We start from the raw sequence: 57,671 nt of genomic DNA, 5'->3' as shown, positions 1-57,671 counted from the left end.
AAAGAAGAAGATTCCGTCCAACCTTGGGTGGTTATCATTCGATGGTTGCAATCTGCTCCCAAAATAATTTTATCGCTGCCAAAAGTTGAAAGCCAGGAAAGAAATAATTCCGGATTTTTTACGGCAATACTTCCTCCGGTAATCTGTGAAGCTCCATTTTCAAAAGCAATTTTCAAGTCTTCATCTCTTTTTAAGCCACCTCCGAAATCAATCTTTAAAGAAGTTTGGGAAGCTATTTTATATAGTGTATTATAATTAATGATTCGGTTTGATTTTGCACCGTCTAAATCTACCACATGCAAATATTGGACTCCGATGTCCTCGTATTCTTTTGCGGCATCTAAAGGATCTTCCCTATATATTTTTTCAGTAGAATAATCTCCTTTTGTCAGTCGCACACATTTTCCATTAATAATATCTATGGCGGGTATAATTCTCATTTTTTATTTCAGATTATATTAATTTATCCGTATTATAAAGTATAGATCAGTAAATATAATTCTTAAATCCATATATTTTATCTGAAAAGTAAATTACAGCTCAATAAAACTTTTCAATATTTGATCTCCAATATCTGCCGATTTTTCAGGATGAAACTGAGTAGCAAAGAAATTATCTTTCTGTAAAGCTGCGCTAAAAGGCAAAATATAGGTACAGGTAGCGGAAGTATTCATACATAAATCAGCATAATAGCTATGTAAAAAGTACACATCTTCATGGTCAACACAGTTTTTAAAAATTTCTCCCTTCAAGTCATAGATTGTGTTCCAACCCATGTGCGGTACTATATCAGTAGGAGGAAATTTTCGAACTTTAACATCGAAAATATTCAAACAATTCGTGTTTCCTTCTTCCGAATGAGAACACATTAATTGCTGTCCTAAGCAAATACCGAGAAATGGACGTGTAATAGATTTTATTAGTATATCCATACCTCTTTCCTGTAAGTATACCATAGCGCTTCCGGCTTCACCTACTCCCGGAAAGATTACTTTATCGGCATTCAATATCGTGTTGTGATCATCCGTAACTACAGATTCTGCTCCTAAACGTGAAAGTGCGTTCTGTACCGATTTTATATTACCTGCGTTGTATTTTATAATTGCTATCATTTTTCACTAGCCTTTTTATAATTTTTTGAAAGAAGGGATTTACATAAAAGTTTACATCATTTTATTTATTAAAATCTTATTGTTGAGCAGTAAGATTTCAATGTATCCAATTAATTATTTTGTTATAAGCTGCCTTTTGTGCTTGGAATTGCAAAATTACTATCTGTTTGCTTTACAGCCATTTTTATGGCTTTAGCAAAAGCTTTAAAAATAGCTTCTATTTTATGATGTTCATTATATCCTTTTGCTTTTATATTGATATTGGATTGGGAATGATCGCTAAAAGATTTAAAAAAATGATAAAACATTTCGGTAGGCATTTCTCCGATCTTTTCTCTTTTAAATTCAGCATTCCAAACTATCCACGGACGCCCCCCGAAATCAATTCCCACTTGTGCCAGGCAATCATCCATAGGTAATAGAAACCCGTATCTTTCAATTCCTTTTTTACTTCCTAAGGCTTTTAAAATTGCTTCTCCTAAAACAATACCTGTATCTTCTATCGTGTGATGTTCGTCTACATTCAAATCCCCTTCCACTTTAATATATAAATCCATATTTCCATGTTTGGCTATCTGCTCCAACATATGATCAAAAAAACCTAATCCTGTGGAAATTAAATTTTTACCCGATCCGTCCAAATTTATTTCAACGGAAATCCGGGTTTCTTTAGTATTACGAACTACCTTAGCTTTTCGAGGTTGTTTTTTTAAATAGTGATAAATTTCGTCCCAGCTTTGCGTTTGTAAATCAGCGTTAGAGTGTTCTTCGGTACCCATATATATAGAACAACAACCTAAATTTTTAGCTAATTGTACATCAGTTAATCGATCTCCTATTACATAAGAATGAGAAAGGTCATATTGGCCTTTTAAATAATGAGTTAACATTCCCGTTCCGGGTTTTCGGGTAGGTAGATTTTCATGTTCAAAACTCCTATCTATAAGAATTTCTGAAAATTTTACACCTTCATTTTCAAAAGCTTTGATAATTTTATTTTGCGAAGGCCAGAAAGTTTCTTCCGGGAAGGAATCCGTTCCTAATCCATCTTGATTAGTTACCATAACCAATTCATAATCCATTTCGCGGTATATTTTAGAAAGATTTTGGAAAACCAGAGGATAAAATTCAAGCTTTTCCAAACTGTCCAATTGATAATCCAACGGAGGCTCAATAACTAAAGTACCGTCACGATCTATAAATAATACCTTTTTCATAGAGTAACGTTCAGCTTATGTAATGAATTGATTAATTTTAAATTTTCTTCAGGAGAACCGACCGTAATACGAAGGCTGTTCTTAATTTTGGATGATTGATCTCGTACAATTATACCTTCTTGAATTAATTTTTTAAAAACCTGATTGGAATGAGAAAATTTAACAAGAAGGAAATTGGTATCTGAAGGATATATTTTAACCACTAAAGATAGCTTTTCTAAGGCTAAATGCAATTTTTCTTTTTCCTCAAGAATTATTTTTTTTCTTTTTTCAAATTCACTGCTTTGATTCAGCGTTTCTATAGCTGCTTTTTGATTCAAGGTACTAATGTTATACGGATGCTTTACTTTATTGAGTAAATGGATAATTTCCGGATTAGCATAAGCCATACCTATACGAACACCGGCAATTCCCCACGCCTTACTGAGAGTTTGTAATAGTACAAGATGAGGAAATTGATCTATTTTATCAAGGTATGAAAGTTGGTCCGTAAACTCTATATAGGCTTCATCAATAGCAACAATTCCATTAAAATTTTCTAATATAAAATCTATATCTTTCGGATTGATCGCATTACCGGTCGGATTGTTTGGAGTACAGATGACAAGTACCTTTAAATTTTCATCCTTAAAATATTTTTGAGCTTCTTCTATATTAATCTGAAAATCGGAAGTTAAAGGAATATCAATAACCTTAACATCATTCAGATCTGCCGCCACCTGATACATTCCGAAAGTGGGACTGAAAAACATGACTTTATCTTTACCGGGATTGCAAAATACCCGATAAATATGATCAATAATTTCGTCGCTTCCATTACCTATAAAAATTTTTTCTGTTGCAATATTTTTAATTTCGCTCAATCTTTGTTTTAAATCCTTTTGATAGGGGTCTGGATATCGATTATTTTTTCCAAAAGGGTTTTCATTGGCATCTAAATAAATTCCCTCTATTTCTCCTGATTCATCTCTTGCCGAAGAATAAGGACACATGGTAAGTACATTAGGACGGGCCAGTTGATTTATATTTTTCATGGTTATCATTTTATTGACTTAAAATCGTGATTTTTACCCTATATATTTTTTATAAGTTTGGTGAATTAGCTTAATTTGATCTTAAACGTATGCTTACGGCATTTTTATGAGCTTGAAGCTCTTCTCCTTCAGCCATTAACTCTATTGTATTTCCGATCCTATGTAAGCCTTCCTTAGTTAATTCTTGAAAAGTAATTTTTTTGAAAAAACTATCCAAGGATACGCCACTGTAATTCCTTGCATATCCATGGGTTGGCAAGGTATGATTTGTTCCACTGGCATAATCTCCGGCACTTTCGCAGCTGTAATTCCCTAAAAATACAGATCCCGCATTTTCAATATTTTGTATATATTTTTTTGCTTGATCAATAGCTAAGATCAAATGTTCAGGGGCATAAATATTACTCCAATGGAAGCATTCTTCTAAAGAATACAATAATACTCCTAAACTATTATTCAAAGCTTTTTTAGCAATTTCTTTTCGTGGAAGATTTTCGAGTTGAGTATGGATTTCATCTAAAGTTTGATTTAAAATTTCTTCATCTGTAGTGAGGAATATAACCTGACTATCAGGACCATGTTCTGCCTGTGAGAGTAAATCGGAAGCAACGTAGGCAGGATGAGCAGACGAATCGGCCATTACCAATACCTCACTGGGTCCTGCCGGTAAATCTATGCTTACTTTAAATTCCTGGGCATATTGTTTAGCTGCAGTTACATATTGATTTCCCGGACCAAAAATTTTGTATACTGAAGTGATCGTTTCTGTTCCTAAAGCCATTGCAGCGATGGCCTGTACACCACCTACCTTATAAATATCTGTTATACCTACTGTTTTTGCAGCAAATAGAATAGCAGGATGTATTTTACCTTCATTATTAGGAGGAGTACATAATACAATATTTTTACATCCGGCTATTTTAGCGGGAACTCCCAACATTAGTACGGTAGAAAAAAGCGGAGCAGATCCTCCCGGAATATATAAGCCTACTTTTTCGATAGCTCGAGATTCTCGCCAACATTGGATACCGGGTTGAATTTCTATTATTTTTTTATTTTCTATTTGTGAAAGATGAAATTTTTCAATGTTAGATTTAGCCTGTAGGATTGCTTGTTTTAATTCAGTAGAAACCAGTGCTTCTGCTTCGGTAAGTTCTTGTTCGGAAACATGAAGGTTAGTAAGTGCCACTTTATCAAATTCAAGTGTATATTTTTTCAAAGCTGTATCACCTTCATTTTTCACACCTAAAAATACATCTTTAATGGTTTCATGTAAAGAAACTTTTTCATTTTCCGGTCTTTTAATTAAATGTTGCCAATCATTTATATGAGGATATTTTATAATTTTCATTTTTGAGCTTTATTATTAACGTATAAAATGGGTGAATATTCAATAAGCTGAATAGGAGATTCTTTTGTTTTTAAATAATTATAAAATTTACAAGATCATTTTTTCAATAGGAATAACTAAAATTCCCTGAGCTCCAAATTCCTTCAACTGTTCTATAATATCCCAAAACTTATCTTCTTTAATTACAGAATGTACACTGCTCCATCCTTCTTTAGCCAAAGGTAATAGGGTAGGACTTTTTATTCCGGGCAATAAGGAAATAATATCTTTCAAGTTTTCATTAGGAGCATTCAACAAGATATATTTGTTTTCTTTTGAATATATCACTGATTGAATTCTGAATAATAATTTATTGAGAATTAGTTGTTTGTCTTGAGAAAGATTTTTTGATTTTATAAGGGCTGCCTCACTTTTGGTAACAGTTTCTACTTCTTTTAGCCCATTCATGAAAAGTGTACTTCCTGTACTAACAATATCGAAAATGCAATTAGCCAAACCTATTCCCGGAGCAATTTCTACGCTTCCGCCAATTTCTTCAATTTCAACCTTTATATTGTTTTTTTTACAAAATTTATTTAATATTCTAGGATAGCTGGTGGCTATTTTTTTATTGTTAAAATAGGAAATTCCCGTATATATTTCTTCTTTTGGTATTGCTAAGCACATACGACAATTACCAAAACCTAGTTTTTTTATGATCTCAACATTCCGGTCTTTTTCCCATACTTCGTTTTCGCCTAAAATTCCAATATCGGCAACATTTTGTTCCACATATTGCGGTATATCATCATCCCTAAGAAATAAAATTTCAATTGGAAAATTGGAAGAAGAAGTTTTTAATTTTTGAGTTCCGTTAGGAATTTTTATTCCGCATTCACTCAATAGTTCCAACGACTTTTCACTTAACCGTCCGTTTTTTTGTATAGCAATTTTAAGTTTATTCATTAATCATAGTTTTTTTATTTTTTATTTTGAAGCGATCCTAAAAAAAAACCGCCCGATTAATCAGGCGGCTATTATTTACTTTGACATTTTGCATAACAAAAATTACTTACCTTACCTGAATATAGGTGTGTAAACAATGATAATGCAAATGTAATTGAATCATTTTTGTTCATATTTGGTACAAAGTTATAAAAAATATAGTAAGGCGCTAACAATAAATCGTAATTATATTATTTATATAAATGAATTGGTTATAGGATGTATTTATCACGTATTTTTTTACATCTAGTAAATTTTTTTGACAACATCAATTTCTAAGTGGTCATATTTACCTTCTAAAAATTTCATAAAATTTTTAAAATGTAGGCTATTATTATGAGCGAAGATGTCTTCTTGGGATTTCCATACTTCAATAAAGGTATATTTTAAAGATTCTTTGGAATTCTGGTATAGATCGTAAGAAATATTTCCCTCTTCTTTTCTCGTTTCTTCAACTACGATATACATAGCCTTTTTTATTTCTTCTTCATATTCAGGTTTTACCAAAATAGTTGCTATTATTTTTAATTCTGACATAGGTTATAGTTTTTGATAATTACTTACTTTTTCAGGAAATCAAATATATATTAAATTCTTAATATATTTAAATTAGATAGGTTGAGTTGAAATAATTTTATTAAAAAAATTTGGTATTAAATACACTGAAATTTGAAGAAAAATTTTTGAAATAGAAAAAAAATGTACCTTTGCAATAAGATTTTGTGCCGGTTATCTACCATACGATAATCCCGCACGCTAAAAAAATAACGTAACCCGAATTTACTTCGGGTTTTTTAATATCTAATGTAATATTTTATATAGCATTTCCATTAAAATGTCTTTGGAGGTTGCATAAGAAGAAACATTTACTCCTTTTGACTTCATATCGGCATCTCGTAAATAGGCAATACAAGCAGTAGTCTTCTTTAAAGAGTAATTTTTGACAGCAGTTAGATATTCATTAGCAAAAAAGGGATTGATTCGAAGTTCTTTTGCTATATTTGGCGCGGTTTTAATGGGAAGTGTGTGAACAATCAGTATATTGGTAAACAGGTTTATTAAAGTGCTAAAGGTAAGTACAATTGGATTAGCCTTCGGATTTTTTTCAAAATAGTCTATTATTTTATAAGCCTGTTTAATATTTTTCTCAATAATGGCTTTTCTTAATTCGAAATTATTATATTCTTTGCTAATTCCAATATTACGTTCGATAACTTCAGGAGTAATTTTTTTAGAATCTCCAACAACTAATTTAAGTTTTTGAACTTCGCTATTAATACGGGAAAGTTCAGTACCTAAAAATTCAGCCAATAAAATTCGGGATTTTTCATCAATTTCCAGTCCGGATGCATGGCATAAGGAACCAATCCAAGCCGGTATTTGGTTGTCATAGAGCTTTTCACTCGTAAAAATATATCCTTGTTTGGTAAGTAATTTGGTCAAAGACTTTCTTTTATCTAATGATTTATATTTAAAGTTAATGACCAATACCGTAGATGGTTGAGGATTTTTTATATAATTTTCAAAAGCTTCGGATTTATCCAATGGTAATCCCATTGCTTCTTTAATTATTATAAGTTGTTTATCAGCTCCCATGGGAAATTGCTTCGCCAATGAAATAATTTGATCTAAATCTGATTCCGTACCGTAAATAATATTTTGATTAAATGCCTTCTCCTCATCCTTTAAGACATTTTCTTCCAGTAAGTTGGTTAGTGTATCTATATAAAAGGGTTCATCACCTTGTAAAAAATATACAGGTAAAAATTTTTTATTTTTAATATCTTTGACTAAATTATTATATTCTTTCATAATTAGAATAATGGAGCTTCCGGTTTTAAATTTTCCAGAAAAATATAATTTTCAAATAAAGGAGGATAAATCTCTCTTGCATATTTTTGACGAAGTTAGAAAAAAATGGTTAATTCTAACTCCTGAAGAATGGGTAAGGCAACATATTATTTTTTATTTACAATCATCAAAAAAAATTTCTCATTCTGCTTTTATTATTGAAAAAAAAATAATCCTCAATCATCAAACCAAACGATTAGATATTTTACTATATAAAAGATCAGAACCCAGGTTGTTGGTGGAATGCAAAGCGCCCGGAATACCCCTTACTCAAAATACTTTTGAACAAGCGGCCCGTTACAATACACAAATAAAATCCAAATATATTTTATTATCCAATGGATTAAAACATATATATTTCAAATACGATTTTTTTATTAATCAATATATGGTTGTTAATGATTTTGACTGGGTATAATTCCACTAATTGGATCAACTAACAGGAATTGAATATTAAATAATTCTATTTAAAATTAAATAGGAATGTAAGGAAATTTAAAAGATATGAAATTACTGATTCCTTTTTTTTGTTTCAGGTAAAAAACTTGCCACCAAACCTAATAAAGGAAGGAAAGAACAAAGATAATACACATATTGAATACCTGTTTTATCAGCAATTTTACCTAAAATAGCAGACGCAATTCCAGCAATTCCAAAAGCTAAACCAAAAAAGAGTCCTCCTATAAGCCCTACCTTTCCGGGTACTAATTCTTGAGCATAAATAAGTATAGCAGAAAAAGCGGACGATAATATTAATCCTATGATAATACTTAAAATACAGGTCCAGGTAAGGTTCGCGTAAGGCATCAATAGTGCAAAAGGAGCAGTTCCGAGAATGGAAAACCAAATCACATATTTTCTTCCTATTCGATCGCCTACAGGTCCTCCAATAATCGTCCCCGCTGCAATAGCAAATAAAAAAACAAAAAGATAAAGTTGGGCGTCATCAATGCTAACTCCAAATTTATTAATAAGATAAAAAGTATAATAGCTGGTAAGACTTGCCATATAAACATATTTTGAAAAAACCAGTATTAATAATATTCCTATAGCTGAAACTACCTTGGATTTAGGTAAAGAAGTATATTTTATTTGATTGCCATCGACACTATTTTTTACGGTTTTACTTTTAGACTTGAAAAGAATTAAATTTTCTTTATACCATTTGCTGATGAAAAGCATAATTCCAATTCCCAATAAGGCTATGATAGCCAGCCATCCTACATTTTTTTGACCATAAGGAGTAATAATCCATAAGGCAATTAACGGGCCTATGGAGCTTCCAAAATTTCCTCCTACTTGAAAGATTGATTGAGCCAAACCGTGCTTACCTCCTGAAGCCAGGTATGCAAGACGAGAGGCCTCCGGATGAAATATGGACGATCCCAATCCGGTAAAAAAAACGGCTAGTAATACATGAGTGAAATGGGTAGCAAGAGCAAGAGATATAATGCCTATCATGCTTAAAGTCATACCTATAGGTAAAGAATAGGGCTGAGGGTGCTTGTCGGTAAAAATTCCAATTACCGGTTGAAATAGGGATGAAGACAGTTGATAAACAAGGGTTATCAATCCTATTTGGGTAAACGTTAAGGTCAATGAATTTTTTAAAAGCGGATATATTGCTGGGATAACCGATTGCAGGGTGTCATTAAACATATGAGATAAGGCCAACAATGACAATAAGGTAAATGTAGTACCTGTTTGTTGAGATGATTTTTCCATGTTAAATTTATGGTGAAAAAAATAACTGCAAATATATTACTAATTGAACTAATTGGAACAAATTTGGATTGTAAAAAGTTGATAAACTAACTTTTAAAAAGATAAAGATTATCGAAATATGCTAATTCATTCTTTGAATCAAAAAAAAGAAAATTGATACTGTTAAATCAAATAAATAAATTTGTTGAATATGGAAAATAAATCAGGTTCATGGAAAAAAACATTTATAATCCTATTGCTGATAATTAGTATTTTAGGGGGAGGGATATTTTATATATATTATTATATACCTTATGGTGACAGCAGTGTAAAATCCGGACAATTAAATTATATCATGCATAAAGGATTAATTTTTAAGACCTATGAAGGGAAATTAATTCAAACCGGATTCAAATCACGAGCTACGGGAGGTATGCAATCAAATGAATTTGAATTTTCTGTGGACAATGAAGAATTAGCACATAAATTAATGAAGCTTACCGGAAAAGATGTAATTCTTCATTATAAAGAATATTTTGGTGCTTTACCCTGGAGAGGATTTACCAACTATATTGTCGATAGTATAATTTCCGTACAAGAGGATTCTGAATCAATCCATTAAGAGTTATGTTGTAAGTTTATAGTTTTTAATAAGTTGAACTCAATTTCTGTAAGCTGCAAATGGGTAAAAATATTTTTTAATTTAAATCCGGTATTTTTGCAGATTTAAAATAAAGAAACATGATGCGCTTTTACTCTTTATATGTACAAAAAGTGATCCGGCTTACTTCGGGAAGCGTTCGATTTGATTTGTTGATTCCCGAACATTTAAAGTCTATATTCCATTGGAAGCCGGGGCAATTTATTCGTTTTCAATTTGAGATTAATGGAGAAATCGTTGAAAGAGATTATTCAATATGCACTGCACCTTATGAAGGATATCTTTCTTTTGTAATAAAAAGGACCAAAAATGCAAGGGTATCAAAATTTGTGCAAGAACATATAAAAGAAGGATTCTATGTGTTGGTTTCAGCTCCTATAGGAACTTTTGGAATTCCTTCGCGACCAGACGAAAAAAGAACTTTGGCGGCATTTGCCTCCGGTAGTGGTATTTCTCCGATTTTAAGCATTATTAAGGATACTTTGTATCATGAATCCGGAGTTCGATTCTATCTTTTTTATGGCAATACTAATGAAAAAGAGGTCATTTTTAAAAATGAACTTACTAAGTTACGTGAAAAAAATCCTAATAATTTTTTCCCTTATTTTTTATATTCTCAACAAAAAATGCAAGATAAGCTATTTGAGGGTAAATTGGATGCACATAAAATTAAGTTAATCATCAATCAAATTATGAACTGGGATGAGTTGGATGAAGCTCTTATTTGCGGTCCTAAAGAAATGATTGTTACTCTAGCTAATGCTATTTATGAGCATGGAATACCGAAAAAAAATATACATTATGAATTATATGAGCCGGTAGAAAAAGTTTTTCATGATGATAAGATAAAACGATCTACAGTTAAAGAAGTAAAAGTTACTTTTACTTTTCAACAAAGTACAAAAACCATGAATTGGATAAATAATGGTTCTTCCTTACTTACTGCTTTATTAGACAGTGGTGTAGATGCCCCCTATTCTTGTAAAGGAGGAGTTTGTGGGGCATGTATTTGTAGTAAGAAAGAAGGAGAAGTATATGTAGATGAAAATTTAATTCTAACCGAAAATGATCTCAAAAATGGGAAAATATTAACCTGTATGTCACACCCTAAAACTGAAACATTGATCATTAATTTGGATGATGTCTAGATGTCTAAAGATTTTTAAAGTATTATTTTATTTTTAATAAATGCTTTAATTGTAAACCTAACCTTATAATAGTAATCATTCAATTTTTCTTTCGAACTTATGGTAACTAAAACTGGTCTGGATATTAATTACTTTTTAAAAAATTAAATTATAGCACTTATAGTATTATTTATAATTTCTTATTTAATGATAGGAATGACGTCAAAATTCACCATTTTAAAGTAAAAAGAAGTATATTTACCAAAAGTCAACAGAAAAAATTTAAGATTAAAAATATTCTACCTTTAAAAAATGAAAGAACTAGTTATTGTTTCTGCTGCAAGAACACCTATAGGAAGTTTTTTAGGCAGTTTATCAAGCCTTTCAGCGGTGCAATTAGGGGCAGCAGCTATAGAAGGAGCATTAAATAAAATTAAATTGGAAAAAACTTTAATAGATGAGGTTTTTATCGGCAATGTTTTACAAGCAAATGTTGGTCAGGCACCTGCAAAACAAGCTTCATTAAGAGCCGGAATACCGAATATAGTCCCGTGCACAACCATAAACAAAGTCTGTGCATCTGGAATGAAAGCGGTGATTATAGGAGCACAATCTATTCTGGCAGGAGGTAATGAAATAGTAGTAGCAGGAGGAATGGAATCTATGTCTCAAGTACCCTATTATCTAACGAAAGGGAGGATTGGAAACAAGCTGGGAGATCAAAAGTTAGTTGATGGATTAATCAAGGATGGGCTGACTAATGTTTATGATCGCAATCATATGGGAATATGTGCAGACGCCTGTGCAAAGGAATACAACATTTCCAGGGAAGAGCAAGATGCTTTTGCCATACAATCGTATATACGTTCAGAATTAGCGTGGAAATCCGGTAAATTTCAAGAAGAAGTAGTGCCTGTAACTGTACATCAAAAAATAAAAGGTCCCATAATTATTTCGGAAGATGAAGAATTTAAAAATGTAAATTTTGACAAATTAAAAAAATTATCCCCGGTATTTCAAAATGAAGGTACCGTAACAGCAGCTAATGCGTCAACTTTAAATGACGGAGCTTCTGCTTTAATACTAATGACAGCTGAAAAAGCCAAAGAATTAGGATTAAAACCATTAGTTAAAATTATTTCGTATGCAGATGCTGCCTGTGAACCTGAAAAATTTACCGTGGCACCTTCTTTAGCTCTTCCGAAAGCCCTAAAAAAAGCAAATTTATCTTTAGATGATATTGATTTTTTTGAGTTTAATGAAGCATTTTCCGTAGTTGGATTAGCCAATGCGAAAATATTAAACATAGATACATCAAAAGTAAATGTAAATGGAGGAGCAGTTTCTTTAGGTCATCCTTTAGGAAATAGCGGTTCGCGAATATTAGTTACCCTAATTAATGTATTAAAACAAAATAATGCCAGGTATGGAGCTGCTGCAATTTGTAATGGAGGAGGAGGAGCGAGTGCTGTAGTTATCGAAAAGATATAATTTTTAATAAAACGTTATAAAAAAGCAGATTAAAAAAAATCTGCTTTTTTATTATAAAATTATAATAGAGTATAAAAATAAATTATATTTTAATATAATCTAATATATTATTTATTTTCATATTATAATTATAGTTATTTAATTTATATATATTTGTTAATTAGTTAAAATGTTTATTTTGAAATAACTAAAGTTAGAAAATATGAAAAAATCATTAAATATTATCTTACTTTCTTCTGCATTTAATGGCCTGACTCAAAGAGTTTGGCTTTCATTAAAAGAAGCGGGATATTCTGTTAGTTTTTTACTTTTTACCACAGAAGAAGAAGTTGTAGACTCGATTGAGACTGCCGATCCGGATATAGTTATATGTCCCTTTTTGAAAGATAGAGTACCTAAAATACTTTGGAAAAACGAGAGAAGACCAATCATAATTATCCATCCCGGTATAATAGGGGATAGAGGAGCATCCTCTTTAGATTGGGCAATCTTGAAGAATTTTGATACATGGGGGGTAACCGCATTGCAAGCTGTTTAAGAAATGGATGCCGGGCCCATTTGGTCAAGTCATGAATTTGATAAACCTACTCTAATCAGAAAGTCAGAGCTTTATAACAATTTTGTAAGTGATGCTGCTATAGAATGTATTTTTGAGGTAATTGATAAATTTATAAAAAAAGTAAAGCCCATTCCTTTAGATTATAATAATGAAAATATAAAGGGAAAACTTGAGCCCAATATGAGACAATCGGATCGTCATTTTGAATGGACTATACCGGCAAGAGATATTTTAAATATAGTAAATTCAGCAGAAGGAATTCCGGGGGTATTAACAGAAATAGAAGGTGAAAAATTTTACATATATGATGCTTATTTAGATCATAGAGAAGGTAAATCAGGGAAATTGTTAGCGCGACGGGAAGAGGCGGTTTTAATTGGAGCAGGAGAAAAAAGCTTATGGATTGGCTCTTTAAAGAGAGCTTCAAAAGATCAGTTCACTTTTAAATTACCCGCTGTACAAGTACTAAAAGAGAAAGCAAATAATTTGGAAGATCTAACTTGTTCGTTACAGGAGTCTGTTTTTTCTAAAGATGAATATAGTACTATACATTATTCACAAAAAGGAAAAATAGGGGAGCTTACTTTTAATTTTTATAACGGGGCTATGAGTACAGTTCAATGTAAAAGAATGATAGAAGCCATACAATTTGCTAAAGAACAAGATACGAATATATTGCTTATTAAAGGAGGATACAACGCTTTTTCCAACGGGATACATTTAAATACGATTGAAGCTGCAGAAGATCCGGCAAAAGAAGCATGGAATAATATACATGCGATCGACGATGTGTGTTTAGAACTTTTAGATACCAAACAATGGATAATTGCAGGAATCACCGGAAATGCAGGAGCGGGTGGAGTCATGCTGGCTTTAACTGCAGATTATGTATGTGCAAGAGATGGAATAATACTCAATCCTCATTATGCTACTATGGGGTTATATGGATCAGAATATTGGACGTATACATTACCTAAACGGGTAGGAGACCTTCAGGCTAGAAAGTTAACTGAAGATTGTTTACCTGTAAGTGTGACTAAGGCTTTAGAAATTGGATTGATTGATTCTGTTGGTCCCAGGGAAATAAATTTTTTTTCTGATTGGTTGTGGGGACAAGCCATGCAAGCAGAGCAATTAAATAAAAAAGAAATGAAAAAACCTTTTGATTCAGAAAAAGCGGCCGAATGTAGAATGAAGGAATTAAAAGAGATGAAAGAAGATATATTGCACGATAGAAATTCTTTTTCAACAAAAAGAAATTGTTTTGTACTTAAAAAGAAAGCTTGTAAAACACCTGATAGGTTGATTGAAAATTGGGCGCGAGTTAAGTAAAATAAGTAATACTAAAAAAACCATCTCTAAAGAGATGGTTTTTTTGAGGCTTCGAGCGGATTCGAACCGCTGTACAAGGTTTTGCAGACCTCTGCCTAGCCGCTCGGCCACGAAGCCGTTTCTTGGATTGCAAATCTACAATTTTTTTTGAATTAAATGTAAAATCTAATAAAATTTCTTTTTAAAAGTTACTTTTACCTGATCTATATTTACATTTACAGGAGGGGTGACCTTCGCAACTGAGACTTTTATGGCTTTTACTTTTTTACATTGGGCTTTTATTTCTCGTATAATTCGATACGTTACATGTTCCAATAGATTGGATCGAATGGCCATTTGATCTTTAACTATTTGTGCTACATTTCCGTAATTAACAGTATCAGTAAGTAAATCCGATTTACCGGATCTTTCCAAATTTAGCCATATCGTTACATTCACTATATAGAAGGAACCAATTTTAGCCTCTTCTTCTAAACATCCGTGATAAGCATAAATTTTAATGTTCTTTAATTTTATCTTTTGCATTTAAAAAAGTTTTTTTGCTATTTTTGTTATGTTTTCTGATCTCCCCATTGAATAAAAATGAAGTACGGGAACTCCATGCTTCATTAATTCCTTACATTGATTAACCGTCCATTCTATACCAACTTCGTAGACTGATTTGTTATCCTTACACTTTTCCACAGCCATAACCAATTCTTGAGGCATATCAATGTGAAAAATATTAGGGAGTGCAGTGAGGTGCTTTTTTATAGATACAGGCTTTATACCGGGAATTATCGGTACATTAATTCCAATACTCCTGCATTTACTTACAAAATCAAAATATTTATTGTTATCAAAGAACAGCTGGGTAACAATATAATCTGCTCCGGCATTAATTTTTTGTTTCAAATAATTTAAATCCGTATCTAAATTCGGGCTTTCAAAATGTTTTTCAGGATAACCGGCAATGCCAATACAAAAGTCTGTAGCTCCATTAGCATATTCTTCATGGAGATATTTTCCTGAATTCATGTTCTCTACTTGGCTAACTAGTTCATTAGCATAAGAATGTCCTTGTGAATGAGGCTTAAAAATACCCTCGCTTTTTATAGGATCTCCTCGTAATACTAGAATATTATCAATTCCCAAAAAATTAAAATCAATAAGAATATTTTCTGTCTCTTCCTTATTAAAACCGCCACATATTAGATGAGGTACTGCATCAACTTTATATTTTTGTTGTATAGCAGCGCATATCCCCACAGTACCGGGACGTTTTCTTGTAACTATTTTTTGAATCAATCCATTGGGAAGCTCTCTGTATTCATATTCTTCTCTATGATAGGTTACATCGATAAAAGGGGGATTGAATTCCATTAAGGGATCAATATTGGAAAATATATTTTGTAAGTCTTCTCCTTTTTTAGGCGGTAATATTTCAAAGGAAAATAAAGTTTTTCCATTTGCATTAGAAATATGTTCTGTAACTTTCATGTTAATTATTTAGGTTCAAAACAGGTTATTTTATCTGGAGAAGAAAAAAATTTCTATTTTTTTTAATAAACATTTATTTTTTTAATTAATTAGTATAATTACAATGTGCTTTCATAAAAAGAAAAGGGTAGAAAATTTGCACATTGGCTAAATTTAATTACTTTTCCTTTTATACCGGTAAAAAGAAATTCAATGGGCATTTTTAATCTGCATTTGTATTTTATAAGTATTTGTCTACGGGCTTTGCAGGTAGAGAGAGGAATGGAAATGGGATTGTGTTTTCCAGCTACTACAACCATTTTTATTATTTTAGCACAGAGATAATTAGTTACAGTATAAAAAATAATTGTCCTTTCTGCACATATGCTGCTACTGGGATAAGCGCCAATCTCTTGATTATTTTCCGTTAAAATTTTATTATTATCCAACAATAGAGCAGCTACCACTTTAAATTTAGAATGATTTGCATAAGCAAAATTACGTGTTTCTTTAGCCTTGTTAATTATTAATAAGTCTTGATTGGAAAGCTCTTTCCAATGAGAATACTCTTTATATTTTACATCTAAGACGTTAATCATTTCGATACTTCTTGTGTGCACCTAAGTTACTAATAAATTATAAAAAAGAATAAATAATTACACAATATGATATAATTATAAAAATAAGAATTAGATGACACTGAATTTTTATAGACAAAAAAAGATTTCCCTATCTGCAAAATGAAAATGGGCTTCAATAGTTGCATTTTCATCACTATCTGACCCATGAACGGCATTCCGCTGTGTACTTTCAGCATATTTTTTTCTAAGAGTCCCTTCTTCAGCCTGATCGGGATTGGTTGATCCAATTAACTTTCTAAAACTTTCCACTGCATTTTCCTTTTTTAAAACGGCAGCTACTATAGGCCCAGAAGTCATGAATTGTATTAAGTCCTCATAAAAGGGTTTACCTTGATGTATAGAATAGAATCTTTGGGCATCTGTTAAAGTAAGAGAGGTTAGTTTAAGTGCAATTATACTAAAACCGGCATCAGTAATATCTTTTAAAATTGAACCCGTTAACCCTTTCGAAACGGCATCGGGTTTTATCATAGTAAGTGTAAAATTAGATATGGACATATAGTATTTGTAAATTAGTTATATATTGATGAAATAAAGTTAAAAAAAAAACACTCAATTCTTAATAGAATTGAATGTTTTTTAAATAAATATTTTAGTTTCTTAAGCCAATAATGATACTGGATTTTCAAGATACATTTTAAGAGTTTGTAAAAATTGAGCTCCTGTAGCGCCATCCACTACGCGGTGATCACAGGCTAAAGATATTTGCATTACATTACCAACCACAATTTGACCGTTTTTTACTACTGGTTTTTGTATTATAGCCCCAACGGATAATATACATGAATTCGGTTGATTAATAATAGAATTGAAAGATTCTACTCCAAACATTCCTAAGTTAGAAATTGTAAAAGTAGATCCGTCCATTTCATTAGCTTTTAATTTTTTATCTCTTGCTCGTCCGGCTAAATCTTTTACTGCTGATGAGATTTGTGTTAAAGATAAGTAATCGGTATTTTTGATTACCGGAACTACTAACCCATCTTCAACTGCTACAGCTACACCGATGTTTATATTTCCACGATGAATAATTTTAGTATCAGACCAAGTGCTATTAATTTGAGGATGTTTTCTTAAAGAAATTGCTACCGCTTTAATTACAATATCGTTAAACGAAATTTTAGTATCTGGAAGACTATTGATTGCTTTTCTTGCTTCCATAGCATTATCCATATTGATCTCAAATACTAGATTATAATGCGGAGCTGTAAATAAGCTATGACTAAGACTTTTAGCAATGGCATTTCTCATGGAAGAATTTGGAGTTTCAGTGTCTACGCCCGGATTTATTTGTGGAGCTACCGGTGCAGATTTTACTGAAGCAGCAACTGTGGTATTAGAAGCTGCTGGAACAAAATTTTCAACATCTTTTCTGATAATCCTTCCATTGTCTCCACTTCCTTTAATTTGATCTAGACTTATTCCTTTCTCTTTTGCAATTTTCTTTGCTAAAGGAGAAGCGAATATTTTACCGTTGCCGGATGAAACTGTATTATTTTCAGTTGAAGTTTTTAAATCGTTAGATGTAACAGATACCGGTTCAGAGGTTACTGGTTTAACAGCTGTAACAGTAGAAGCACTTCCTCCGGAAACAATTCCACTAATATCTGTACCTGCAGGTCCTACAATTGCTAATAAAGATTCAATAAGTGCAGAATCTCCTTCTTTAACTCCTTGGTATAATAAAACACCGCCATTACCGTCGTATTCAAAATCTTGGACAGCTTTATCCGTTTCTATTTCAGCAATAATATCCCCTTCTTTTATGGTATCTCCTACCTTAACGTTCCATTTAGAAACTTTACCTTCTGTCATGGTGTCACTAAGTCTGGGAACTTTGATAATTTCCACGTCTTTAGGAATTTCCACAGGAGCAGAAGGGGAAGAAGTTGTTTTAGTATCGCTATTGCCAGTGTAGTTATTATTAGAAGGTTCAGAAGATGAAGAATTACTGTTTACTCCACCAATTAATGCGCTGATGTCTTCTCCTGCTGTTCCGATAATTGCTAATAGAGAATCCACCGGCGCTGCATCACCTTCTTTTACTCCTTGGTATAAAAGGATACCGTCATTTCCGTCATAATCAAAATCCTGAACAGCTTTATCTGTTTCTATTTCAGCAATAATATCGCCTTCTTTAACAGGATCTCCTACCTTTAAATTCCATTTAGATACTTTTCCCTCAGTCATGGTATCACTCAGACGAGGCATTTTTATAACTTCAGCCATAATTTGGTTTTGATTCGTGTTTTATTGGTTTTCTAATTTATCTAAAAAAGGATAATTCGGCTCTGAGTAAATATATTTGTATAGTACATCATCATCAGCGTAAGGAGCTTCTTCTGCAAACTTACCAACCTCGTTCATTTCATCCTTTATTCTTTTGTCTATTTTATCTAGTTCTTCAACGCTTGCCCAGTTATTAGACAAAATTTTATGTTTAACACAAAGAATTGGGTCTTCTTTTTTATGTTCTTCAACTTCCTCTTTAGTTCTGTATGGCTCGGCATCAGACATGGAGTGTCCTCTGAAACGATAAGTTCTTGCTTCAAGGAAAGTAGGACCGTCACCTCTTCTTGCTCTTTCTATAGCTTCGTATGCTGCTTCAGCAACGGTTTCCGGATTCATTGCATCTACCGGAGCACATGGCATTTCATAACCTAGGCCTAATTGGTAAATGTCCAAATTATTGGTAGTTCTTTCAACGGATGTTCCCATAGCATATTGATTGTTTTCACAAACAAATACTACCGGTAATTTCCAGTTCATAGCCATATTAAAAGTTTCGTGTAGAGTACCTTGTCTTACTGCACCGTCTCCCATGTAGCAAATAGTAACCCCGTCTCGTTCAAAATATTTGTCCGCAAAAGCTATTCCGGCACCTAATGGTATATGACCACCTACAATACCGTGTCCACCATATACATTGTGTTCACGGCTGAAAAGATGCATAGAACCACCTAACCCTTGAGAGGAACCCGTGGCTTTTCCACATAACTCAGACATGGCTACTTTGGGATCTACTCCCATGGCTAAAGCATGAGCATGACAACGATAAGAGGTTATAATCTTGTCTTTAGTTATATCCATTGCATGAGTAAAACCTGCTGCAATAGCTTCTTGACCATTATATAAATGCAAAAAACCTCTGATTTTATCTTTTAAATATAGAGAACGAGCTTTGTCCTCAAATCTTCTCCACATAGTCATATCCTCAAACCACTTGAGGTATATTTCTTTACTAAATTCTTTCATCCTTGTACAATTTGACACGCAAATTTACATTAAATACTATGAACTAACAAAATTTAGATTTTATAAGTTTATATACTTATATTGTAATTATTTATATTAAAATAATTATAATAGTAATTATTTTTTTTTATTTAATATTATTTTAATAATTGAGTATAGTAATTTATGGTAATTATTGTTTGTTTTATTTTTATTTAATAGTATAAATTAAAATGTATTTTTTTAAACATTAATTATAAATCTAAACATTAATTTTCCATGAAAGAAATTGATTTGAGTGTAATTAAATTATCTTAGCTAAAAGTTAAAATACAATTTAATCATTTGATTCAATCAAAAATTTAAATATTTTGCACAATATATAAGTGGTATAAAAAATGCAATACAATTACAGTGAGTAAGTTGTAAAATTGAAAATGAAAATTGGGAAATGGTAACAGATATATTAATAGAGCAAAAATTAAAGAGGCAGCCAAATGTGTTTTCCAAAAAAAAGGTTTGGGTTTAACACGCACCGATTGTATAGTAAAGGAAGCTGTAATCAATTTAGTTTTACTTAATTATTATTACAGAAGCAAAGAAAATTTTTTTAAATAGTGATCCAGGAAAGTATAGAAGAAATGTTCTCTTACATGGAGAATATAAGGAATAATAAAAATACAACCTTATCTGAGAAAATTGATGCAGGAGTATACAGATATATAGAAGGAATTTCCAAAAGTCCGAGTTTACCTGTTTTTTTATTTAGTGAATCACAGATAAATATGCGACATTTTTTCAATAAGGTTAAAATCTCTTAAGGTTTTATAAAAAACAGGTATATGTTTAAACAAATAACCAAGCAAATAAATAAAAAAAAATTAAATTTTGCAGCCATACATTTTTTATAAATTTTGTTTCTATATCTATTTTTCCAAAAAATGCTCAACCCTTTATAAAATATGTAAATAAAATGGATGAACAAAATTTCACAGATTTTATTAAACGACGAAAAACTTTAGTCCCTCCGATTGGGGTAAAATCAATATTAAATTTAGTATAATAATAAGATTATGAAAACTAAAACGTATATATTCATACAATTATGTTTACTGCCTTGTCTGTTATTTTCTCAGTTACTGGAATTAAGTCTTGAAGAATGTCAGGTAAAAGCAAGAGAAAATTATCCATTAATTAAGCAATACGGATTTATTTCTCTTGCCGAAAACTATACTTTAGATAATTTAACTAAGAATTACTTACCACAAATTTCCCTCGGCGGACAAGCTTCTTATCAAACTCAAGTAGTTACAATTCCACTAAAAATTCCGGGATTTAATATACCGCAAATGGATAAAGATCAATACAAGGTAGCAGTAGATGTTACACAATTATTATGGGATGGGGGAGCAACACAGTCGCAGAATAGAATTACCAAAGCAAATACAGATTTAGAAAAACAAAAATTAGAAGTAAACTTATACACAGTACGAGAAAAGATAAACCAACTATATTTTGGAATTCTAACTATTGATAGGCAATTAAGTCAATTGGACGTATTAACCTCCGATTTACAAACTAATTACGATTTAGTAAGTGCAATGCTGAAAAATGGAGTAGTTATGGTCTCCGATTTGGATTTGGTCAAAGTGGAGTTATTAAATACTGACCAAAAAAGAATTGAGTTGAATACTTTACGAATAGCGTATATAAAAATGCTTTCTTTATTTATTCATGAAGAAATAAGTCAAGAGGTTGAACTCAAACTTCCTGATAATAGAGTCAATTTTGGTGAAGAGATTACTCGTCCTGAACTTATTATGTATGATAAACAAAATTTATTATATGAAGCTAAGGAAAGTACCATAAAAGCTAAAAATATGCCTAAATTTTCACTTTTTGCTCAAGCAGGATTTGGAAAACCGGGATTAAATATGCTGAGCACAGATTTTAAAACTTATGCTATAGGTGGAGTGCGTTTAAGTTGGAACTTCGGAAACTTATATACTAGAAAAAACGATTATAAATTAATTAAAAATGATATGAATTCTCTTGAATCACAAAGAGAAACTTTTTTATTTAACACGAATGTTCAACTTACCCAAATTCAAAATGAAATAAATAAGTATAAAAAGTTAATGGCAAAAGATGAAGAAATTATACAGCTTAGAAACAGCGTAAAAAAAGCGGGAGAAAGTAAGTATAAAAATGGAATTTATAATATGAATGATTTGATAGGAGATATTAATGCTGAAAATCAAGCACGATTAACCCACTCTATACATGAAATGCAATATTTACAAAGTATCTATAATTATAAATACACACAAGGAAATTAGAAATATGAGAAAGTTAATAGTATTAACCATAGGAACTTTTATGATCATGTTATCTTGTAACCAAAATAAGTTTGAGCATGATGCGTCGGGAACATTTGAAGCAACTGAGGTAATTGTTTCATCTGAAGCTAATGGTAAATTGGAAATTTTTCAACTAACGGAAGGGGATCTAATAGCCCAAGGACAATATGTCGGATATATAGACAGTATTCAGTTGTATCTGAAGAAAAAACAGTTGTTAGCGGCCAATAGAGCAATACAGGTAAAAAGACCGGATATTTCTGTGCAAGTGTCATCCATTAAAGAACAGATTGAAAAAGCTGAGTTTGAAAAAAGAAGAATTCTAAGATTATTGGCAGATAATGCAGCTACCCAAAAACAACTGGATGATATTAATTCACAGATTAAAGTTCTTAAAAAATCTCTAAACGCTCAAGTAAATTCACTTGCTACGTCAGTTAATAGTCTCAATGAAGAAAGTAATACAAATAATGTTCAGGTGGCACAAATAGAGGACCAATTAAAAAAATGTAAAATTATTAATCCCATTAAGGGAACTGTTTTAAATAAATATGTAGAAGAAAAAGAACTAGTTACTCAAGGCAAAGCACTCTATAAAATTGCGGATACTAAAAATTTATTTTTACGAGCGTATATTGTATCCGAACAACTTGAAAAAATAAAAATAGGCCAAAAAGTAAAAGTTTATATAAATATTTCAGAAGATAAACAAAAATTTTATCCGGGAATCGTAACCTGGATATCCGATAAAGCTGAATTTACCCCCAAAACCATTCAGACCAAAGATGAACGCCAAAATTTAGTTTATGCTGTTAAAATTGCAGTAGCTAATACAGATGGACTTATCAAAATAGGTATGTATGGAGATGTGGATTTTTAAATAAATTTTTGTTTACAATTTTATTGAATAAGTAAGGCTAAATATTCAACAGTTTTAATGTAAAAATAATGAGTGCTATTTTAATACAAAATATTTCAAAAACCTATCCGGGAAAAGTTCCGGTCATAGCTTTACAAGATATATCCATTCAAGTAAATAAAGGAGAGTTGTTTGGTTTAATTGGTCCCGATGGAGCGGGAAAGACAACCTTATTTAGGATATTAACTACTTTATTGGTAGCAGATAAAGGAGATGCTTTCGTTGAAGGTTTAGATGTTAAAAAAAACTTTTTGCAAATACGAGAAAAAATAGGTTATATGCCCGGTAAATTCTCGCTTTACCAAGATCTAAGCATTGAAGAAAATCTTAGTTTTTTTGCTCGGGTATTCAATACAACGGTAGAAAAAAATTATGATTTGATTAAGGATATATATGTACAAATAGAACCCTTTAGAAAAAGAAGGGCAGGTAAACTATCGGGAGGAATGAAGCAAAAGCTGGCTTTATGCTGTGCTTTAATTCATAAGCCGACGGTTTTATTTTTAGACGAACCAACCACAGGGGTTGATCCGGTATCGAGAAAAGAATTTTGGGACATGTTAGCCCGGCTTAAAGAACAGGGAATCACTATAATGGTTTCAACTCCATATATGGATGAAGCAAGCTTATGTGATAAAATTGCTTTAATTCAGGCAGGGGAAATACTTTCTGTTAACACCCCTAAGCAGATTACTGATGAATATCCTTTTAAATTGTATTCTGTAAGATCCAAGAATAATTATAAGCTCCTTCAACATTTACGCAATCAAAAAGAGATAAATAGCTGTTACATATTCGGTGAACACTTGCATGTGACGTTCAAAAAAGAAATGATCAAAATAGACGAAGTGGAAATTAAAGAAATTGAACCGGGAATAGAAGATTGTTTTATTTACTTAATGAATAAGCATGAAAACTATAGTAACTAAAGAGTTAACTAAAAGATTTGGAGATTTTATCGCCGTAGATCATATAAGTTTTGAGGTATCTCGAGGTGAAATTTTTGGTTTCTTAGGGGCAAATGGAGCAGGAAAAACCACAGCGATAAGGATGCTTTGTGGATTATTAACACCTACTTCAGGTGAGGGAATTGTTGCCGGTTATGATATTTACAAAGAATCTGATAAGATTAAAAAAAATATAGGATATATGAGTCAAAAATTTTCATTATATGAAGATTTAACCATAAAAGAAAATATGCGTTTATTTGGAGGTATTTACGGAATGAGTACTAAAGACATTAAGGTAAAAACTGAGCAATCTTTAGAAGAGCTATCCCTAGAAACAGAAAGAGATATTTTAGTAAAATCTTTACCTTTAGGTATTAAGCAAAAAGTTTCTTTTGCCGTATCGACCTTTCATTCTCCTGAAATTGTCTTTTTGGATGAACCCACCGGAGGAGTAGATCCCATAGCAAGACGGACATTTTGGGAAATGATTTATCGGGCCTCTAACTATGGAATAACTATTTTTGTAACGACGCACTACATGGATGAAGCAGAATACTGTAACCGCGTTTCTATTATGGTTGATGGAAAAATAAAAGCATTAGATACTCCTTCAGGGCTTCGTCATAAATTTAATGTATCTACTATGGATGAAGTTTTTCAGCTATTGGCAAGGGGAGCAAAAAGAGAATAAATTTTAATTAACATAAAAGCAATAAATAAGTACTACAGGATATGTATCAGTTTTTCAGTTTTATAAAAAAAGAAATCTATCACATTACTCGTGATTTCCGAACTATGCTTATGCTTTTAATTATGCCTATAGCACTTCTTATGATTTTTGGATTTGCTATAACTACAGAAATAAAAAATGCTTCCTTTATAGTGTTAGATAACTCTAAAACAATTCAATCCATACAATTAATAGAACAAATAAATGCTAGTAAATATTTTGATCTTACTGGCTATTTTAATAAATTAGAAGAAGTAGAACAACGTTTTCGGTTAGGTGAAGCCAAACTGGCAGTGGTTATCCCTCATGGCTTTGATAAAGATTTATATCATCAAGGATCAAGTGAAGTTCAACTTATAGTAGATGCATCAGATCCTAATGAAGCCTCCACTATAGTCAGTTATATACAAACGATTATAGCGGAATATCAAAAACAGCAAATAAACAAAGCAAGTCCGGGATCATATATAATTAAAAGTCAGGTTAAAATGCTGTATAATCCCCAGTTAAAAAGTGCCTATAATTTTGTTCCTGGAATCATGGGATTGGTGCTTATGTTAATCTGCTCCATGATGACTTCTATTTCCATAGTTAAAGAACAAGAGCAAGGCACAATGGAAATATTATTGGTTTCTCCGCTAAAGCCTATTAGCATTGTCCTGGCTAAAGTTGTGCCTTATTTTCTGATATCAATTATAGATGTTTTTTCCATATTAATTATATCAATCACAGTATTAGAAGTTCCTATAGAAGGCAATTTATTTTTACTTCTTTTTTTATGTACTATTTTTATTCTTTCCACCTTATCATTGGGAATTTTAATTTCTTCTATAACGGAAACACAACAATCTGCAATGTTAATTTCTGGCATGGGATTATTGCTTCCAACGTTATTGCTTTCAGGATTAATATTTCCGGTAGAAAATATGCCTATACTGCTTAGAGTTATTTCTACTATTTTACCTGCTACTTGGTTTATCACAGCACTTAAGGATGTAATGATTAAAGGGATTGGATTTGGGGCTATATGGCAAGAATGTTTAATACTTATTGGCATGACCCTTTTTTTATTAGTCGTAAGTATCAAAATGTTTAAAAACAGATTATGAGAACTTTAAAATTTTTATTAGAAAAAGAATTCCTTCAAATATTTAGAAATAAAACTATACTGAGACTGGTTTTTTTTATGCCTGTTTTTCAATTATTAGTATTGCCATGGGCAGCCACTTTTGAGCAGAAAAATATCTTACTAAGCATCATAGATAACGACCATAGTACTGCTTCCAGAGAATTAATACAAAAAATACTATCTTCAGGATATTTTAAGCTGGCAAACTATTCAACTTCTTATTCAGCAGCATTAAAAATAGTAGAAAAAAATGAAGCAGATTTAATTTTAGAAATTCCGCACCATTTTGAAGATACTTTTATAAAGGAAAAATCAACGGATGTTATGCTATCTGTAAATGCCATAAACGGCCAGAAAGCAGGATTAGGGTCTTCATATTTAGGTCAAATCTTAGCTGCTTATAATCTTGAATTGGTAAATCAATCTCAAAATTTAGGACAAATTTTTGTTAAACCATACTATATCTACAACACAGAAATGAATTATCGTAATTTTATGGTTCCCGGCATCCTGGTTATGCTTCTCAGTATTATAGGTGGAGCACTTTCTTCCTTAAATATTGTTAAAGAAAAAGAAGCAGGAACTATTGAACAGATAAATGTTACGCCTATTCCCAAATATATTTTTATCATAGGTAAATTAATTCCCTTTTGGGTTATGGGAATGCTTATTCTAAGCATAGGGATGTTTATAGCCTGGTTAGTTTATGGGATCGTTCCGGCAGGACATATAATGATAATTTATATTTTTTGTTTTTTTTATCTTATTGCATTTACCGGATTTGGATTAATGATTTCCAATTTTTCATCAACACAACAACAAGCTATGTTTGTGTTATTTTTTATTATAATTATATTTTTCTTATTAGGAGGCCTTTATACCCCAATAAGCAGTATGCCCAGATGGGCGCAAATCATTACCATGTTTAATCCGGTTCGATATTTTATAGAGGTTATGAGATTGGTTTATATGAAGGGGAGTACATTGGCTGATATCTCCCATCAATTATATATAATTATTATCTTTGCTGTAGTGTTAAATGTTGGGGCAATTTTAAGTTACAAAAAAACAAATTGATAATTCTATAGATTTATCTAAGTTAATTGAACTTTTTCTTTATAAGTTTCTTACTCACTTTTATGCATTATTTTTGACATCTATTAACTATTGAAATTTATAATTCATACATTAAATTTAAAATTAATGAAATCTAAAATCATAAATTCTTTTTTATGGGGTAATTCAGTTGCTCTTTCATGGCTTTGGGGATTAGGACTATTTTTTTCCGTACAAATAACATATTTATTCGGTTTAACAGGCTTATTTGGATTTGCTTTATTAAACTCCATCGGATTATTTTTATTTGGATACGGAACTCAAAAAATTGCCCATCGGGATAAAGGTCAAGAATCCTTAGAGCGTTTTTATAAAAAATGGTATAAGCCTTTTCGTTTCAGTTTGTATTTATACCAATTATTGGCAATAACTTTGACAGTTTTCGCCACAGTAAAATATTTATTTATTCCCTTGCTAGCTTCATATTGGCCGGAATGGGATAATGGAGGGAATATATTACAAATATTTTCTTTATTACTGGTAGTAGCTTTAGTTATCTCTGCCTCCTGTTTATTAGGTGAAGAATTTACGATTAAATCAATTAAGTACTGGCATTTATTAATTGGAGCTGTGTTATTAATTATAATAGTTTCTTTATTAGCTTATATTCAACCTAAAGAAATATATAGTTATCACTCTTGGATCAAAAATGAAACCGGAAAACCTATTTTTATAGGATATTTGGTTGCAATTCTAGTAGGTTTTTTTGTAGGTCCTTGGCTTGATTTACAACAATGGCAACGAGCTATTCAAATGAGAAAAGAAGGAACTAATATTTGCAGCGGATATTTTTTTGGATCCGTTATATTTTTTTTATTACTTATTTTTCATGGTTTGATGGCAAGCTTTGTATTCAACAGTGCTTGGTTTAATTCGGATATGGCATCAGTTGGATTAGGAGGAATTAAATACGGTCATGAACAAATTGTTGAGTATATGATACATTTTCGATCCACTCTTCCCGAATGGATTCCCTTTTCGTATTATTTATTTATAAGTTTGGCAGTATTAACAACCTTAGATAGTGGCTATGTCTCTACTCAGTGGTTTTTAAAAGAGATTTCTAAAACCAGCAATAGTCCAGTATTATCACTAATACCTAAAGGAATTGCAGATTCTCCCATACCTACCTATATTTTGGCAGGTTTTATTACGATATTTTCCGTCCTGGCAAATTTTGAATTGGAATATTTTATGGTATTTTATGCTACTTTTTTTGTGGCTTACGCATCCTTAGGTATTGCGCGATGTTTTGTTCCCAATTCTCAACATTCGTTACCTCAAGTTAAACTTTTTTCCATAGGAGCACTTTCATTAGCTGTATTCGCGGGAGGTTATTTTATGCAAATGGCTTTGTTTATGATATTAGGCTCTATACTGCCCATACTCTATGTCATTTGGCTGGTTTTAAATACCGATTTGTTAAGAGTGGTAAAAGAGAAAGTTGAAGAAGTTATCGACGCAGCCTCCGAAATTCCTGTTTTAAAAAATTTATCTAAAGCAACCCATACAGTTATTAATGGAAAAACACTGGAAGTTAGCACAGGAAGTCATTTTGAAGGTAAATGGTTTGTACACACTTTTATGGCAACCTATGTGGATACCAATTCTGTAGGAAATGTTTATTTTGGAGTTTATGTGCTTTGGGTAGGAAAGGCAAGAGAATTATTTTTTAATTATGTATTACCCGATTTTAATTTAAAAGATACCACCTATCTGATATTAACGCGTTCATTTGAACATAAATATATTACTGAAACTCGAGAATTTGAACGTATAAGTGTAAAAATTAGAGCTTCCGAATATAATCGTAAAATTGCAACCTTGGAACATCAGATATTCGATTCGGCAGGTAATTTATTGGGAAAGGGTAAACAACAATTAATATTTGTTTCTTCTAAAGATTATAGATTACTTGACATCCCTACCGACGTAATAAAAGCTTTTATGCCTTATATGTAAATATAAGTGTCAATTTAATAGATCATTATGGTAAATTTTACTATGGCTTAAATCTGTTCTATGAAAAAGAATTGGAATAACTGTTTAAATTTTTAACAGCTTTTAGAATTTAAATTCTAATTGAGAAATAGCTGTTATATTTTGAACAGTTTTTTTAAAAACAATAAAATTGAAATACATTTTTCCAGTTTAAATATATAATTTTATCCGTAACCCCCTCCTAAAAAAACATAATTTACCCTCTTGTGTTCATAATTAGATTTAAGAGAGATTTTTCAATTGCCAATAGTTCAAGATATTTAATTTCAATGTTTAGTTAAATTAACCCATACTAATATTCTAATACGTGCAAAGGTTTTTATAAAATTATTATTTATGACTTGAAAAATAATTAGGTATTATGCATACGGTCTTCTTCCAACAGCCTTTTTTCGGCTCCATCCGGGTCAAATTCTCCTTCCCATTTAGCAATGACAGCAGAGGCTAAACAATTCCCAATAACATTAATTGTTGTACGAGCCATATCCATTAAAGTATCAATTCCCAATATCATTAGTATAGGCCATTCTTCTAAATTAAAAGAATTGGCTGTACCCATTAAAATAACCAAAGAAGCACGAGGCACTCCGGCAACTCCTTTGCTGGTTATAATCAAGACAAGGATCATAACTAATTGGTGAGTAAGAGACATATGCATACCTGTCGCTTGTGCAACAAACACGCTGGCTAAAGATAAATACAAAGTAGTTCCATCCAAGTTAAAGGTATAACCCGTAGGCATTACAAATGCTATTACCTTTCGTGGAACGCCAAGTCTTTCCATTGCAATCATCGCTTTGGGAAGAGCAGCTTCAGAACTGGCCGTTGAAAAAGCTAAAAAAGCTACATCTTTAATTTCTTTAATAAATCGTTTAATAGGCATTTTTATAAGTAAGGCAATAGGAAAAAATACTAGAAGTACAAACACAATAAGCGCTCCATATAGAGTTAATAATAACTTTATAAGAGGTATTAAGGCGTCCAATCCCATATGCGCAATAGTATATGCCATAGCACCCAATACTCCAAATGGAGCAAAATACATGATTATATTGGTAAATTTGAACATTGTGTCGGCAAGACTATCTGTAAAATTTACCATAAAGGTTCGCTTGTTTTCACTAACCATGATCAATGCTATTCCAAATATGATACTGAAAATTACGATTTGTAAAACTTGACCTTCAGCTACAGATTTTGCGATGTTTTCAGGGAAAATATGTAATATAATATCTTCCCAAGATTGGGAAGCGGCTTCTGGTAATTTTTCATGAACAATATCAATTTTTTTTGTTCCTACACCTGCTTGAGTAATATTAATAGCCATTAAGCCTATAAAAAGAGCAAAAGTGGTAACCACTTCAAAATACACTAAAGATTTCCACCCCATTCTTCCCACCTGTTTTAGGTCTGAATGGCCAGCTATTCCATGAACAAGAGTGGCAAATATCAATGGGGCAATAATAGTTTTTATCAGCTTAAGAAATATTTTACTTAATATATCGAGCTTTCCGCTAAAAGTGGGAAAATCATATCCTAAACAAGCGCCTACTATTAGAGCTACGAAGATCCATATGGTTAAATTTTTCTTTCTAAATGCAAAGATGATTATGGAAATAATAAATAACCAACGGCAACCGAACAAAAGTGTTTCCGGAATAACTCCAAAAAAGAAGTTAATCAGATAAAGCATGCCTGTTATAGTAATGAGAATAAAAGGGAGTAGATTGAAAAAACGATATATATTCATCTAAATTTGTGAGTTTTTAATAAATTTTATAGTAAAATTATCCATATAATGAATAATAGGTAAACAAATATATTAAAATAAAATTTTTTATAAAAACTCTTAAGCAAATAATAGTTATATTATTTGTCCTTACCATTTATCATTTTATTTCTTAAAATTTCTAAAATGGGAGGTAAAATAGAAACTACAATGATTAAAACCATTAACAGGGGCAAGTTATTTTTAACCCATTCAATATTGCCAACAAAGTATCCCAGGAATAAAAAAATAAAAACCCATATTACTCCACCTATAATATTATAAGAAATGAAATATTTATAGCTCATGCGCCCCATTCCGGCAACAAAAGGAGCAAATGTTCTCACAATAGGAACAAATCGGGCAAGTATGATGGTTTTACCTCCGTGTTTTTCATAAAATTCATGAGTTTTTTGAAGATAACTTTGCTTAAATATTTTAGAATTTGGGTTACTAAAGAGCTTATGACCAAAATATTTTCCGATTTCAAAATTGACTGAGTCGCCTAAAATAGCACCAACAACAAATAGTAGGGCGAGTAAGTATATGCTGAATTCATCGCTAGATGCAGCTAGTGCACCGGCAGAGAATAGTAAAGAATCTCCAGGTAAAAAAGGTGTGATAACTAAGCCGGTTTCGCAAAAAATGATTAAAAAAAGAATAGCATAGATCCAGTTTCCGTAGTTACGCATTAATTCATCTAAATGAACATTTATATGAAGAATGAAATCAATTAAATAGTGTAAAGTTTCCATGAATAATATTTAAGCTAGTTATTTTTTTTAAATAATGATAAAAAATAGTTAAATTTTAAATTAAGATTGCAAATATAGTAAAATCGTTCAGGCAAGTTAAATGAAATTATAAATAAAATAGCAATACACGTAATAATAGATTATAAAAAACAATGACAAAATGACATGCAAAATATTATTTCATACCAGTGTTAGTGACAAAATGACTTATATGTAAATAGTTTTTTTGTATAGAGTCTTGTATTTTAATTAATTACATTTTTTTTTAAATATTTGGCCTGTAATTTGAAAATTATAAACACAATAAAATCTTAAAATATTAAATAAACGTTATGGCAGATTTAATTAAAAGTAATAACAAAAGTTTTGGAAATTTATTCGATGAATTTTTTTCAAATGCTCCTACATGGAATAAAGCAGAGGTAAAATTTCCACCTGTAAATATATCTGAAGATAAGGAAAATTTTGAGGTAGATTTATACGCCCCGGGATTAAAAAAAGAAGATTTTAAAGTTAATTTAGCCAAAGGATTATTAACTATTAGTTATGATAAAAAAGCTGAAACACATAACAAAAAATCTCATAGAATGGAATATTTTCAATCCAGCTTCAAGCGTAGCTTTACTTTGGATGACAGTAATATTGATACATCTAAAATTCATGCTTCTTATCATGATGGGGTTTTAAAATTAGTTTTACCTAAAAAAGAACAAACAGAAATTGCGACTAAGCAAATTGAAGTAAAATAATATTACTAAGAAATTTAATTATTAATGTTTATAGTATAAGGAGCTGAAGTTTTACTACTTTGGCTCTTTTTCTTGTAATTATTTTTAGCAAAATATAGTAACCATAGTAAGAATTAATCTTAATAAGATATTATCATTATAACCTCATCAATTAATTGGAGGTATTTGTCTGGGAATATATTTTGAAGCTAACTTACTAAAAAGTTTAATATGAGCAGGAGTAGTGCCGCAACATCCTCCTAAAATATTTACCAATTGATTCTCCAAATATAATTGTACTTTTTCAGCCATCATTTCCGGTGTTTCATCGTATCCACCCAAGGGATTTGGTAATCCGGCATTTGGGTAAGCGCTAATATAATAGGGCGCCTTATTAGCTAATATTTCAAGGTATTGAAAGAGCTGCTCAGCTCCTAAGGCACAATTTAAACCAATTGATAATAGAGGTATATGTGATAAAGAAACTAAAAAAGCTTCAGTTGTTTGCCCGGATAAAGTCCTTCCTGCTGCATCGGTTATGGTACCTGAAGCCATTAAAGGTAGAGATTTGCCGGTTTCATCAAAAGCTTCTTTAATCCCAAAAAAGGCTGATTTAGCATTTAAAGTATCAAAAATAGTTTCAACTAAAAGAACATCAGCTCCGGCATTAATAAGAGATATTGCTTGTTCTTTATATATCCCAGCTAAAAAATCAAAATCAACTTCGCGGTAAGCCGGATCATTAACATCAGGAGAAATGGAAGCGGTTTTAGAGGTTGGTCCTATAGAACCTGCAATAAATAAAGGTTTTTTACCATTTTTATTCCAATACTCTTCTCTAGCTTGTTTAGCAACTTGGACGGAAGCATAATTGAGTTCATTTACCAAATCTTGCATGTTATAATCAGCCATGGAAATACGATTGGAATTAAAGGTATTCGTTTCAATAATATCTGCACCTGCTTCAAAATATTCCAGATGGATATTTTTAATGATTTTGGGTTGAGTGATGGACAACAGATCGTTATTTCCTTTTAAATCTGTTTTCCAATCGCTGAATCTAGTACCTCTAAAGTCTTCTTCATTCAAATTAAATCGTTGAATCATGGTTCCCATGGCTCCATCTAAAATCAAAATCTTCTTGGTAATAAGTTCTTCTATTTTCATTGTACAATCTACCTAATTGCAAAAGTACATAAAACATTATAAGTTTATGGTGATTAAAAATATATAAATATTTTATATATATATGTTTCACTTTTAACGGGTGAAATTGAAACAAAAACTGAATGGTTAAAAGTAGCTGGATGAAACGGAGTTCGAAAAATAAAAAACAGAAAGAATTTTTATTCTGACTGTTTTTGAATTATATATCTATTGAGCAATAAATTCAAGATTTATCTGCAATTTAATTTCGTTACTGACTACCAAACCTCCGGCTTCAGTAATTTGACTCCAGTTTAACCCGAAATCTTTACGATTTAGTTTTCCGGTAAATTCAAATCCGGCTCTTTGATTATTCCAAGGGTCTTTAATAATGCCTCCAAAATCTGCGTCTAAGGTTATTTCCTTGCTTACTTCTTTAATGGTAAGCAAACCTGTAATTGTATTGTTTTTTATCCCTAATTCGCTTGTAAAAGTTAGTTTTGGGTAATGAGTAACGTCAAAAAAGTCTTCAGACTTTAAATGATTGTCTCGATCAGTGATTTTAGTATTTATAGAATCGGCTTCAATGGAGAAATCAAATTTTGCATTCGATAAATCATCATTGTCAGATTCTATAGAACCTTGAAATTTGGTGAATTCTCCGGTTACAGTTGAAATCACCATATGTTTAACCTTAAAAAAGATTTCGGAGTGACTGGGATCGGTTAGCCATTTTTTTTTCATATTAAATTGATTTTTTATTATTAATTAATGAATAGTCTTTCATCTATTAAAACTATTATATAGATTGAATGTTTTTTAACACATATACTATGCCATATATGAATATGTTATGAGAAGGTGATGATTTTATTTTTTTTTGAAAACGTAATTTTAAATAATTTCCTAAGTATATAAGTATAATTATATATGGAAACTTTTTAAAACTTAAGAATGCAAATAACTCAATTAGGTAACTATTTTTTTAATTGAGTGGGTATAAATTAAACCTTTTTTGAGGTAACATGTATTTGATTTTAATATCCAATGTAATCATATATTTTTTTAATGTTCATACCCTGACTGACATTTATGATTTTAGCCTGATTTATTTTTATATTATTCCAAATATTAAAAACAGTTCCACCAATAATTTATTACATCATTTTTAGATATATATTCCTTGGTTCCTATTCGATGGACTGATTCGATGAGTGAAATTTTTTATTTAAATTTTCAATAATATGTGGTATGTCTATGTAGTTTATTTAGCTTTAATTTTACGTGTAATGCTTTTGTTTTTGGGATATGCCGGATTATTCTTTATTGACGAAATATATAAAGTAATGCACCATACAGATAGAATAGTACTTACCTATTTATTGAAAAACAGAGAAGATTTTATGGGAGTTTTTATAAAGCCCGAGCATTTCATATTTCCTTTTTAATTTTTTTCCTTTTTACTATTGATTTTATTTAAATTTAAACTGGAATTTAAAGTAAAGTAAAATATTTTCCGGGTAGTGTTTCGATAATATTTTTAAGTTCTAAATTTAACAATATCGGCATTAGTTGAAAGGTAGGGTAATTTAATTCTACAGATAATGTATCAATTTGGGTTTTACCTTTTGTTTTTAAATAGTTGATTATTTTTGACTCTTGTTCAGTTAAATCGGTAAATAATTCTGTTTGAATATTAGTGGTCATGTTTTCACCAAAAAAAGAAAGTATATCTTCCGGACGTGTAATAATTTGTGCCTCCAAATTTCGTATTAACTGATTACACCCCTGGCTTGTATTATCCGTTATTTTTCCCGGCAAAGCAAATACTTCTCTATGATAAGAATTGGCAAATTTAACAGTAGAAATTGCCCCTCCACCATAGGCAGATTCTACAATTACAGTTACCGCAGATAGACCTGCAATTATTCGATTTCTTTGAATAAAATTTGCTCTTTCAGGGGTAGTATAGGTTGAGAATTCGGAAAGTATACCTCCGTTTTTCATCATTTTTTCAGCCAATAATTTGTGTTGAGGTGGGTATAATGTTTTTAGTCCATGTGCTAGAACACCTAAAGTAGGAACATTCAATTCTGTAGCCTTTTTATGTGCGCATCCGTCTATTCCTAATGCTAATCCGCTGATGATAGTCATATTTTTATCCCTAAGACATTCTACAAGTCTTTCTGTAAAACTTTTTCCATAAGAAGTCATTTTTCTGGTACCTACGATACTAACAGTTGGAAGGCTCCAATTAATATTTCCTTTATAATATAGTAGAACCGGAGCATCTGGACACTCCTTAAGTAAATTAGGATATTGACAGTCCCATAAATTAATAATCTGTATTTGATTATTTATACAATATTGAACTTCTTCTTCTGCTCTAGATAAAATTGATTTATCTCCAATATGTTGAATTGTTTTTTTTCCGATATTGTAAAGGGAAAGTAATTCTGATTTTGGTGTATTCCAAACTTTTTGAGCAGTTTCAAATTTTAAAACTAATCGTTTGATAGTAGCTTCTCCAATATTAGGGCAAAATTTTAATGCAATTAAATATAAGTTATCGGTATTCATTATATTTTATGATAGGATAAAATTAATAAAATTTTAAATAATTAATTATAATAAAGTAATTTTTTTATTGGAATATTTTTTAAAATGATATGTTTAATTAAGTTATAATAGATTATACGTATATGAATTTGTTTGCGCTTGTAATTAATATAGTTTAAGTTAAAGAGAGAAATAAAAACTTTTATCTTTAGCTTTAAATAGGCGGTAAAAAATGATTTATGATGTCATCAACTAATGTTATTTTAAACAATAAACATATACTTGATACGCTTGATAATAGTAAATTCTATTAGTTTGTATTACCAATTTTGTTCAATAAACTCATGAGTTTTTTCCACGATTATAATTTGATCATTGTCTAAAGTAGCCACATGATAACTATTATCTAATTCAACTAATTCTTTTAGTGAACTTCCAACGTGGGTTAAAATATAATCTTGATTTTTAGGGGGACAACATGATCTTCTAAAGATTTGAAAATAAGTAACGGCAAGTTGTATTTGAAATATTTTTTTCGATTACATTACTAATAACTAAATATTACTTATGCATTTTTTTGGGAGTTCGATCTTAGGTTCACTCTTAAATTTTTTATTTTTTATATCAGAATCAATTCCAGAGATAAACCTGGAATTTTAAGGATCTTAATATATTTTTTAAATCAGTAAGTAATAATAGAGTAATTTACAGTGATGGCATTCTTAAAAAATATATATTGTATAGCCCACTATAAACTTAAGTTTACTTCCATGAAACAGACCTTAACACAAAGATTTTATTAACTTTTTTTTAAATTCTTTACAAGATATCTTCAACAGAGTCAATTCAACCCTGGTATCCCGTAATTTCCATATTTTATGTGAAGTTACACGTCCTTTCAATTGGGATATCAGTTTTGTATATCCAAAATTATGCGGATAATAAACAATTGCACGAATGCTCTATATAGATCCAAATCCCTGGCTAGTTGAAATTTCTGTGTTATTTGCTTTATGAAATTCAAATTTGCATTAAGATTTAGTTTATTTTTTTATTCATTTTTTGATTTAATCGATAGAGTCAAAGTTACTTTTTATATGATAAAATAGTAATGATTTGTTACCTGTTAAATTAAAATAGCAGATAAATAAGTAACAAACCATTAATTGTATTTTTACTAGAAAAATTATTTAATGATGTTTGATGAAATCTTACATATTTTTCTGTATTTTTTGAAATACGGAATCTAACTCCTGTAATGTTGAGGCAGTGAAGAGTTGAGTTTTATATTCTTTAAAATTACAAATCCCTTTGAAATAATTAGAATAATGTTTTCGCATTTCTAAAAGACCCGTACGTTCGCCTTTCCATTCTACTGACCAGGTTGCATGACGTTGAGCAGCTTCAATTCGTTGATGTAGGGTGGGAGGAGGAAGTTCCTCTCCGGTTTTTAGATAATGCTTAATTTGGCTGAATATCCAAGGATTTCCTATAGCTGCTCTTCCGACCATAATGCCATCAACCCCGTAAGTTTCCTTATATTCTTTTGCTTTTTGGGCGGAATTGATATCTCCGTTACCAAAAATGGGAATTTTGATTCTGGGGTTATTTTTTATACGAGCAATATGTGACCAATCAGAGTGTCCTTTATACATCTGAGAGCGCGTTCGTGCATGAATGGTAAGAGCCTGTATTCCTTCATCCTGAAGACGCTCCGCAATTTCATCAATTGTAATAGAAGATTCATCCCATCCTAAGCGGGTTTTAACCGTTACAGGAAGATGGGTGTTTCGTACGACTGCTCGCGTTAAGCGTACCATTAAGTCAATATCTTTAAGCACTCCTGCGCCTGCTCCCTTACAAACTACTTTTTTTACAGGACAACCGAAGTTTATGTCAACTAAATCCGGTTGTACCGTGTCAATGATTTTCGAAGATAGAGACATAGCCTCTTCGTCTCCCCCAAATATTTGTATACCTACAGGTCGTTCGTAATCGAATATATCCAGTTTTTTCTTACTTTTGAGGGCATCTCGAATAAGACCTTCTGACGATATAAACTCAGAATACATAAGATCAGCACCATACATTTTACACAAACGCCGGAAGGGAGGATCGCTTACATCTTCCATAGGAGCTAATAAAAAGGGAAAGTCGGGTAATTGTATGTTTCCTATTTTAACCAAATATCAAAATTTTTTACAAAGATATAGTCTATCAATCAAAATACCTAAGGTAATAAAAAATACAATTTTTCCGAGAAGCTTAGTTTTTAGAATTAAAAATTTATATCCCAAATTCCGACTGTTCGTTCCAATCTTACTAAAGCTGAACAGTAATTATATAAGGTTTGATAATAATTTTCCTGAACGTCGTTATAAGTTCTTTGAGCATCTAAAACTTCAAGAAGTGAAGTATTTCCTCGCTTATAGGAATAAATCTTACCCTCTAAAATGGCTTTAGATTCGGAAAGCAAACCATTGGAAAACTGTTGCATTTGTTTTTTGGTATTTACATAATTTTGATAAGCCTGAGTTACTTCAGTTTGAATTAAAAGTTCCACTTGCTTATATTCTAAATCTGCTTGTTGTAGGGTATAATGTGCAGTTTGAATTTCTCCTTTTCTGTTGTTTAAAAAACGAAGAGGTATGGATAATCCGGCGGTAACACCTGTGTGATAAGGTGAGGGAGCTTCTTCATTGGTAGCTTTCCCGTTAAACTGCATGCCGGCACTGATTCCTAAATTCATCACTCGATTGGCTTCAGCTAACTTTAGCATTTTTTGCGAAACATCTTTATTTTGTAAGGCTGCTTTTAGATCGGCGCGATTATTTTGTGCCGTCGTTATCAAATCTGCTAAAACAAAGTCTCTGTTACAATCGGTATAATTGCTTTTGGCAGTATATAAAGTGTCTTTTTGAGGCTTACCCATTAATAAGTTCAAAGCAATTAAAGAGTTTTTCCATTCCGATTCTGCTTTGTATACTTCATTAAGCATGAATTGAGCTTCCAGTTTACTTTGTTTAGAATCTGTTAAGGTTATATCTCCTAATTTATATCTGATACTGTCGGATGAGGCTAAGTTGGATAAGGTTTTATAGGAATTGAGATGTACTTCCAACAAGTTTTTATTTTGAATACATTCAAGAAATTGTAAAGAAGCATCCGCATATAGGTTTCTTAAATAATCTTGTAACAAATAACGATTTAAATCGACTTGGCTTTTAGCTAAATTAATACGGGCTTTGCGTTTTCCTCCCAGCTCAATTGTCCAACCTAAGCCGGTTTCCAAACTGTTACCCATATGCTTTTGATTGCCGGTTCCTTCTATGTTCCATTCCACATCCGGCATAATCTTCGCATTTTCAATCTCGGCTTCAGCAATATTTACCATGTATTTTTGTGCTGCATATTCCAAATTGTTTTCTTTAACTTGTTTAATAAAATCGACATAGTTAAGTTGTTTTTTAGCAAAAATTGTATCAACAACTTGAGCTGGTAAAGTTGATGTAATAAACAGGAGGCATATGAATACTTGTAAGTTATTATAAAAGGTATTATTAATTGATCTCATAAATTTCAGATTTTAAATTTCGTCTGGTATTTCCTCTTTTCCCCATTTGGTTTCTATAATATAATATAGAGCAGGTAGGGCAAACAAGGTAATAACGGTTGAAAATAACAGTCCGTATACGATTACGGTAGCCAATGGACGTTGTACATCCGAGCCAATACCGGTAGCTAATGAAGCGGGAAGTAATCCTAAAATGGCCACAGTTGCAGTCATTAATACGGGTCTGAAACGATCTTTTGCTCCCATTATTACTGCATTTAAAAGAGTCAGCCCTTGTTTTCGCAGAAAGTTTATATGAGAGATCATAATCACACCGTTTTGTATAGCTACTCCCGATAAAGCAATAAAACCTACAGCAGAAGAAACATTCAAAGTCATATTTCTGATATTTAATGCCAACATTCCGCCAAATAAGGCTAAGGGAACAATGCTCATGAGCAATCCGGCTTGTCTTACATTTCCGAAAGCACTATATAATAAAATAAACATAATGCCTAGAGATAGTGGAATGATAAAAGCTAAACGAGCATAGGCTCTATTTTGGTTTTCAAACTGTCCTCCCCATTTAATGTGGTATTTCTCATGATTGTATTTAACTTCTTTCTCAATTTTATTTTGAGCTTCTGCTAAAAATTTTCCTAAATCGCGATTCCTTAAATTAAGCTTGACTGTTAGATGTCTCTTATTCATTTCTCTCGTTATGGTGCTTTCTCCTGTACTTAATTTGATATCGCATACTTGGGCTAAAGGTATTTTAGCTCCTGTCTCAGAGGTAAGCATCAGGTTTGAAATTTTATCAGGTGTATTTCTGCTGTTTTCATCGTAACGACATATGATATCGTAAACTTTATTTCCAATAAAGATTTGAGAAATTGCTTTTCCGCCAATGGCAACTTCAATAAGTTCTGCAACATTGGCTACATTTAAACCGTATTGGGCAATTTTATCCCTGTTTGCAATTATCTGAAGTTGAGGTAATGGCGGTTCCTGATCTATAGCTAAATCTACTGCTCCATTTACGTTTTTTAAAGTTTTTAAAACATCATCGGCAATTCTCCTGGTTTCCCCAAAATCATCACCGTAAATTTTTACAACTAACTCACTATGAGCTCCGGATATTTTGTCCATTACTCCATCAATCATGGGTTGGGAAAATCCGACGGTAAAACCGGGGAGTTTCGAATATTCTTTTTCAAGTTCGGCGATAAGGTCGTATTTGGTTTTTCCATTCTTCCATTCCTTATAGGGCTTTAATCCGATTGAGACTTCAAAATGTGAGGCAGTCCACGGGTCAGTACCATCGTCATTTCTACCGGCTTGTACCGTTATATAAGTAACTTCGTCATATTTGATGGTATGAGCGCGTAAAGTGTCGCTCAATTCTTTAGATTTTTCAACGGAAATTCCGGGTGGTAGCTGAACTTGAAGCCATATAGAGCCTTCATCCAACGGAGGAAGAAAGTCTTTTCCAACGTAAAAAGCCAGTAAAAAAGTGACTCCCAGAAGAATTCCTAAAGGGATAAATATCTTTTTCGGAGATTTCATAATCCTTTTTATGGTTATAAAATAGTTTTCGGTTAGTTTTTCCAGCCATTTGTTGTGATAGAATTTTTGGGGTCTTTTGTAAATGAAATAGGCTAATCCCGGTATCAGTAATAATGCAACAAGTAAGGCTCCAAATAGTGCATAGCTGACTGTAAATGCCATCGGTGTGAATAATTTTTTCTCCACTCTTTCAAAAGCAAATAGAGGCAAATAGGCAGTGATAATGATGATAGTGGAAAATAAAATGGGTTTTGCTACTTCGGCTGCTCTTTGTGCTATAGTTTTTTCTTGTAGTTCTTTATCAGGTTCTTCTTCGCGTTTTCTAAGTATGGTTTCCATCATTACGATAGCGCCGTCTACAATTATTCCAAAATCAATAGCTCCAAGGGAAAGCAAATTAGCCGGAATATGGGTAAAATACATCAGGATGAAAGCAATGAGAAGCGAAAGAGGAATGGTAACGGCTACCAATAAGGCTCCTCTCCAGCTTCCTAAAAAAACGATTAATACAACTATTACCAGAGACATTCCCTCAAACAGGGTGTGGGATACGGTATTTAAAGTAGTGTTTACCAATTCGGTTCTATCTAAAAATGGATGTATTTTTACTCCTACCGGTAAAATTTGGGTATTAAGGTCGTTTACGGCTTCATGAATTCCTTCTAAAACTTGAGATGGATTTTGTCCTTTTAATAAGAGAACGATTCCCTCAATGCTTTCGGAATAATTCCTTTTTTTATCTGTATAGCCTAATATTCCTTTGCGTTCAATGTTACCATATTTAAGTTTTCCTATGTCAGTTAATAATATAGGAACTCCTTTATCCGATTTCACAACGATTTTACCAATATCTTCCAGTTTTTTAACCAATCCAATTCCTCGAATCACATACCCTAAATCACCGTGAGGTAAAACACTTCCTCCTGCATTTACGTTATTATCTTCAATGGTTTTAATAACTTCTCCTAAAGATAGCTGATATTGATCTAGCTTTTTAGGATCCAGCTCAATTTGAAATTGTGTGGTAATTCCTCCAAAATTCGTTACATCAGCCACACCTGCTACTTGTTTAATTCTTGGTATGATAACAAAATTTTGCAAATCTGTCAGTTCACGCAAATCATGTGTTTTACTTTCAATAATGTATCGATAAATTTCTCCAATTGGAGAAGTAAGAGGATCTAATTCGGGTGTTGCCTGATAGGGTAATTCTACGTCGTTTAATCTTTCTTGTATCCTCATTCTTGCCCAGTAATCATCAACTCCATCTTCAAAAACTAGGGTTATAATGGATAGTCCGAATGTACTTTTACTACGCATCACGTGCATTCCCGGAAGTCCATTAAGAGCGCGTTCAACAGGTATGGTTATTTGTTGTTCAATTTCTTCAGCCGCCAGTCCCGGAACTTGGGTTACCACTTGGGAAGTTACATCGGCAATATCCGGATAAGCTTCAATGGAAAGATGTTTCCATGAATAATAGCCGAATATGGCAAGCAAAACAAAAAGGGTAAGTAATATCCAACGTTTGTGTATAGTTATTTGAATCAATTTATTCATGCTATTTCCTTTTAATTTATTGGGCTTCCAGTAAATATATTCCCCCTTCGGTAACAATATTTTCTCCTGATTTTATACCGTTTTTTATTTCGGTTTTATCTTTTGAAATGTCTTTGGTTTCAACTTTTTTCTTGGTAAATTTATTTTTGTCTACTTGAACAAATACAAATTGGTCATCGTTTACCTGATAGATGGCCTTGGTGGGTACAGTGAGAGTTTCTCCTGGTTCATTTTTAAAATTCACGTTCACATACATTCCCGGTTTTAGTGTCCTGTCCGAATTATCGCATTCAACCAAAACCTCAACACTTCGGGTGTTTTCATCAACCATTTCATTGACATGAAATATGTTGCCAGTTATTTTTTTATGGGGAAAAGCATCAGCTTGTATAGTAACTTCTTTTAGTTTATTAATGAATCCCAAGTCCTTTTCTTTTATTTGTCCGGCAATCCATACTTTATTTAATTCTGCAATCGTGGTTATAGGTTCTGTTTCTTCTTTTATATATTGACCGATAACTATGTTACTGGTAATTATTTCTCCTTTGATAGGAGAGGTTACTATTAGTGGCTGACCTAGTTTTAAATTGTTTATATTTATATTAAAGACCTTTAGGGCTGCTGTAGCATTTTCCAGGGCTGATTTCTTCGTTTCGTAATCGGTCTTGGCTTCTTCTACTACCCGTTGTATACCTACTCCGTGTTGCAATAAGTCTTTTTGCCTCTTTAAATTTAGATTGGATAAAGAATATTCTTGCTGAGCTTCGAAATAGTCTTTTTGGGCGTTGAAATATTCAGGTGAGCTGATTGCAAAAAGAGGAGAACCTACCTTTACCCTTTGTCCCAGTTTTACAAATGATTGCGTAATTCTACCGGCGAACGGGGGAACAATTTCTGCATAACAGGTAGGTATGGCTCTAACTACCCCAACGGTTGATAAATTCGAACTTAGCCATTCATTTCTTACCGGTTCTATTTTTAAATGATTTTTAAGGTTGGAATTATCCGTTAAAATAATTGTGTTTCCACTAACTGTATATTCCGGTTTTTCTTCTTCCGTTATTTTTTTATGACACGAATAGATTATAAAGCATAACCCTAAAATTAGTAAGTTGAAGCTTTGGATTTTTATAGTTTTCATATTCTCTGCCTTTTTTAATTCTAAACTTTTATGTATACAAAAGTAAGGTAACTATTTGTTAATGAATAGTAAAAAAAGATTAAAAAAAAATTAGAATTTTATGAGAAGGGGAGTTAATTCAAGTGTGAAAATTGAATTGTAAAAATAGTACCTTGATATAATTGGCTAGTAACATGGATCGTTCCGAAGTGCAGCTGAATGATTTTTTCGGTTAGGGACAGACCTATTCCGTTTCCGTAAGAAAAATTTTTATTTTTTCCTCTGTAAAAAGGGATAAATATATTTGGAATATCTTCTGGCGGAATTCCAATTCCATGATCAGAAAATTTCAGTTGGAGTTTTGAGTTAATAGTTGAAATAGATATGTAGCATATATGTTCTTCTGAAAATTTACATCCGTTTTCAATAAGATTGATAAAGGCAACTTTTAATAAATATTCATTACCTTTAATCACTACTATCTCATGATCGTGTATAGAATCATTTTCAAAGGATATTTTTGTTTTATATTTACCATTAGCTTGTTGTACATGACTGCATGCGTCTAATAGGATTTCGTCTATTCTTGTAGGTTTAAAAGTTATGATAGACGTATCATAACTAGCTTTAGCTAAATCAAGCAGATTATTAGATAATTTAGTTATTTTTTTAGCATCCCATAAGATATTTTCAAGAATGATTCGGTATTGTTTCGGTGTTTTACGAGTATGTAAAGACAATTCTAATTCGGCAATAATTGCCGCTAATGGGGTTCGTAATTCATGAGAGATATTGGAAACAAAATTTTTTTGAGCTTCAAAAGAATTTTCTAAACGAGTAAGCATTTCGTTAAAAGTAATTGCTAATTTGGAAAGTTCATCGTTTTTAGACTTAATATTCAATCTAACATTTAAATGATTGGCAGATATTTTATTCATTTCATCAGCTAAATTTTTAATTGGTTGTAATGCCTTTTTGGAAAAATAATATCCGACTAGGATAATAAAAAGTATTGAAAAAATAAAGATGATGCATGAATTCCTTAATAAATATTTTAGCTCATTATATCCATACAGGTCGTAGGCAGCTGCTGTAATTATGTATTTGTCGTTTTTAAATAAATAAGTTAGTCCAATTACTTGCCAATCTCCTTGATGAAATTTAATTTCTCCCTTGGTGTAAATTTCGTGAATCATTTCGGGTGTTTCTTTTACAAAATCAATATCTACCGCGTCATGATAAAGAAGATGGAACTCTTTATCATATACCGCTACTTCAACTTCTTGAATTGTTTGATAATTGTTATAGTAAATTTGCTGGAGAGTTTGGGGAGGAACTTTTGCTTTAAAATAAAGATTTGCTTTGGTTATTGCCTCTTTTTTTAATAAAGAATAAAACTCTCTATCTCTGTTTTGTTTGGCTGAATAATAAATAATGGAAGCAAATATCAACAGTATGGTTGCTGTAATCCATGAAAATAATAAAGTTATTTTGGTGCGGATTTTCACTTATCGGATTTTAATATGAATCCCATACCAGATCTGGTATGAATAAGTTTATTTTCGAATTCTTTATCCACTTTTTTTCGTAAATAATTAATATATACATCTATAAAGTTAGTTCCGGTATCGAAATGAGTATTCCAAACTTTTTGGGCAATTTCTGTTCTGGAAATGACTCTGCCTTGGTTTTTCAATAAAAATTCCAGGAGTTTAAACTCTTTTAGGGTAAGATTCAGTTCTTGATCACTTCTTTTTACAATTTTTGTTTGCAAATTCATTTCCAAATCACAAAATTTTAAGATATATCCGGATTTATTTTTTGAAACTCTTTTTAAAATAGCTTTTATCCTTGCTATCAACTCTCTCATTTCAAAAGGCTTTACTAGATAATCATCTGCTCCGGCCTCAAATCCTTCAATTTTATCGTCCGTAGTTCCTAGAGCTGTTAAGATAATAATGGGAAATTCCGGTTTTAATGTTCTTATTATCTTACAAAGGTCTATGCCACTTATTTTCGGTAGAATAATATCGGTGATTAATAGGTCAAATTCATTGTTGCGGAATACGTTTTTTGCCGATAAACCGTCATAGGCTAAGGTTACGTTGAAACCTTGCTCATTGAGTCCCTTTTTAATCAATTCTGAAACTCTCAAATCATCTTCCACTAAAAGAATATTCATAAACACAAAGGTATTGTTTCTTTTAATAAGCTAAGATTATCTGTATAAAAAAGTACTTAAAGAAAACAAATATTAGTAAGTTCGGTTTTTTATCTGTTTTATAAAAAACTAAATTATTGAGCATTAACCTAAGTAACGATTTCAGGTGACTTAAGCTAAATTAGGGGTTAGCCAATATTGGGCATCTTTCAGTTTTATTTCTTTCCGTTTTGCATAATCTTCGACTTGATCTTGTGTAATTTTCCCTAATCCGAAATATTTGGATTGAGGATTTGCAAAGTAATATCCGGAGATGGAAGAGGCAGGGTACATCGCAAGGTTTTCGGTAAGTTGAACACCAATGTTATTGTTTACATCAAGGAGTTCCCAAATAGTTATTTTTTCTAGATGATCGGGACAAGCAGGATAACCGGGTGCCGGGCGAATACCTTGGTATTTTTCTTTAATTAGTAATTCCCTATCCAAGATTTCTTTCGGAGCATATCCCCAAATTTCTTTTCGGACCCTAGCATGCATATATTCAGCTAATGCTTCCACCAATCTATCCGAAACGGCTTTTATCATGATGGCCGAATAATCGTCATAGTTAGCTTCATAGTGTTTAGCAAGAGATTCAGCTCCAAAAATCGATACGGTAAAACATCCTATATAATCGTGTATGTTTTCCTTATTTTTAGGTAAAATAAAATCAGATAATGCTAAATTCGGAGCTCCCTGTGATTTTTTAGATTGTTGCCTCAAGGTTCGAAATGTATGGATTAGATTATTTTCATTCGAATAAATCTCTATATCATCTTGTTGGTTAGAATTTGCCTTAAATAGACCAATTACGGCTTTAGGCTGAAGCAATTTTTCAGCAATTATCTTCTCAAGCATTTTTAAAGCATCCTTATGCAGCTGGGAGGCTTCTTCACCGATCACTTTATCTGAAAGTAACTCCGGATATTTTCCGGTGAGTTGCCAGGTTCTGAAAAAAGGTTGCCAATCGATATATTCTGTTAAATCTTCCAGACGTATGGAAGTAAAAACTTGAACTCCAAGTTGTTTGGGTATATAAGGAGTGTATAGTTTCCAATCAATTTTTAGTTTATTCATACGTGCTTGTACTAAAGAAAGATATTCTTTTTCCGTACCTCTGTTAAGGTATCCCTCTCTTAGATGGGTGTATTCCTCTGATATTATTTTCTTGAAATCTTCGCTTTGTGAAGAGAGTAGGGAAGAAGCCACGGTAACTGATTTAGAGGCATCTAAAACATGTATAACCGCATGACTATATTTAGGTGCAATTTTTAAAGCTGTATGAATTTTAGAAGTAGTAGCTCCTCCTATCATAACCGGAAAAGAGAGATTTCTTCTTTCTAATTCTTCTACCACATGAATCATTTCATCTAAAGAAGGAGTAATGAGACCGCTAAGTCCAATTAAATCCACCTTCTCTTTGATGGCGGTTTCAATAATCTTTTCTTTTGGGACCATGACGCCTAAATCAATTATTTCATAATTGTTGCAAGCCAAAACGACTCCTACAATATTTTTACCGATATCGTGAACATCTCCTTTTACCGTAGCCATAAGTATTTTTCCGTTAGATTGGGATTCTCCGTTTTTTTCGGCTTCAATAAAAGGCTGCAGATATGCTACGGCCTTTTTCATCACTCGGGCAGTTTTAACCACCTGAGGTAAAAACATTTTTCCGGCTCCAAATAGTTCACCTACGGTATTCATTCCATCCATTAAAGGACCTTCAATCACATCCAGAGGTTTATTTGCTTGTAAACGAGCTTCTTCAACGTCTTGTTCAATATAGTTTGCGTTGCCCTTTATTAAAGCAAATTCCAATCTTTTTTCAATAGGCCAAGACCTCCATTCTTCAATTTTTTGCTCCTTTGTTTCCTTATTTTGTACAATGGTTTCCGCATATTCAATAAGTCTTTCGGTTGCATTTTCATCTTTATCAAATAACACTTCTTCAATTTTTTGCAGCAATTCCGGTTCAATTTCTTGGTAGATGGCTAATTGAGTAGGATTTACTATTCCCATATCCAATCCGTATTGGATGGCATGATAAAGAAATGCTGCATTAATTGATTCACGAACTTTATTATTTCCTCTAAATGAAAAGGATACATTACTTACTCCTCCCGATACAAAGCACCCCGGAAGATTTTCTTTAACCCATCGGGTGCCTTCAAAAAAATCAAGTGCATTTCTTCGATGTTCTTTCATCCCTGTTCCTACCGGAAAAACATTAAGATCAAAAATAATATCAGATGGATTCATATTTAATTGATGCACCAATATATTATAGGAACGTTGGGATATATTTTTTCGCTTTTCCAAATTGTCGGCTTGCCCTTCTTCATCAAATGCCATTATAATCACAGCCGCTCCATATCGTTGGATTATTTTAGCTTTTTTGATAAATTCTTCTTCTCCTTCTTTCAGACTTATGGAATTAACTATTCCTTTTCCTTGAATATTTTTTAATCCGGCTTCAATAACTTCCCAATTTGAAGAATCAATTACTATAGGAACTCGTGCTATATCCGGTTCTGAGGCTATTAAGCGTAAAAAGGTGGTCATAGCTTTCACGCCGTCAATTAGGCCTTCATCCATGCAAATATCAATGATCTGTGCTCCTCCCTCCACTTGTTCTCTGGCTATCGAAAGTGCTTCGTCGTATTTTTCATTCTTTATTAGATTTAAAAATTTACGCGATCCGGTAACATTGGTTCTTTCACCTATATTTATAAAATTGCTTCCAGGATAAACAGTGAAAACTTCCAATCCTGATAATTTTAATATACTCTGCATGGGATTATTCAAAGAATAAACAAAGTTACGATTTTTGCAAGTTATTTTATTAAATGTTTTATGTTGTTAGTAGATATTTAGTGTAAGTGTGAATAAGTTTAAGCATACCATTTTGTTATTCTTTAAAATATCAGTTTATTATTAAAAAATAAATAAAGTTTCTTTAAGCCCGCTAAGTGTTAGCTTCCATAGAAAATTAAAAAATGATTTATCTTTACTTCTTTCTACTTTTTTAATTTCTGACATTTTTAAAGTGTCTTTTGAATTTTTTACTAAAGCAAGATTAGCTAGAGAAGAAAGAAATTTTTTTTCTCTTTCTCCATTTTTTTTATAAAGGGTCACCTTTAAATCTTGGTAATCCATACCGAATAAACCGCTTCCAACGGTATTGTCTCCGTTATAATCAAAAGAAACTTTTTTGATATTCCCTTGAACCGATATATTTAAATAGGGTTTGATAAATGGATCAATTTTTTCGGCCGGAAATTGGTTTATTATTCCTTGGACAGTAAAACTATCGGTCTTATTTAATGGGTTAAATTTCCAAATAGCAGATAGTTTTCCCGAACTCATAAAATTGCTTTTAAAATCTATGATAACATCAGGTAAGTTGGAAGCTTTAAACCCACTCGATAGATTTTTAATTTTTGCATGAATATTAGTAAAAAATATTTTTCCGGTATTATTATGGAGAGATTCTTCTTCATAAGTTAATGAAGAATTTATAAAATCTACTTCTTTTATATTCAATTTAAATTTCAATTTTCTTAATTTTTCGCTGAAAAATGGTTTGTAAGCAGGTTTATAAATGTTATTCGGAATATCAAATTGATGAATGGAAGTTTCCATTTTTTGAAAAGTGATTTTAGGAGTTGAAAATTCTATTTCTTTATCCAAAGAACCAAAATTCAATTTGGGAATAGTAATTTTTAAAAGATTTATCGTATAGGCATCGATACCTCTTTTTCTCATAAAACTCAATTGGCTTTTTTGAGGGCGTATTTTAATATTAATTGCATATAAGGATGAATTGGTGAGTAACAAGTTATTCATATGAATTGAATGATATCCCATATCATGGTAAATATCTTTTCCGACTATATTGAATTTTGAAAATGAAAAAGGTAAGCCGAATGTATATTTATCTAATGAATCTTTAACGGTTATGTTATGAAGCGACAATTTCAGGTCTTTGACAGAAGAGGTAAGCTTTCCATTGTAGGCATTATATTGATTTATGGTAGATTTACCGATTAAAAACGTATCAATACGAATTTCTGTGTTTAGATCGTACTTATTCAAATGAATCTTTTTTGAACTAACCATAACTTCAGGATTTTGATACATAGAGGCATCCAATTTATTTATAATCACTGAAGATGCTTGTAAATTAAAATTATTATTTACCAAACTCCAGTTTAAATTAGGAAGTGTTATATGTTTTATATAGATTTTAAAAAGGTTTTTACTATCTTTTTGGACTGAAAACTTTTTAGGTGAAATAGTTGGGATGAGGTTTAAATTATTTGCAACAAATTTATGATCAGACAATAGCATTTTTCCTATTTTAAAATTGTAGTATTTAAAACCGTTATATATTATATGGCTTGCTTCCAATTTAAATCTTGAATAGGAAAAAGGAATATATTTTTTTGTATTAGTGAATATCGTATTAATATTGATATCATGGATTGAATAATTGATGTTTCCCATTTCCAGTAATGAGTTATTATCCGGATTGGAGTATTGAACATGTGAATTAGCTATTAAGAAATTTTTTATTTCAAGAACATCATCAAATAAGTAGGTGAATCTATCGGAATTGTTTTTAGCTGTTTTGTGATCATTTTGTTTAATAACTAAAGAATTATCATACAATTTTAGATTTTCCAGGGTGATTTTATCATTTACCTTATTAATTACTTTCTGAATTTCAATATTTATATTATTGCTGGTTATGTGATCATTGAAATTTAATTTGGATTTAAGAATTTGGATGGTATCGATGTTTAGATTAAAAGGGATAATACGATCAATATGCTCTGTAATGATCTTAGGCCGTGACTTGGTGTTTTTTTCTTTAATTGCAATATAGGTGGAATCTATTACAATTTTAGAAGTTCTAAGGAAAAAATAACCATTATTATCATACCCCCAATCTAAATTTTTGACTTTTGCTGTTGGTATCTTTATATCAAGTAAGGATTTTTGGAAATAATTACCGTTTTTAAATTGATCTTCAGATATGTTCGGATGTAGGAGTATTTGACTAGTTTCAAGAAGTCCGTCTTTAAACTTAAATTTTTTTAATTGTAGTTGATGGATTTCATTGAGTTGATAAAAAATATCCGAAATTTCCAATTTTATTTTATCGTAAGTGACGGGTATTCGTTTTTCATTATTCACTCTATACCATAACACTCCCGAAAGATGAAGATTTAAATTTCTTAAAGAAGCTTTTTTTATCCCATTTGTCCTGTCAAAAAGTGCCAAATTTCCATGATTAATTTCAAATTTTCCAATTTGAATAGAATTTCCCAGTTTATATTTTACCAAATCATTTTTATGATTTAGAGAATCAACATTTTGTTGAATGATTATATCCGGTTGATCAATCTCAATAAGATCTGCAGCTAAATCTTTAAAAAGTATAAAGCGAATAAATTTGACACCATGTATAATTATTTTTTTTACTTTAATGGTATAAATACCCTTTTTTTTGGACTTAGGAGCAATATTTATATCACTAATAAACATTTGTCTCTGAAAAAAAGAATATGAAACATCAGAATATGTAAAGTTATAAGGCGTATCATTTCTTGTTAAAATGAAAGTAGGTAAACTGCTTTTAATCCAATTATTAATTCCAAAGTTAAAAACAAACCCCAGAAAAAAGAGAAAAATTAATCCCAATGAAATTTTTTTCCACTTCATACAATCGGATACTTTTTTATCAAATATATATAAAAATTAAATAAAATAATAACAAAATAAAAAATAAAAATAAATTATTAGATTAAAAAAGTAAGTAATAAATAAGTTCAGGTTACTGATAGTTTTATATTTTCCAAAATATAAACAAGCTTTGTTTATAAATTTTATAATTTTATATCTTTAAAAAATAAATAAAGATATGTCACAATCAATATTAGAAAATCAATACCTATATTTATACAATTATTTAAATAATCACCAGCTGAATGAGGAAATTCAAGCATTAATAAATGAAAAAAACTTTTTTAATAGAGATAATTGGTTAAAGGGATTGGCTATCTGTGACAAGGTTCTTAATTCAGATATGGCAATTGAAGATATCAAACAATTATACCTGAAGTTATATGATAAAAACAGTAATTTATATTTTTCCTCCCGTTTAAATCAGGTAGATTATGATTTCTGGTTTAAAAAATCAGAAGAAATAAATGATCATTTTTTAAAGTGTAATTTTTCAAGAGCATATGCTGAGCGGGATTATATGTTAGAAACTGCCCGTAGACCTTATAGAAACAGGGAGAAAGAAAGAGAATGCCTTTTGAAAGGTATAGAAATGGGAGATGCTGCCTGTATGGCTATACAGGGATATAATCTTTACTTTGCCATGAGAAGAGAAAAAGAAGATAAAGAGCAAGGGTTAAAATTGATATTGAAATCTAAAGAATTAGGATATGAAAGAGCAGATAACTTTTTAGTTAATATAACCTATTATACTGAAAAAAATAATACTAAAATTCTATCAGCAATAGAAGAATTTAATAATACTCGAAAAGAAGAAGCAGAAAAAGCACATCATTTATTGGGGGAATTCTATTTATATAAAGAAGAAAATTTACAAAAAGCAAAAGAGATATTAGAAGAAGGAATTAAAAATAATTGTCCTTACAGCAAATATTTAATGGGTATAACTATTTTAAATGATAGAATTTCAGATTATAATAAATCAAAAGGAATTGAATTACTGGAAGATGCTTATAATTATGGAGTCATATATGCTGCAAATGGGTTAGGGCGTTATTACAGCTATACACAAGATGAAAATAAATCAATTGAAAAATCCATTTTCTGGCATGAGAAAGCTCATTTATATTATTTCGAAGATTCAATGATAGAATTAGCACGAATTTATTTGTATGATGAAACGGTTAAAGATGAAGAAAAAGGAACTATTTATCTAAATTGGGCAGAAAAAGAAGGCAATGCAAGAGCAATGTCTGAAAAAGCATATATTATTTTAAGTGAAGAGCAACCCAATGTAGAGAAAGCAAAAGAATTACTAGAAAAAGCTTCAGAATTAGGAGATTCTTATGCACCGTATCGTTTAGGATTAATGTATGAAAGCGGAAATTTTGGAGATCCGGACTATTATAAAGCTTTTGAACTATATAAATTGGCAGCGGACAGAGGGCATATTTATGGAATAGAATTGGTTGGGCATTATTATAGGGTAGGAATAACAAAAGCTGAAGAAGCAGATCCGGAAAAAGCTATAAACTATCTTAATATGGCTATAGAAAAAGGTTCTGACTATGCAAAAGTTGAGTTAGCCATTTGTTACGAGGTGGGATTTGGAGTTGAAAAAGATAACCAAAAAGCCTATGATTTATTTAAAGCAGCAGCAGAAAATGGATATGCATATGCTTATAATAAAGTAGGATACTACGAAGAAGATGGAATACTGGGAGAGAAAAATTTAGAAAGAGCGTTTGAATCATTTCAAAAAGCAGCACAGCTCGATGATTTAGAAGGGGTTTATAATGTAGGAAGATCTTATAAATATGCTATAGGAGTAGTAGAAAATCCTGAGTTAGCTTTAGAAAATTATAAAAAAGCAGCAGAATACAGTTACGGAGATGCTCTTATAGAATTGGCACTGTCATACGAAAGTGAATATGGAGGTTTAGAATTTGACGCCCAAAAGATAATGGACTATATGACAAGAGCCGCCGAGCAAGGATATTCTTTTGCTCAATACAAAGTAGGATATTATTACTATTATGGATTAACTGAAAAGGATTTCGAAAAAGCGTTAGAGTGGCTTCATAGATCTTATGAAAGAGGATATCCGTATGCGGCTTTGCTTTTAGGAGACTATTATCTATATAATGATGCAGGTGAGGAAAATCCGCAGTACGATAAAGCCTTCGATTATTATAAAACAGCAGAACTTCAAGGAGTTGTATCTGAGGGGTTAGGAATATGTTATGAGTATGGGATAGGAACGGAAGAAAACTCCAGCCAAGCTTTTAAATATTACACCTTAGGAGCTGAAGAGGGATATACAGCGGCCAAATACAGATTAGGATCTGCCTATAAATTTGGCGTAGGAACAGATGAAAATCAGGTAGAAGCTTTTAAATGGCTGTTACAAGCAGCAGAAGAAGGTAACACATATGCATCGTTTTATACTGCTATGATGTTATTGGAGGGAGAAGGAACCAATCAGGATTTAGAAAAAGGAATCAGTACATTAACCCAAGTAGCTGACGAAGGACATGCAGATGCACAATTTGAATTAGGAAATTGTTATTTAATAGGAAAAGGAGTTTTGGAAGACAATGTAACCGCCATGATGTGGTATCAAAAAGCGGCAGAAAATGGTCATGAACAAGCCGGTAAAATAGTAGGAAAAAGAAAAAATAAATGGAAATTATTTTAAAATAGTCAATGCATTTTTCTTGCATTTCATAATTATATGGAAGATAAAAATAAATATGTATTTCAGGTTAATCTGAAAGGAATGATAGAATTGCTTTCAGAACACATATACAGTGCTCCTAATATTTTTATTAGGGAGTTATTACAAAACGGGATAGATGCAGTAACAGCACGTAAAAATATAGATGAATTGGAAGGAGAAATAACAGTGTATCTAACAACTCAAAAAAATCAGCTCAAACTTATTTTTGAAGATAACGGAATAGGGTTGACCGAAGAAGAAGTTCATCAATTTCTTTCCGTAATAGGACAAAGTTCTAAAAGAGGAGATATTGACGAAAAAGATTTTATCGGGAAGTTTGGTATAGGAATGCTATCTTGCCTTGTCGTTAGCGATGAAATAATTGTTGAAACTCGTTCATTGATTAAAAATAAAGGCATTTGTTGGAGAGGAAAAGCAGATGGAACCTATACAGTAGAAGCAACTGAAAATATTGAAAAAGCAGGAACTCGAGTTATTCTTACTCCTAAAAAAGAGTGGAGAAGCCTTTTTAAAGAAGAAGAAATCAAGAAGAATATTCTTTACTTCGGAGATGCATTGCCTATACAAATAAATTTAATCACAGATAAGGGATCTGAAATACTTGTTAATAAAGAACCTGTTTGGTTACGTCCGGAAGCATCAAAAAAAGAAATACTTGAATATGGAAGAAAAGTATTTGGTATAAATTTTTTAGATTCTTTTAAATTGGAATCCAATGCTGGTGATGTAAAAGGCATAGCATATATAATGCCGTATAAAGTGCAATTTACCGGAAACACCAAACAAAATAAAATTTATTTAAAGCGTATGTTTCTTTGTGAAGAAGCTAAAGGTTTGTTACCCGAATGGTCTACCTTTGTACGTTGTGTGGTCAATACAAATAGCCTAAGACCCACAGCTTCTCGAGAATCCTTGATGAATGATAAACTTATGGTGGATGCCAAAAATGAACTAACCCTTTGTTTTAAGGATTATTTAAAATACCTTACGGTAACTGATACAGAGATATTAAGTCAAATAATAAAAATTCATCATTTATATATAAAAGCATTAGCCGTTGAAGATACAGAATTGCTTAAAATATTTGTTGATTTTATACCTTTTGAAACCAATAAAGGAATGATGAATTTCTTATCATTAAGGACTTATAATGATATTATCTATTATACACCCTCCTTAGATGATTTTAGACAAATACGTCGAATAGCCGGATCCCAAGGTAAAACTATAATTAATTCAGCCTACAGCTTTGAAACGGATTTAATTGAAAAAATTAAGCTAACTATACCCGATGTAACCTTTAAAAAGATTACCCCTCAGGATATATTAGATAATTTTGGAGAGGTTAAAATCTCCGATAATCAGTATTATAAAAGATTTGAAGAGAAAACCAACCAACTTCTTCAGGGATTTTATTGCAAAGCTCAGCTTAAAGAATTTAGCCCAATTGATACACCGGCGATCTATGTAGCAAACGATGAAGCTATGAATAATAAAAACATTCAGAGTTTATCAAACCTTACTAATCCTTTTTCTTCTACTTTACCCAATTTTGTAAAGAAAGAAAATGAAAATTTACCGACCTTATGTTTTAATAAAGACAATGAAATAGTACAAAAATTATTTCAGGTTGAAGATTCTTTCATGTTTGAAGCAATTGTACATATCATGTACGTACAAGCACTCATGTTAGGAGGTTATCCCGTTAATAAAAAAGAAATGGAAGTTTTTAACAATGCTTTATATCAGTTGATGATTCTGGGGATGAGTGATTTTATCTAAAAATTATATTTTGAGTAAAAAATAAAAATAATCTAATACAATATAATTCCAATTTAATTGAAACAGCATGCGATTGTTATCTAAGAGGAGAGGGGATTTGCTAAAATAAATAAAAAAAAGACATATTATGACTGGAAAAAATAAAAAATTATGATAATAATAATTCTTATAGTTTATTAAATAGGAGAAATAATGAATATATAATATAATAATGGGATAATTTTAAATCTAAAAAATAATTAAAATGTTTTTGAAATAGATGATTACAAAAAAAAATAATCATTTTTTTGTATCCGAATTTTGTGAATACTTATTCACAAAAACTTCCAATAATCAAAAAGTTAAAAAAACTTATATCAGATATCACCCGTAAACATTCAATTTAGTAAACTATTATCATTATTATATGAATTAATACGAAGCGAAAGTAAACTTATTAATGAGTTTATAGATACAATTATTGAGTCAGAAAATAGAGTATGTATTTTTGGAAGCATATTTAAAATAATGAGTATGGTCAGAAGATGTGATGGATACTTATTCAGAATTGATGAACAAAGGAAATTTTTATAGAAAATAGAAATTCATAGTAATTGATTTACAAAAAATAAATTATCCCAAGGAATTGGAGGATATATATATTCATTTTCTCATATATTTGTTTGTTACGCTAAATGTACTTTGTTGAGTACAAATATAGTTAATTAATTAACCAAACAACAAATAAATGGATAATAATTTAACCAATGTAAAAGAAAGGATTTTGTATTTTGCTAATTATAAAGGGGTTAGCTATGAAAAATTTATTAAAGAAATAGGTATGAGTTATGCTAGTTTTAAGGGTTTAGCAAAAGAGCGTCCTATTAATTCTGACGCACTGGTTAATATATTATCTATTTATCCTGAAATAAATTCTGAATGGCTTTTGATAGGTAAGGGGGAGATGATAAAGGGTAATGACTATGAAAAATATGTAATAGAACCTATATCAAGCCGCCAAAAAGGTAGAGAAGTCTTAAAGGATATTCAAGGGATACCTTTATATGAAATAGAAGCTAGCGCAGGATTAACAGTATTTTTTGATAATCAAAATACACAAGTACCTTTAGATTACATATCAGTACCAAATGCTCCTAAATGTGATGGTGCCCTGTTTGTGCGTGGAGATAGTATGTACCCTTTATTAAAAGCTGGTGATATTGTTTGTTATAAAACTATATCTGATATAAAAAATATACTATGGGGAGAAATATATATTTTAGATATAGATAGTGGAGATGACCAATTTATAACTATTAAATATGTACAAAAATCAGATTTAGGAGATGAATATATAAAGCTGGTTTCCCAAAATCAACATCATCAACCTAAAGACGAACCCATTAAAAATATTAGAGCTTTAGCTATGGTAAAATTATCTATTCGTTATAATGTTATATCATAATTATATATCAATATTGCTTCTTAAATACAGTCAAACAC

The 57,671-nt window shown here is 31.3% G+C and carries 48 protein-coding genes and 1 tRNA gene (1 of these 49 running past the window's edge); 20 read left to right on the top strand and 29 right to left on the bottom strand.

Annotated elements, in window-relative coordinates; translation table 11 throughout:
- The 8 genes from hisA to holA form a co-directional block, all read right to left on the bottom strand.
- Window positions 1–440: the 5' portion of a 1-(5-phosphoribosyl)-5-[(5-phosphoribosylamino)methylideneamino]imidazole-4-carboxamide isomerase gene (gene hisA / locus ASC36_RS00235; protein ID WP_055424475.1), read on the bottom strand. 283 nt of this gene lie to the left of the window's left edge; the window shows 440 of its 723 coding nt (coding positions 1–440); the start codon lies at window positions 438–440; the stop codon falls past the left edge of the window.
- A gap of 93 nt (window positions 441–533) precedes the next feature.
- The gene (gene hisH / locus ASC36_RS00230) at window positions 534–1,112 is read right to left on the bottom strand and encodes an imidazole glycerol phosphate synthase subunit HisH (protein ID WP_055424474.1); all 579 of its coding nucleotides are present in this window, start codon (window positions 1,110–1,112) and stop codon (window positions 534–536) included.
- 122 nt (window positions 1,113–1,234) lie between these two features.
- Window positions 1,235–2,329, bottom strand: coding sequence for a bifunctional histidinol-phosphatase/imidazoleglycerol-phosphate dehydratase HisB (hisB, locus tag ASC36_RS00225; RefSeq protein WP_055424473.1), 1,095 nt, complete (start codon window positions 2,327–2,329; stop codon window positions 1,235–1,237).
- The gene (hisC, locus tag ASC36_RS00220; RefSeq protein ID WP_055424472.1) at window positions 2,326–3,363 is read right to left on the bottom strand and encodes a histidinol-phosphate transaminase; all 1,038 of its coding nucleotides are present in this window, start codon (window positions 3,361–3,363) and stop codon (window positions 2,326–2,328) included. Before hisC ends, hisB begins: the two co-directional genes overlap by 4 nt.
- A 70-nt stretch (window positions 3,364–3,433) precedes the next feature.
- Window positions 3,434–4,714, bottom strand: coding sequence for a histidinol dehydrogenase (gene hisD / locus ASC36_RS00215; protein WP_055424471.1), 1,281 nt, complete (start codon window positions 4,712–4,714; stop codon window positions 3,434–3,436).
- Window positions 4,715–4,801: 87 nt separating this feature from the next.
- Window positions 4,802–5,659 carry an ATP phosphoribosyltransferase gene (gene hisG / locus ASC36_RS00210; RefSeq protein WP_055424470.1) on the bottom strand — a complete coding sequence of 286 codons (858 nt, stop codon included), beginning with the start codon at window positions 5,657–5,659 and terminating at the stop codon, window positions 4,802–4,804.
- Window positions 5,660–5,944: 285 nt separating this feature from the next.
- Window positions 5,945–6,235, bottom strand: a complete 291-nt coding sequence (locus ASC36_RS00205; protein WP_055424469.1) for a putative quinol monooxygenase — start codon at window positions 6,233–6,235, stop codon at window positions 5,945–5,947.
- A 264-nt stretch (window positions 6,236–6,499) separates the two neighbouring features.
- Window positions 6,500–7,510, bottom strand: coding sequence for a DNA polymerase III subunit delta (holA, locus tag ASC36_RS00200; RefSeq protein ID WP_055424468.1), 1,011 nt, complete (start codon window positions 7,508–7,510; stop codon window positions 6,500–6,502).
- Window positions 7,511–7,520: 10 nt separating this feature from the next.
- Here holA and ASC36_RS00195 point away from each other — a divergent pair, with 10 nt between their 5' ends.
- Window positions 7,521–7,967 (top strand): type I restriction enzyme HsdR N-terminal domain-containing protein, encoded by a 447-nt coding sequence (locus ASC36_RS00195; RefSeq protein WP_055424681.1) that lies wholly within the window; start codon window positions 7,521–7,523, stop codon window positions 7,965–7,967.
- 92 nt (window positions 7,968–8,059) lie between these two features.
- Here ASC36_RS00195 and ASC36_RS00190 read toward each other — a convergent pair whose 3' ends face one another.
- On the bottom strand, window positions 8,060–9,274 hold the full coding sequence (locus tag ASC36_RS00190) for an MFS transporter (protein ID WP_055424467.1): 1,215 nt from the start codon (window positions 9,272–9,274) through the stop codon (window positions 8,060–8,062).
- A gap of 190 nt (window positions 9,275–9,464) precedes the next feature.
- On the opposite strand from ASC36_RS00190, the gene ASC36_RS00185 reads away from it, so the two are divergent.
- From ASC36_RS00185 to ASC36_RS00170, 5 genes are all read left to right on the top strand, one after another.
- Window positions 9,465–9,875 (top strand): hypothetical protein, encoded by a 411-nt coding sequence (locus tag ASC36_RS00185; protein WP_055424466.1) that lies wholly within the window; start codon window positions 9,465–9,467, stop codon window positions 9,873–9,875.
- A 119-nt stretch (window positions 9,876–9,994) separates the two neighbouring features.
- Window positions 9,995–11,062, top strand: coding sequence for a 2Fe-2S iron-sulfur cluster-binding protein (locus tag ASC36_RS00180; protein ID WP_082435362.1), 1,068 nt, complete (start codon window positions 9,995–9,997; stop codon window positions 11,060–11,062).
- Window positions 11,063–11,353: 291 nt separating this feature from the next.
- A complete protein-coding gene (locus tag ASC36_RS00175; RefSeq protein ID WP_055424464.1) occupies window positions 11,354–12,532 on the top strand; it encodes an acetyl-CoA C-acyltransferase in 1,179 nt (392 codons plus the stop codon).
- Between the two features lie 202 nt (window positions 12,533–12,734).
- Window positions 12,735–13,070, top strand: a complete 336-nt coding sequence (locus tag ASC36_RS10920) for a hypothetical protein (protein WP_221400549.1) — start codon at window positions 12,735–12,737, stop codon at window positions 13,068–13,070.
- A gap of 3 nt (window positions 13,071–13,073) precedes the next feature.
- Window positions 13,074–14,423, top strand: coding sequence for an enoyl-CoA hydratase-related protein (locus tag ASC36_RS00170; protein ID WP_221400548.1), 1,350 nt, complete (start codon window positions 13,074–13,076; stop codon window positions 14,421–14,423).
- A gap of 46 nt (window positions 14,424–14,469) precedes the next feature.
- On the opposite strand, the gene ASC36_RS00165 is transcribed toward ASC36_RS00170, so the two are convergent.
- The 7 genes from ASC36_RS00165 to pdhA all read right to left on the bottom strand — a co-directional run bounded on the left by ASC36_RS00165 (window position 14,470) and on the right by pdhA (window position 19,777).
- Window positions 14,470–14,540, bottom strand: a tRNA-Cys gene (locus ASC36_RS00165).
- Between the two features lie 48 nt (window positions 14,541–14,588).
- The gene (gene folB, locus ASC36_RS00160) at window positions 14,589–14,948 is read right to left on the bottom strand and encodes a dihydroneopterin aldolase (protein WP_055424463.1); all 360 of its coding nucleotides are present in this window, start codon (window positions 14,946–14,948) and stop codon (window positions 14,589–14,591) included.
- Complete coding sequence (gene metF / locus ASC36_RS00155; RefSeq protein ID WP_055424462.1) at window positions 14,949–15,902, bottom strand: methylenetetrahydrofolate reductase [NAD(P)H]; 954 nt, start codon at window positions 15,900–15,902, stop codon at window positions 14,949–14,951.
- Between the two features lie 98 nt (window positions 15,903–16,000).
- Entirely contained in the window at window positions 16,001–16,480 is a 480-nt protein-coding gene (locus ASC36_RS00150; protein ID WP_055424461.1) for a cytidine deaminase family protein, read from the bottom strand.
- A gap of 108 nt (window positions 16,481–16,588) precedes the next feature.
- A complete protein-coding gene (locus ASC36_RS00145; RefSeq protein WP_055424460.1) occupies window positions 16,589–17,020 on the bottom strand; it encodes a nucleoside-diphosphate kinase in 432 nt (143 codons plus the stop codon).
- Window positions 17,021–17,122: 102 nt separating this feature from the next.
- Entirely contained in the window at window positions 17,123–18,751 is a 1,629-nt protein-coding gene (locus ASC36_RS00140; RefSeq protein WP_055424459.1) for a 2-oxo acid dehydrogenase subunit E2, read from the bottom strand.
- A 21-nt stretch (window positions 18,752–18,772) separates the two neighbouring features.
- Window positions 18,773–19,777: a pyruvate dehydrogenase (acetyl-transferring) E1 component subunit alpha gene (gene pdhA / locus ASC36_RS00135; RefSeq protein ID WP_055424458.1), complete on the bottom strand. Its 1,005-nt coding sequence runs from the start codon at window positions 19,775–19,777 to the stop codon at window positions 18,773–18,775.
- Between the two features lie 423 nt (window positions 19,778–20,200).
- Here pdhA and ASC36_RS11170 point away from each other — a divergent pair, with 423 nt between their 5' ends.
- The 9 genes from ASC36_RS11170 (at window position 20,201) to ASC36_RS00095 (ending at window position 28,922) form a co-directional block, all read left to right on the top strand.
- Window positions 20,201–20,374 (top strand): TetR family transcriptional regulator, encoded by a 174-nt coding sequence (locus ASC36_RS11170; protein ID WP_082435361.1) that lies wholly within the window; start codon window positions 20,201–20,203, stop codon window positions 20,372–20,374.
- Entirely contained in the window at window positions 20,374–20,577 is a 204-nt protein-coding gene (locus tag ASC36_RS00130; RefSeq protein ID WP_055424457.1) for a hypothetical protein, read from the top strand. Before ASC36_RS11170 ends, ASC36_RS00130 begins: the two co-directional genes overlap by 1 nt.
- A gap of 252 nt (window positions 20,578–20,829) precedes the next feature.
- On the top strand, window positions 20,830–22,095 hold the full coding sequence (locus ASC36_RS00125; protein ID WP_055424456.1) for a TolC family protein: 1,266 nt from the start codon (window positions 20,830–20,832) through the stop codon (window positions 22,093–22,095).
- 4 nt (window positions 22,096–22,099) lie between these two features.
- On the top strand, window positions 22,100–22,996 hold the full coding sequence (locus tag ASC36_RS00120; RefSeq protein ID WP_055424680.1) for an HlyD family secretion protein: 897 nt from the start codon (window positions 22,100–22,102) through the stop codon (window positions 22,994–22,996).
- A gap of 68 nt (window positions 22,997–23,064) precedes the next feature.
- Window positions 23,065–23,964 carry an ABC transporter ATP-binding protein gene (locus ASC36_RS00115; RefSeq protein WP_055424455.1) on the top strand — a complete coding sequence of 300 codons (900 nt, stop codon included), beginning with the start codon at window positions 23,065–23,067 and terminating at the stop codon, window positions 23,962–23,964.
- The gene (locus tag ASC36_RS00110) at window positions 23,945–24,676 is read left to right on the top strand and encodes an ABC transporter ATP-binding protein (protein ID WP_073961167.1); all 732 of its coding nucleotides are present in this window, start codon (window positions 23,945–23,947) and stop codon (window positions 24,674–24,676) included. The genes ASC36_RS00115 and ASC36_RS00110 overlap by 20 nt, the downstream gene beginning before the upstream one ends.
- Before the next feature lie 41 nt (window positions 24,677–24,717).
- Window positions 24,718–25,824 carry an ABC transporter permease gene (locus tag ASC36_RS00105; RefSeq protein WP_055424454.1) on the top strand — a complete coding sequence of 369 codons (1,107 nt, stop codon included), beginning with the start codon at window positions 24,718–24,720 and terminating at the stop codon, window positions 25,822–25,824.
- Window positions 25,821–26,921, top strand: coding sequence for an ABC transporter permease (locus ASC36_RS00100; RefSeq protein ID WP_055424453.1), 1,101 nt, complete (start codon window positions 25,821–25,823; stop codon window positions 26,919–26,921). Before ASC36_RS00105 ends, ASC36_RS00100 begins: the two co-directional genes overlap by 4 nt.
- Window positions 26,922–27,047: 126 nt before the next feature.
- Window positions 27,048–28,922: an acyl-CoA thioesterase gene (locus ASC36_RS00095; protein ID WP_055424452.1), complete on the top strand. Its 1,875-nt coding sequence runs from the start codon at window positions 27,048–27,050 to the stop codon at window positions 28,920–28,922.
- Between the two features lie 391 nt (window positions 28,923–29,313).
- Here ASC36_RS00095 and ASC36_RS00090 read toward each other — a convergent pair whose 3' ends face one another.
- Window positions 29,314–30,654 (bottom strand): dicarboxylate/amino acid:cation symporter, encoded by a 1,341-nt coding sequence (locus ASC36_RS00090; protein ID WP_245630705.1) that lies wholly within the window; start codon window positions 30,652–30,654, stop codon window positions 29,314–29,316.
- A 176-nt stretch (window positions 30,655–30,830) separates the two neighbouring features.
- Entirely contained in the window at window positions 30,831–31,484 is a 654-nt protein-coding gene (locus tag ASC36_RS00085; RefSeq protein WP_055424450.1) for a DedA family protein, read from the bottom strand.
- Between the two features lie 332 nt (window positions 31,485–31,816).
- Between ASC36_RS00085 and ASC36_RS00080 the strand changes: the two genes are divergently transcribed.
- Entirely contained in the window at window positions 31,817–32,233 is a 417-nt protein-coding gene (locus tag ASC36_RS00080; protein ID WP_055424449.1) for an Hsp20/alpha crystallin family protein, read from the top strand.
- Window positions 32,234–32,380: 147 nt separating this feature from the next.
- On the opposite strand, the gene ASC36_RS00075 is transcribed toward ASC36_RS00080, so the two are convergent.
- Window positions 32,381–33,379: a homocysteine S-methyltransferase family protein gene (locus tag ASC36_RS00075; RefSeq protein WP_055424448.1), complete on the bottom strand. Its 999-nt coding sequence runs from the start codon at window positions 33,377–33,379 to the stop codon at window positions 32,381–32,383.
- A 207-nt stretch (window positions 33,380–33,586) separates the two neighbouring features.
- Window positions 33,587–34,102, bottom strand: a complete 516-nt coding sequence (locus tag ASC36_RS00070) for a YceI family protein (protein WP_055424447.1) — start codon at window positions 34,100–34,102, stop codon at window positions 33,587–33,589.
- 500 nt (window positions 34,103–34,602) lie between these two features.
- On the opposite strand from ASC36_RS00070, the gene ASC36_RS00065 reads away from it, so the two are divergent.
- A complete protein-coding gene (locus ASC36_RS00065) occupies window positions 34,603–34,806 on the top strand; it encodes a hypothetical protein (protein ID WP_055424446.1) in 204 nt (67 codons plus the stop codon).
- A 46-nt stretch (window positions 34,807–34,852) separates the two neighbouring features.
- Here the strand turns inward: ASC36_RS00065 and dprA are convergent, their stop codons facing one another.
- The 9 genes from dprA to ASC36_RS00020 form a co-directional block, all read right to left on the bottom strand.
- Window positions 34,853–35,938 carry a DNA-processing protein DprA gene (dprA, locus tag ASC36_RS00060; RefSeq protein WP_055424445.1) on the bottom strand — a complete coding sequence of 362 codons (1,086 nt, stop codon included), beginning with the start codon at window positions 35,936–35,938 and terminating at the stop codon, window positions 34,853–34,855.
- Between the two features lie 1,190 nt (window positions 35,939–37,128).
- Window positions 37,129–38,103 (bottom strand): tRNA dihydrouridine synthase DusB, encoded by a 975-nt coding sequence (gene dusB, locus ASC36_RS00055; protein ID WP_055424444.1) that lies wholly within the window; start codon window positions 38,101–38,103, stop codon window positions 37,129–37,131.
- 92 nt (window positions 38,104–38,195) lie between these two features.
- The gene (locus tag ASC36_RS00050) at window positions 38,196–39,491 is read right to left on the bottom strand and encodes a TolC family protein (protein ID WP_055424443.1); all 1,296 of its coding nucleotides are present in this window, start codon (window positions 39,489–39,491) and stop codon (window positions 38,196–38,198) included.
- A 12-nt stretch (window positions 39,492–39,503) separates the two neighbouring features.
- Complete coding sequence (locus ASC36_RS00045; RefSeq protein WP_055424442.1) at window positions 39,504–42,596, bottom strand: efflux RND transporter permease subunit; 3,093 nt, start codon at window positions 42,594–42,596, stop codon at window positions 39,504–39,506.
- A 16-nt stretch (window positions 42,597–42,612) separates the two neighbouring features.
- Entirely contained in the window at window positions 42,613–43,737 is a 1,125-nt protein-coding gene (locus ASC36_RS00040) for an efflux RND transporter periplasmic adaptor subunit (protein ID WP_055424441.1), read from the bottom strand.
- 113 nt (window positions 43,738–43,850) lie between these two features.
- A complete protein-coding gene (locus ASC36_RS00035; protein ID WP_055424440.1) occupies window positions 43,851–45,224 on the bottom strand; it encodes a HAMP domain-containing sensor histidine kinase in 1,374 nt (457 codons plus the stop codon).
- The gene (locus ASC36_RS00030; RefSeq protein ID WP_055424439.1) at window positions 45,221–45,898 is read right to left on the bottom strand and encodes a response regulator transcription factor; all 678 of its coding nucleotides are present in this window, start codon (window positions 45,896–45,898) and stop codon (window positions 45,221–45,223) included. The genes ASC36_RS00035 and ASC36_RS00030 overlap by 4 nt, the downstream gene beginning before the upstream one ends.
- 150 nt (window positions 45,899–46,048) lie before the next feature.
- On the bottom strand, window positions 46,049–48,712 hold the full coding sequence (gene metH, locus ASC36_RS00025; protein ID WP_055424438.1) for a methionine synthase: 2,664 nt from the start codon (window positions 48,710–48,712) through the stop codon (window positions 46,049–46,051).
- Window positions 48,713–48,853: 141 nt separating this feature from the next.
- The gene (locus ASC36_RS00020; protein ID WP_055424437.1) at window positions 48,854–51,646 is read right to left on the bottom strand and encodes a hypothetical protein; all 2,793 of its coding nucleotides are present in this window, start codon (window positions 51,644–51,646) and stop codon (window positions 48,854–48,856) included.
- Between the two features lie 199 nt (window positions 51,647–51,845).
- Here ASC36_RS00020 and ASC36_RS00015 point away from each other — a divergent pair, with 199 nt between their 5' ends.
- The 3 genes from ASC36_RS00015 (at window position 51,846) to ASC36_RS00005 (ending at window position 57,633) form a co-directional block, all read left to right on the top strand.
- Window positions 51,846–54,365 (top strand): tetratricopeptide repeat protein, encoded by a 2,520-nt coding sequence (locus ASC36_RS00015; RefSeq protein ID WP_055424436.1) that lies wholly within the window; start codon window positions 51,846–51,848, stop codon window positions 54,363–54,365.
- Window positions 54,366–54,401: 36 nt separating this feature from the next.
- The gene (locus ASC36_RS00010; RefSeq protein ID WP_055424435.1) at window positions 54,402–56,189 is read left to right on the top strand and encodes an HSP90 family protein; all 1,788 of its coding nucleotides are present in this window, start codon (window positions 54,402–54,404) and stop codon (window positions 56,187–56,189) included.
- Between the two features lie 727 nt (window positions 56,190–56,916).
- Entirely contained in the window at window positions 56,917–57,633 is a 717-nt protein-coding gene (locus ASC36_RS00005) for a S24 family peptidase (protein ID WP_055424434.1), read from the top strand.
- Window positions 57,634–57,671: the final 38 nt, after the last annotated feature.

Origin of the sequence: Apibacter mensalis, from assembly GCF_001418685.1 — a bacterium.
GTDB lineage: Bacteria > Bacteroidota > Bacteroidia > Flavobacteriales > Weeksellaceae > Apibacter > Apibacter mensalis.
This window is presented reverse-complemented; position numbering and strand designations above follow the sequence as displayed.

What these genes read in the sequence shown, in the direction of transcription:
- holA (WP_055424468.1), bottom strand. Translation starts at nt 7,510, where the DNA reads ATGAAAGAATATAATAATTTAGTCAAAGATATTAAAAATAAAAAATTT.
- ASC36_RS00070 (WP_055424447.1), bottom strand. Translation starts at nt 34,102, where the DNA reads ATGAAAAAAAAATGGCTAACCGATCCCAGTCACTCCGAAATCTTTTTT.
- folB (WP_055424463.1), bottom strand. Translation starts at nt 14,948, where the DNA reads ATGCAAAAGATAAAATTAAAGAACATTAAAATTTATGCTTATCACGGA.
- ASC36_RS00115 (WP_055424455.1), top strand. Translation starts at nt 23,065, where the DNA reads ATGAGTGCTATTTTAATACAAAATATTTCAAAAACCTATCCGGGAAAA.
- ASC36_RS00145 (WP_055424460.1), bottom strand. Translation starts at nt 17,020, where the DNA reads ATGTCCATATCTAATTTTACACTTACTATGATAAAACCCGATGCCGTT.
- pdhA (WP_055424458.1), bottom strand. Translation starts at nt 19,777, where the DNA reads ATGAAAGAATTTAGTAAAGAAATATACCTCAAGTGGTTTGAGGATATG.
- metF (WP_055424462.1), bottom strand. Translation starts at nt 15,902, where the DNA reads ATGAAAGTTACAGAACATATTTCTAATGCAAATGGAAAAACTTTATTT.
- ASC36_RS00185 (WP_055424466.1), top strand. Translation starts at nt 9,465, where the DNA reads ATGGAAAATAAATCAGGTTCATGGAAAAAAACATTTATAATCCTATTG.
- ASC36_RS00080 (WP_055424449.1), top strand. Translation starts at nt 31,817, where the DNA reads ATGGCAGATTTAATTAAAAGTAATAACAAAAGTTTTGGAAATTTATTC.
- ASC36_RS00030 (WP_055424439.1), bottom strand. Translation starts at nt 45,898, where the DNA reads ATGAATATTCTTTTAGTGGAAGATGATTTGAGAGTTTCAGAATTGATT.
- hisH (WP_055424474.1), bottom strand. Translation starts at nt 1,112, where the DNA reads ATGATAGCAATTATAAAATACAACGCAGGTAATATAAAATCGGTACAG.
- ASC36_RS00010 (WP_055424435.1), top strand. Translation starts at nt 54,402, where the DNA reads ATGGAAGATAAAAATAAATATGTATTTCAGGTTAATCTGAAAGGAATG.
- ASC36_RS00085 (WP_055424450.1), bottom strand. Translation starts at nt 31,484, where the DNA reads ATGGAAACTTTACACTATTTAATTGATTTCATTCTTCATATAAATGTT.
- ASC36_RS00105 (WP_055424454.1), top strand. Translation starts at nt 24,718, where the DNA reads ATGTATCAGTTTTTCAGTTTTATAAAAAAAGAAATCTATCACATTACT.
- ASC36_RS00195 (WP_055424681.1), top strand. Translation starts at nt 7,521, where the DNA reads ATGGAGCTTCCGGTTTTAAATTTTCCAGAAAAATATAATTTTCAAATA.
- ASC36_RS00175 (WP_055424464.1), top strand. Translation starts at nt 11,354, where the DNA reads ATGAAAGAACTAGTTATTGTTTCTGCTGCAAGAACACCTATAGGAAGT.
- ASC36_RS00170 (WP_221400548.1), top strand. Translation starts at nt 13,074, where the DNA reads ATGGATGCCGGGCCCATTTGGTCAAGTCATGAATTTGATAAACCTACT.
- hisG (WP_055424470.1), bottom strand. Translation starts at nt 5,659, where the DNA reads ATGAATAAACTTAAAATTGCTATACAAAAAAACGGACGGTTAAGTGAA.
- ASC36_RS00050 (WP_055424443.1), bottom strand. Translation starts at nt 39,491, where the DNA reads ATGAGATCAATTAATAATACCTTTTATAATAACTTACAAGTATTCATA.
- ASC36_RS00075 (WP_055424448.1), bottom strand. Translation starts at nt 33,379, where the DNA reads ATGAAAATAGAAGAACTTATTACCAAGAAGATTTTGATTTTAGATGGA.
- ASC36_RS00015 (WP_055424436.1), top strand. Translation starts at nt 51,846, where the DNA reads ATGTCACAATCAATATTAGAAAATCAATACCTATATTTATACAATTAT.
- metH (WP_055424438.1), bottom strand. Translation starts at nt 48,712, where the DNA reads ATGCAGAGTATATTAAAATTATCAGGATTGGAAGTTTTCACTGTTTAT.
- dprA (WP_055424445.1), bottom strand. Translation starts at nt 35,938, where the DNA reads ATGAATACCGATAACTTATATTTAATTGCATTAAAATTTTGCCCTAAT.
- hisB (WP_055424473.1), bottom strand. Translation starts at nt 2,329, where the DNA reads ATGAAAAAGGTATTATTTATAGATCGTGACGGTACTTTAGTTATTGAG.
- ASC36_RS00120 (WP_055424680.1), top strand. Translation starts at nt 22,100, where the DNA reads ATGAGAAAGTTAATAGTATTAACCATAGGAACTTTTATGATCATGTTA.
- hisC (WP_055424472.1), bottom strand. Translation starts at nt 3,363, where the DNA reads ATGAAAAATATAAATCAACTGGCCCGTCCTAATGTACTTACCATGTGT.
- ASC36_RS00040 (WP_055424441.1), bottom strand. Translation starts at nt 43,737, where the DNA reads ATGAAAACTATAAAAATCCAAAGCTTCAACTTACTAATTTTAGGGTTA.
- ASC36_RS00180 (WP_082435362.1), top strand. Translation starts at nt 9,995, where the DNA reads ATGATGCGCTTTTACTCTTTATATGTACAAAAAGTGATCCGGCTTACT.
- ASC36_RS00095 (WP_055424452.1), top strand. Translation starts at nt 27,048, where the DNA reads ATGAAATCTAAAATCATAAATTCTTTTTTATGGGGTAATTCAGTTGCT.
- ASC36_RS00125 (WP_055424456.1), top strand. Translation starts at nt 20,830, where the DNA reads ATGAAAACTAAAACGTATATATTCATACAATTATGTTTACTGCCTTGT.
- ASC36_RS00190 (WP_055424467.1), bottom strand. Translation starts at nt 9,274, where the DNA reads ATGGAAAAATCATCTCAACAAACAGGTACTACATTTACCTTATTGTCA.
- hisD (WP_055424471.1), bottom strand. Translation starts at nt 4,714, where the DNA reads ATGAAAATTATAAAATATCCTCATATAAATGATTGGCAACATTTAATT.
- ASC36_RS00205 (WP_055424469.1), bottom strand. Translation starts at nt 6,235, where the DNA reads ATGTCAGAATTAAAAATAATAGCAACTATTTTGGTAAAACCTGAATAT.
- ASC36_RS00005 (WP_055424434.1), top strand. Translation starts at nt 56,917, where the DNA reads ATGGATAATAATTTAACCAATGTAAAAGAAAGGATTTTGTATTTTGCT.
- ASC36_RS00065 (WP_055424446.1), top strand. Translation starts at nt 34,603, where the DNA reads ATGTGGTATGTCTATGTAGTTTATTTAGCTTTAATTTTACGTGTAATG.
- ASC36_RS00150 (WP_055424461.1), bottom strand. Translation starts at nt 16,480, where the DNA reads ATGATTAACGTCTTAGATGTAAAATATAAAGAGTATTCTCATTGGAAA.
- ASC36_RS00140 (WP_055424459.1), bottom strand. Translation starts at nt 18,751, where the DNA reads ATGGCTGAAGTTATAAAAATGCCTCGTCTGAGTGATACCATGACTGAG.
- ASC36_RS00045 (WP_055424442.1), bottom strand. Translation starts at nt 42,596, where the DNA reads ATGAATAAATTGATTCAAATAACTATACACAAACGTTGGATATTACTT.
- ASC36_RS10920 (WP_221400549.1), top strand. Translation starts at nt 12,735, where the DNA reads ATGAAAAAATCATTAAATATTATCTTACTTTCTTCTGCATTTAATGGC.
- ASC36_RS00020 (WP_055424437.1), bottom strand. Translation starts at nt 51,646, where the DNA reads ATGAAGTGGAAAAAAATTTCATTGGGATTAATTTTTCTCTTTTTTCTG.
- ASC36_RS00090 (WP_245630705.1), bottom strand. Translation starts at nt 30,654, where the DNA reads ATGCTTTATCTGATTAACTTCTTTTTTGGAGTTATTCCGGAAACACTT.
- ASC36_RS00100 (WP_055424453.1), top strand. Translation starts at nt 25,821, where the DNA reads ATGAGAACTTTAAAATTTTTATTAGAAAAAGAATTCCTTCAAATATTT.
- ASC36_RS00110 (WP_073961167.1), top strand. Translation starts at nt 23,945, where the DNA reads ATGAAAACTATAGTAACTAAAGAGTTAACTAAAAGATTTGGAGATTTT.